This window comes from Rickettsia endosymbiont of Urophora cardui, from assembly GCF_964030725.1.
Taxonomy (GTDB): domain Bacteria; phylum Pseudomonadota; class Alphaproteobacteria; order Rickettsiales; family Rickettsiaceae; genus Rickettsia.
On the sequence record NZ_CAXIPY010000007.1, the window covers coordinates 57,672 to 115,342 of the forward strand.

A 57,671-nucleotide genomic window follows, 5' to 3' on the forward strand; every position below is an offset into this window, starting at 1 on the left:
GTTTTATATCTGACAATTGATTATATTACCAAAAAATGGTCTATGCCTATCCCCAATTGGAATGAAGCTATGGCTCATTTTATGATCAAATTTGATGGTAGAATTTAATGGTTTACGAAATTTACACAATTGATGAGACAGAGCCAGAATTACGGCAACAGTATTGGGGTAAACACTTATGGGCTGTTGGATATTTTGTCAGAACCACAGGCAATGTGACTGACAAAATGATTAAGGATTATATTGATAAACATGAATCGAGAGATGATAAGTTTGGAAACTTTCAAGTTGAAAACTAGCTATAGCTAAGGCATTTATGCCGTAATCTTAAGCCCTGCATTTACAATGCAGGGTGATTAACTAAAAAAAGTGGCGAGTGTATCAATCTATAATTTGTATTATATATCAAATAATTTACTTTAAATTGTAGAAATATCGCTTTTAAGCTGATAAAAGCACTAAATATTTAACTTTAAATATAAATTTTTACTTTAGTCAGAACAATTAGAATTTTTGTCAAAACTTCAGTTGATCAAATAGCATCTGATAAACTTGTGTATTGTGACGAAATGGGGGTAAGTAATAATATAACCATGTTGTACGGATGGTCAGAAAGAGGAACAAGAGCTTACTCAGAGCAAGCAGGTTTTGCTACTGAGCGAGTAAATATAGTTGCTGGTTATAATAAGGGCACCAAAGAATTAATTGCTCCGTTAGAGCATTCCGGTTATATTGATAAGCAATTATTTAATCAGTGGGTAGGTGAGCTATTATGCCCATCACTAAAACCTGGACAATGTGTAATAATGGATAATGCGAGTATTCATAAGTCACCGTTGGTAAAGGAAAAATGATGCTCCTCGCAGCAGAGCTACGAGGTATCTAAAAAAGTTTTAGTTGTTTCTTATGATATCACGAAGCAGAGCTTCGGGGAATTAAACCCTGAGAGATTAATAGAAAAAGCGGGTTGTACTCTTATGTATCTACCGGTCTATTCTCCAGATTTAAATTTTATTGAACACTGTTGGGCTAATTTTAAAAATTACTTGAGAAAAATTATTAAAAACTTTAAAGATTTTCGTGATGCAATAACGGCAGCAATGGTAAAAACCTTCCCGTGTTAGCTATAGCTGCTTACAACTACTTGATTTAATTGCTCAAAATCCATTTCAAATACCACCACCATATAAAAAACTTTCTGGTATATATGAAGGAATGTATTCTCGAAGGATTAATATACAACATAGATTATTCTACGAAGTTGATGAAAAAAACAAAAGAATAAAAGTACTAAAGATATGGAATCATTATTACGATAATTAAAAAAACAGAGGAATAAATGAATAACGCGACAAAAAGAGTAGTAGTTCCGGCACTTGAAGAAATTTTATATGAGCCTATAAAGGTATTAGATCACGGTTTTATTAGAGTGATCGACTATATGGGTGATGATAGTGCTATAGTGCAAGCTGCTAGAGTGTCATATGGCAAAGGTACAAAACAGCTAAACCAAGATAAAGGGCTGATTAATTATTTGCTACGTCACTATCATACTACGCCTTTTGAGATGTGTGATATTAAGTTTCATATTAAATTACCGATCTTTATTGCAAGACAGTGGATTAGGCATAGAACAGCAAGCGTTAACGAATATTCTGCTAGATACTCAATATTAGGCAATGAGTTTTATTTACCTGAGCCGCAAAATATCGCACCACAATCTAGCACTAATAAACAATGCAGAGAAAGCGATAGCCTACCAAAAGAAGTAGCCGCAAAAGTCCTTAAAATATTAGAAGAAGATGCCCGAAATTGTTATAAGCACTATACGGAGCAGCTTATGAATACCGACGAAGAAGGTAACATTATAGATGATAATAATACCGGTATAGCTAGGGAGCTTGCTCGCATGAATTTGACCTTAAATTATTATACAGAATGGTATTGGAAAATTAATTTACATAATTTGCTTCACTTCTTAAGACTACGTGCCGACCCGCACGCTCAATATGAAATTAGAGTTTATGCCGAGAAGATGCTCGATATAGTCAAAGCTTGGGTACCTTTTACTTATGAGGCTTTTGAAGAATATCGTATGTGCGGAGCAAATATTTCCCGCAAAGGTTTGGAAGTAATTAAGAAGATGATAAATGGCGAAAAAGTTACCCATGAAACTAGCGGAATGACCAAAAGAGAATGGGAAGAGCTGACGAAAATTCTCAAATAGTAAGTATTTAAATGATGCTCCTCGCAGCAGAGCTACGAGGTATCTAAAAAAGTTTTAGTTGTTTCTTATGATATCACGAAGCAGAGCTTCGGGGAATTAAACCCTGAGAGATTAATCCACTGCTCGCTAATTTTACAAAAATCATCGACAAAACAAAATAATGCAGTAATATCTTTCTTCATGGGGATACTCTTGTTTTTTTGCTAAAAATTATATAGAGTGTCTTCTATCCTTTGTAAATACTTACTTCCAAACCTAGATTAATCCAGAATTCAGGTTTTAAAGACAAAAAGAATTTTAGAAAATCTAGAAACTTAGAAAATTGAGAAAGCATTTAAAAAATCAACAAACAATAAATAAGGAAAAAAGAAATGTTTAAAATAACAAATATTACAAAACAATTAATTAATGTAGCAAGAAATATTCCCAAGGCAGTATCTGCAAGTATTAATAGTAGCAGTCAAAGTAAAGGATATATAGAGAATGCAAGTAATGAATTCACCTTTTTAAAGGCACTACCGAGTCAGTCAGTCAATGTTACAATTCAAGACAAATTTAAGGCTTTCACTCCAAACCTTGCGAATATAACAAAGGTAAAACCTACACAATTATTAGATCCAGCAGATATTAGAAAGCTTATATATGCAAGATTTGCAGAAGAGATAGGAGCAGGTCACAAGAATGATGAAGAAAAAAAGAACCTTGATACTAAAAACCTAGAGACTAAGAGTCATGTTGCAAGAGAGCACGCAGAAGCTTGCAGTACTTACAGCATTACAGAGGAGTTTGAAATGTTTAAGGCACAAGGTTACGATTTTGCAGCAGCAAAAAAAGCAGTACAGAACCAAAGCTCAAAAAGTATATTTAAGCGTATGCAGGAGCTATCCATATCAGGTTATCTATCGAATTACGCAGGCAATCCGTCTTTAAGAGAGGATATAGAGAAAGTCATTATCCAGAAAGAATTAGTAATTAATGAGTTTATGGCAACAGTTGCTGGCAAGGTGGAAGAGCTAGAAGAATATAGTACAGAGTTACTAGGTTAGAGAGGATTAATAGGCAACAAGAGAGGGGCATATGAAATTAGATTTAGAGAGTAATGCGGGCACAAGTTTTGCTGAAGGATATAAGCATTTAGAGAATGGAAGATACGCAGAAGCAGTAAGGATATTTAGAAGTATAGTAAAGTCTGATCCGTTAGATGCAACGTAAGCGTCTGGTAAAGGTGGTCTAGACAAAAGGTGGGCTCTGTCTCATCAATTGTGTAAATTTCGTGAACCATTAAATTCTACCATCAAATTTGATCATAAAATGAGCCATAGCTTCATTCCAATTGGGGATAGGCATAGACCATTTTTTGAGTCTTTTGCAATGATTGTGTAAATTTTTGTTGAGCCTATATTAGAAGTAATTAAAAATATAGGTAACAGAAATGCAAATAGAGAAGAATAAAAAAATAAATGAAGCAATAGATTTGCTGATAGAAGGCGGAGTGGCTTTGTTGCATAAATAAGATTTGTAGAGCAAGAGTGGTGATAATCTGGTAAGATGTCCTGAATTAAAAATAATCCAGATTATATGAGATCTCGGAAGAAAGCCCCTTTTAGTAAATCACGCAAGTATTCTAAATATAAAATAACGAATTGGTCAGAATATAATAATTTTTTACGCAATAGGGGTCGCATAGATTTTATGATTGCCAGTGATTTGGCGATTGGCTGGTATGCTGATTACAGAGAGGAAATGAAACGAGGAAGACCTAGACGCTATAGTGATCACGCTATATTACAGTGTTTGAAGATCAGATGCTTATTCGGTCTTAAGTTACGCCAAACCCAAGGCTTTATAAACTGGCTCTTTGAAATATCGGGTTTATCTATTAGATGTCCAGACTATACAACATTAAGTAAGCGTATGAAGTCATTAGATCTTAGGTATTTACATGGAAATCAAGATAAAGAATTTAGTTGTATTTCAATGGATAGTACAGGGATACAAGCCTACACAGGGAACGAATGGCTAGAAAATAAGCATGGTAAGCAATATAAGCGTCGCATATGGAAAAAGCTACATATCGTTATAGAAGATCAAGGTATGATACTTGCCGATAGTACCACAGAGCATACTATAGATGATAGATCACAGATTGGACTACTAATAGCTAATGTCAGAGCCAAGGATTTTCTGGGAGATCGAGGGTATGACGGTGAATCTACATATCAATTGTTGAGAAAGAAGAAGATAAAACCAGTTATTAGACCCCCAAACTCTTCAGTAAAAGTTCAATCGCTTAGGGATAAAACTGAGAGAGATGCAGCTGTTATATATCAACAAAACAAAGGATACCAAGCATGGAGGGTAAAGAATAATTATGGTAGAAGGGAGCGTGTAGAGAACACGTTCTTTCGATTTAAAACTTCTTTTGGTAGTAAGTTTCTATCAAGACATGATCAAAATATGACAAAAGAAATGTCTATTAAATGCCACTTATTAAACAAAATGTTTGAAATTGGTAAACCTATCTCTGTGCCTGTTGGCTAGGCTAGCATTGCGGGGTTAGGGGCAGTATATTCAAAAGCTTATTTATGCAACAAAGCCAATAATCGTGGCAAGCCACGGGGAATTTAACCCACCAGGGATTAATAGAAAAAGCGGGTTGTACTCTTATTTATCTACCGGTCTATTCTCCAGATTTAAATTCTATTGAACACTGTTGGGCTAATTTTAAAAATTACTTGAGAAAAATTATTAAAAACTTTAAAGATTTTCGTGATGCAATAACGGCAGCAATGGTAAAAACCTTCCCGTGTTAGCTATAAGTTGGAAATTACAATAAAATCAAGTTTTGATGGAAGTAATCAAATTACCAAAACCTCATTTAATAAAAAGCTAAAATTACCCAATAATATTAGTGAGTATAAACCAGCAATATTAGACAAAATTGCTACAGTTTTTGATACATTATGTACCCAAATAGAATAAATAAATTTTGTTATTACTAAAAAAGTATAAAAAAATTGGAATACATTTCTCCTTATGGAAAGGATTTTGTCAAAACTTCAGTTTTTGAAGCAAAGCTAAAAACCAAACTTGATTTACTTTGGCAATGATTTATGCATATCACCTACCTAAAAAACTTGATCGGATTCGAATCCCTAACTCCACAGAGTAACGGAGCTATTGAATATATTGACGATTTGCTTAGAGAACATGTCTTTAAGACCGAGGTAAAAATTTTTGGTGAGACCGAGCAAGTTACTAATCTTTATGCTGTTTACGGCAATAGTAAACCTAATATTTGCTTTGTTGGGCATGTTGATGTAGTTCCTGCTGGTGATCCTAACCTTTGGTATCATTCTAATCCCTTTAAAGCTCATGAGCAGGACGAAAAAATATACGGCAGAGGGGCAGTTGATATGAAAGGGTCAATTGCATGTTTTTTAGCAGCTAGCTTAGACTTCATAAAAAATAATACCGATTTTGTAGGTTCGATTAGCTTTTTACTTACTAGCGATGAAGAGGGAAAAGCAAAGCACGGCACTAAGGAGATGCTACAATATATATATAATCAAGGACACGAAATTGATTTTGCTATTGTTGGCGAACCCACTTGTGAAAAAGAGATAGGAGACACGATCAAGATTGGCAGAAGAGGAAGTGTTAACTTTAAATTAAGTATAATAGGCTTAGGTGGGCATGTAGCTTATCCACAAAAAGCAAATAATCCATTACCTTGCTTGATAAGAATATTAAATGAACTAACAAATATTAAACTTGATAAAGGGACTGAATTTTTTCAAAATTCAAACCTCGAAGTAACAAATATTGACGTTGGTAATAATACTACAAATGTGATTCCCAAAACAGCAACTGCACATTTTAATATACGTTTTAATAACTTGCATAGTGCAGAAACTCTAGCAAAACAGGTAGAAGAAATTATGAAACAACACTGCCAAAAGTATAAATTAGATTATACGCTAGAATATAATAGCTCTGCCGATAGTTTTATTCAAAATCCTAATGATAAGATAAAAGAATTTGCTACAATAGTAGAAAAAACTCTTAATATAAAACCAAATTTTTCTACAAGCGGCGGTACATCCGATGCAAGATTTGTTAAAAATTATTGCCCCTTAGTAGAATTCGGTTTATTATCAGACACTGCACATAAAATAAACGAATATACCAAAATTAGCGATTTACAAAAATTATACGATGTGTATTATAATTTTTTAACCTCTCAGGGTTTAATTCCCCGAAGCTCTGCTTCGTGATATCATAAGAAACAACTAAAACTTTTTTAGATACCTCGTAGCTCTGCTGCGAGGAGCATCATTGGAAACATTAAATGTTACTGGATCCCCGCCGTTGCTGGGAATGACATAACAGAAAAATTGGACAACGCCGCCAATTTTTCAAATACTATAAAAAATAATAGACGAAGTTTTATTTGGAAAAGAGCATGGAGTCTGTAAGCCGCGGAGCGTACAAAGGTACGTGAGCATCTGAGGATTTACAAAGACGACATAGCCAATTTTTCAAATAAAACGAGTATATGCGGATGTGATGGAACTGGTAGACATGCAAGATTTAGGTTCTTGTGCCGCAAGGCGTGGGGGTTCAAGTCCCTTCATCCGTACCACTTAAATTTTTTCTCATAAGAATAATATTGGAAAGTTCTATAATTAATTAAGCCAGATATAATCAATTTTTAATCTCTCAGGGTTTAATTCCCCGAAGCTCTGCTTCGTGATATCATAAGAAACAACTAAAACTTTTTTAGATACCTCTTAGCTCTGCTGCGAGGAGCATCATTTAAATATAGATATATCATGGCTCATTTAACGATAGATGAAAGATTTAAAATATACGAAATGAATAAGAGTGGTTATAGCTCGCGATATATAGGGACAAAGATTGGCCGTGATAAAAGCACTATATGTTATGAACTCAAGAGAATGAGGCATAATTATAGACCAGATAGGGCTAACACACTTGCTTGCAGTTTAAGGCAAGGTAAGAGAAAAAGAAAATTAGATATTGATAATAATTTACGAGCAGAAATAATAAAGCAGTTAACACAGGGTATTTCACCAGATATAATTTCAGGTAGACGTAAACTATCACGAGATACTGTCAATATTTCTACAGAGAGTATATACCAGTTTATTTATACATCTCCTATAGCACAAAGGCAAAAATTATATTTATCTTTAGCAAGAAAAAGGAAAAATAGGTTGCATCATGGTACAAGAATCAGAAACAAAAGAATTACAATACCAAATCGAGTTTCCATTACTGAAAGACCAGAGATAAATAGAAAGATAGCAGCAATAGGTCATTTAGAAGGTGATTTAACTTTTAACAAAGGTAATCAAAGTCGTAATATAGGCGCTCTTGTGGATATCAGAACACAAAAAGTGTTTCTCACTTTAAACCGTTCAAAAAGAACACAAGATGTGATTGGTAACATGAATAAAAAACTTAAACAATTGTCGCATATAATCAAAAGCATAACGTTAGATAATGGCAAAGAATTTACCAATCATGAACAACTATTGCCAAAATCTGAACGAAAAGTATATTTTTGCAATCCTTATTCTCCATGGCAAAAACCATTGATAGAGAAGATTAACTCAATGGTGCACAGAGTATACTCTAAATCTTTAGATATAAAAAAATTAACAATAAAGCAATTACAAGAAATTGAGGATTTTTTAAATAATTTACCAAGAAAAGTGCTCGGTTATAAAACACCCAATGAGGTATGGGAAGAAAATATAAATCTGGCTTAATTAATACTGGAATTTACCATTAAGGTTTTTATGCAGCAATTTAGTATTTATCAAACAAGTGATGAATTACTGCTGAAAGCAATTTTTCTTTTGATAGAGAAGTGTTATTATTCTGATCTTAAGAGCGTTGTACTTACTGTTGATACAGAGCAGCAAGAAATGCTAAATAAAAATCTTTGGACTTATTCCCGCAAACAATTTATCCCTCACGGCAGTACAGTTGACCCGCAACCTGAAAAACAGCCTATTTACATTACTGATACACTACAAAATCCCAATAACGCTAGTGTGCTTATTATTATCTCACCGACTAACATAGAGAAAATTTTACAAGCTAAAGAGTATGTCAGCGATTTTAAAAGAATAATTATAATAACCGATTTACCGGAAGATTTAAAAAAGCTGAATTTAAAAATAAGCCAAATTACTGAACAGGAAAACACTATAGACTGTTTTACTCAAGATCAACGTGGCTCATGGAATAAAATATGACATATTTAACTAAACAACCCTCAGCTATAAGCTGAGGGGTTATAAAGTGGAATCGATTAGAAATCGATCATCATTCACAGGTTCACCTTCCCGTTCATCAATATAGTGCTGTATCATTTCATCAGTTATATTACCTGAACTGACTGCCATATAGCCCCTAGCCCACAAATGATGGCTTTGTTGCATAAATACTGAAGTTTTGACAAAAAATTTTTATTAAAAAAAGTGGCGAGTGTATCAATCTATAATTTGTATTATATATCAAATAATTTACTTTAAATTGTAGAAATATCGCTTTTAAGCTGATAAAAGCACTAAATATTTAACTTTAAATATAAATTTTTACTTTAGTCAGAAAAATTAGAATTTTTGTCAAAACTTCAGATAAATAAGCTTTGTAGAGAAAGAGTGGTGATAATCTGGTAAGATGTCCTGTGACTAACGAATATTAGAATTACCCTCAACGAACATTAAAATTACCTATAAAAAAGAAGTAACTATGGCTTTGTTGCATAAATAAGCTTTTGAATATACTGCCCCTAACCCCGCAATGCTAGCCTAGCCAACAGGCACAGAGATAGGTTTACCAATTTCAAACATTTTGTTTAATAAGTGGCATTTAATAGACATTTCTTTTGTCATATTTTGATCATGTCTTGATAGAAACTTACTACCAAAAGAAGTTTTAAATCGAAAGAACGTGTTCTCTACACGCTCCCTTCTACCATAATTATTCTTTACCCTCCATGCTTGGTATCCTTTGTTTTGTTGATATATAACAGCTGCATCTCTCTCAGTTTTATCCCTAAGCGATTGAACTTTTACTGAAGAGTTTGGGGGTCTAATAACTGGTTTTATCTTCTTCTTTCTCAACAATTGATATGTAGATTCACCGTCATACCCTCGATCTCCCAGAAAATCCTTGGCTCTGACATTAGCTATTAGTAGTCCAATCTGTGATCTATCATCTATAGTATGCTCTGTGGTACTATCGGCAAGTATCATACCTTGATCTTCTATAACGATATGTAGCTTTTTCCATATGCGACGCTTATATTGCTTACCCTGCTTATTTTCTAGCCATTCGTTCCCTGTGTAGGCTTGTATCCCTGTACTATCCATTGAAATACAACTAAATTCTTTATCTTGATTTCCATGTAAATACCTAAGATCTAATGACTTCATACGCTTACTTAATGTTGTATAGTCTGGACATCTAATAGATAAACCCGATATTTCAAAGAGCCAGTTTATAAAGCCTTGGGTTTGGCGTAACTTAAGACCGAATAAGCATCTGATCTTCAAACACTGTAATATAGCGTGATCACTATAGCGTCTGGCTTTGTTGCATAAATAAGCTTTTGAATATACTGCCCCTGGCTTTGTTGCATAAATAAGATTTGTAGAGCAAGAGTGGTGATAATCTGGTAAGATGTCCTGAATTCAAAATAATCCAGATTATATGAGATCTCGGAAGAAAGCCCCTTTTAGTAAATCACGCAAGTATTCTAAATATAAAATAACGAATTGGTCAGAATATAATAATTTTTTACGCAATAGGGGTCGCATAGATTTTATGATTGCCAGTGATTTGGCGATTGGCTGGTATGCTGATTACAGAGAGGAAATGAAACGAGGAAGACCTAGACGCTATAGTGATCACGCTATATTACAGTGTTTGAAGATCAGATGCTTATTCGGTCTTAAGTTACGCCAAACCCAAGGCTTTATAAACTGGCTCTTTGAAATATCGGGTTTATCTATTAGATGTCCAGACTATACAACATTAAGTAAGCGTATGAAGTCATTAGATCTTAGGTATTTACATGGAAATCAAGATAAAGAATTTAGTTGTATTTCAATGGATAGTACAGGGATACAAGCCTACACATGGAACGAATGGCTAGAAAATAAGCATGGTAAGCAATATAAGCGTCGCATATGGAAAAAGCTACATATCGTTATAGAAGATCAAGGTATGATACTTGCCGATAGTACCACAGAGCATACTATAGATGATAGATCACAGATTGGACTACTAATAGCTAATGTCAGAGCCAAGGATTTTCTGGGAGATCGAGGGTATGACGGTGAATCTACATATCAATTGTTGAGAAAGAAGAAGATAAAACCAGTTATTAGACCCCCAAACTCTTCAGTAAAAGTTCAATCGCTTAGGGATAAAACTGAGAGAGATGCAGCTGTTATATATCAACAAAACAAAGGATACCAAGCATGGAGGGTAAAGAATAATTATGGTAGAAGGGAGCGTGTAGAGAACACGTTCTTTCGATTTAAAACTTCTTTTGGTAGTAAGTTTCTATCAAGACATGATCAAGATATGACAAAAGAAATGTCTATTAAATGCCACTTATTAAACAAAATGTTTGAAATTGGTAAACCTATCTCTGTGCCTGTTGGCTAGGCTAGCATTGCGGGGTTAGGGGCAGTATATTCAAAAGCTTATTTATGCAACAAAGCCAGCATCCATGACTATGGCATCAGGATTGAGACCTCTTTCTTTAGCTAAAGTAAGCATATCACAAAAATGCTCATTCTTTGTTTTACCATCAGTGTCTTTATCATATATTCTATAATCTACGGGAGTAGATTGAGCAATTTTAGTATTGTAATGTAGTAAGTTTACCATTCCTATACCAGGTATAACATCATGTACAGCTCTAGAATATTGATAACGTACAAGCTCAATCTTCTGACTGTATTGCTTTGATAATAAGGTGTCATCCCCCACTAATAAACACGGTGCTTCCCAATCTATATATTTTGACACTTCCTTATAGATTTCGCTAGGACGAAAATCCTTACTCTTTAACCATCGACTTGCACTATCGTGAGATAGATCTACTGGACTCACTTCAGATAATGCCTTGCTAGTATATCTGACACTACTTGCTTGTAAAAATGATTTATATAAGTCCTTGCTACATTTTGTTCTTGTCATTTTTATCTAAAACTATTTTTCTCTAGATTAACATACTTTTTGCTAAGTGCGAAACTCCTGTTGATGTTTTTATAACTTCCCAAGTTTGTTGATATAAAGTAATGTTTTCATTTATCCTCCTTTTATTCATATCAAGCCAGGCAAATACTGCAAGGCAAATATGATTTCTTTGAGCTCGGCCCGTGCGTGCCTGACAGCGTTCAATACCACAAGTTTGTTTTAATTCTCGATGATAAACCTCTATAGACCAACGTGCCTTAACAATTTTCTCTATTTGCTCACGTGTGGGATTTTCCAAGTTCGTTGTTATGTAATCAATGCGACCATTCTTTGCCACAAACTTAAATACCGTAACCCAACCGTATCCACGTAGGTGAATTTTTAGCCCCTCATCGGGTATCTCTAAACTTTCCAAGCTAACATTATGAATGATGCTCCTCGCAGCAGAGCTACGAGGTATCTAAAAAAGTTTTAGTTGTTTCTTATGATATAGCTCACACGGAAATGTTTCTACCACAGATTAGGAAAAACTTAGGCATTGATCAATAATTTTACGTAAACAGTTTTTAAAGTTAGTCCAGCAATGTTTAATAGGATTTAGATCTGGTGAATATGTGAGTAAATACAAAAACTATGGTAAAAACCTTTCCGCGTTAGCTATATCACGAAGCAGAGCTTCGGGGAATTAAACCCTGAGAGATTAACTTTTCTATTTTTCCTTAGGGTGGTAACCCATAGCCAGCCTAAATTACGTATATGTTTTAAATTCTCCAACCCGCTATACCAAGCATCCATGACTATGGCATCAGGATTGAGACCTCTTTCTTTAGCTAAAGTAAGCATATCACAAAAATGCTCATTCTTTGTTTTACCATCAGTGTCTTTATCATATATTCTATAATCTACGGGAGTAGATTGAGCAATTTTAGTATTGTAATGTAGTAAGTTTACCATTCCTATACCAGGTATAACATCATGTACAGCTCCAGAATATTGATAACGTACAAGCTCAATCTTCTGACTGTATTGCTTTGATAATAAGGTGTCATCCCCCACTAATAAACACGGTGCTTCCCAATCTATATATTTTGACACTTCCTTATAGATTTCGCTAGGACGAAAATCCTTACTCTTTAACCATCGACTTGCACTATCGTGAGATAGATCTACTGGACTCACTTCAGATAATGCCTTGCTAGTATATCTGACACTACTTGCTTGTAAAAATGATTTATATAAGTCCTTGCTACATTTTGTTCTTGTCATTTTTATCTAAAACTATTTTTCTCTAGATTAACATACTTTTTGCTAAGTGCGAAACTCCTGTATGTGATAATTTTGATTTTCTTGCTTGTAACCTGAATTCTGGATTAATCTAGGTTTGGAAGTAAGTATTTACAAGGGATAGAAGATACTCTATATAGTCCCTCCGCCAAAACTCTAAAAAATATCACTTGTGTCACTAATTTCCAAAAATAGTGCGATTTTAGAGCAAATTACTCTAATTTTGAGGGCTGATTTTAAATTTTTGTATTAAAAACCACACTATTTCCCAAAATGCATTCATTTTTTTATTGTCATTTTTTTGTATTTCCATAAGCTTTTGATATAAAACCTTTCATTTTCTTATGGATTTTACTATGCATTTTTGCCTTAAAACCCTATTGCCTATAAGGCTTTTAGAGTTTTGGCGGACGGACTATATAATTTTTAGCAAAAAAACAAGAGTATCCCCATGAAGAAAGATATTACTGCATTATTTTGTTTTGTCGATGATTTTTGTAAAATTAGCGAGCAGTGGATTAATAAATCATTTCTACCATTAATTAATAAAAACCCTACAAGAAAGCCTGAAATAAGCTATTCTGAGGCTCTGTCTCATCAATTGTGTAAATTTCGTGAACCATTAAATTCTACCATCAAATTTGATCATAAAATGAGCCATAGCTTCATTCCAATTGGGGATAGGCATAGACCATTTTTTGGTAATATAATCAATTGTCAGATATAAAACTTTAAATACTGCGTCATCATTTGGAAAGATGCGTTTATTCTTAGTAACTTTTCTCAATTGGCTATTCAGCGATTCTATCGCATTTGTAGTGTAAATAATCTTACGAATCTCCTTTGGATATTGCAAGAAAATTATCAAATTATCCCAATTATTATACCAAGATTTAGCTATATGCGGATATTGCTTACTCCATTTTTGATCAAATGACTCAAGAGCTAATTCTGCTTCTTTTTCAGTAGCAGAAGTATAGATTAGTTTCAAATCCGCTGCTAATTGCTTTCTATCTTTATATGATACATATTTGAGGCTATTCCTGATCTGATGGACAATACAAATTTGATGTTCAGTTTTCGGGCATACTGATGCAATAGCATCAGACATACCAGTTAGATTATCACTACAAGCAATTAAGATATCTTTTACTCCTCGATTCTTCATTTCAGTAAAATTACCAAGCCAAAATTTAGCTCCTTCATTCTCACTTATCCATAAGCCTAAAATATCCTTTCTGCCAGATAAATCTATTCCTAAAGCTACATATACTGATTTATTAATAATAAGTTTATCTTGTCTTACTTTCACTACTAAACAGTCAAAATATACTATAGGGTATACTGATTCAAGAGGTCTACTCTGCCAAATCTTGACCTCATCTATTACTTCATCTGTAATCCTGCTGATTAGGCTCTCACTGATCTCAGCTCCATATAATTCTTGCAATTGTGTTTTAATATCAGACACACTCATACCCTTCGCATATAAGGATATTATCTTTTGGTCTAAGCCATCTATTCTTGTTTGTTTCTTTGAGACTATTATAGGTTCAAATTTACCTTGTCTGTCTCTTGGAACATTTATCTCTATAGTACCATTCTCACTAATCAGATTCTTACTAAAACTACCATTCCTCGCATTCTCAGTTTCAGCTCTATCATACTTGCTATAACCTAAATGTTCTGACATCTCAGCATGCAGTGCTCGCTCTAAAATACCCTTGGTTAATTCCTTAATTAATCCATTCTGACTTAGTACTGTTTTTAAATCTACTCCGCCTTCTATCAGCAAATCTATTGCTGGTAAATTCCAGTATTAATTAAGCCAGATTTATATTTTCTTCCCATACCTCATTGGGTGTTTTATAACCGAGCACTTTTCTTGGTAAATTATTTAAAAAATCCTCAATTTCTTGTAATTGCTTTATTGTTAATTTTTTTATATCTAAAGATTTAGAGTATACTCTGTGTACCATTGAGTTAATCTTCTCTATCAATGGTTTTTGCCATGGAGAATAAGGATTGCAAAAATATACTTTTCGTTCAGATTTTGGCAATAGTTGTTCATGATTGGTAAATTCTTTGCCATTATCTAACGTTATGCTTTTGATTATATGCGACAATTGTTTAAGTTTTTTATTCATGTTACCAATCACATCTTGTGTTCTTTTTGAACGGTTTAAAGTGAGAAACACTTTTTGTGTTCTGATATCCACAAGAGCGCCTATATTACGACTTTGATGGAAAGTTCTATAATTAATTAAGCCAGATATAATCAATTTTTAATCTCTCAGGGTTTAATTCCCCGAAGCTCTGCTTCGTGATATCATAAGAAACAACTAAAACTTTTTTAGATACCTCGTAGCTCTGCTGCGAGGAGCATCATTTAAATATAGATATATCATGGCTCATTTAACGATAGATGAAAGATTTAAAATATACGAAATGAATAAGAGTGGTTATAGCTCGCGATATATAGGGACAAAGATTGGCCGTGATAAAAGCACTATATGTTATGAACTCAAGAGAATGAGGCATAATTATAGACCAGATAGGGCTAACACACTTGCTTGCAGTTTAAGGCAAGGTAAGAGAAAAAGAAAATTAGATATTGATAATAATTTACGAGCAGAAATAATAAAGCAGTTAACACAGGGTATTTCACCAGATATAATTTCAGGTAGACGTAAACTATCACGAGATACTGTCAATATTTCTACAGAGAGTATATACCAGTTTATTTATACATCTCCTATAGCACAAAGGCAAAAATTATATTTATCTTTAGCAAGAAAAAGGAAAAATAGGTTGCATCATGGTACAAGAATCAGAAACAAAAGAATTACAATACCAAATCGAGTTTCCATTACTGAAAGACCAGAGATAAATAGAAAGATAGCAGCAATAGGTCATTTAGAAGGTGATTTAACTTTTAACAAAGGTAATCAAAGTCGTAATATAGGCGCTCTTGTGGATATCAGAACACAAAAAGTGTTTCTCACTTTAAACCGTTCAAAAAGAACACAAGATGTGATTGGTAACATGAATAAAAAACTTAAACAATTGTCGCATATAATCAAAAGCATAACGTTAGATAATGGCAAAGAATTTACCAATCATGAACAACTATTGCCAAAATCTGAACGAAAAGTATATTTTTGCAATCCTTATTCTCCATGGCAAAAACCATTGATAGAGAAGATTAACTCAATGGTGCACAGAGTATACTCTAAATCTTTAGATATAAAAAAATTAACAATAAAGCAATTACAAGAAATTGAGGATTTTTTAAATAATTTACCAAGAAAAGTGCTCGGTTATAAAACACCCAATGAGGTATGGGAAGAAAATATAAATCTGGCTTAATTAATACTGGAATTTACCATTTTTTTATTCTTCTCTATTTGCATTTCTGTTACCTATATTTTTAATTACTTCTAATATAGGCTCAACAAAAATTTACACAATCATTGCAAAAGACTCTATTCTGAGCTGTTAACAATAGTGCTTTTATACCATCAATCACCTTGTAAAAACTTTAAATATTTTTATATGTCCTATCTACAATTATATAAATCAGACTTTGTAACTCTTCCATCATATACTCGTTTTATAGCTCTAAAACCAAGAGTTCTGAGTTATTTAGTTTTATTACTTGAATGGTATATGCAGGCAGCTCAATCTACGGGAGTTTCTTATATTGACGCCACATCTTTAGAGGTTTGTCATCGAAAAAGAATCTCTCGTAATAAAGTCTTTGCCGGTATTGCTGCTTTGGGTAAAACAACAAAAAGTTGGTTTTTTGGTCTAAAATTACATTTGGTTATTAACGAAAAAGGTGAGATTCAAGGTCTAAAACTAACGCCTGGTAATGTAGATGATAGAGCGCCGGTTTCGATAATCACCAAACATATCACGGGATTATTGTTTGGCGATAAGGGTTATATCAAACAGGAGCTCTTTGATGATCTATACAGCAAAGGAATCAAGTTAGTAACTGGCATAAAGAAGAAAATGAAGAATAAACTTATGCCATTATTTGAAAAAATATTATTACGCAAACGCTCAATTATCGAAACAGTATTTAGTGTGCTGAAGGGTGCTTTCGAGATCGAACATACAAGACATAGATCAATTTGGAATGCCTTTGTACATATCTTATCCGCCCTAATTGCATACTGTATGAAACCTAACAAACCTTCTATATCTCAAAATTAGCTAATCCAGAATTCAGGTTTGTAGTAAATTCGCATCTTTTCCTGAAATACCAACCGCATAACAACCTTTATTGCTAAGTTTTGTCACAATAAGTTTGTTGACATAACTCGATAGAATTTCCATAATAAGTAGGATTATCTATGGAACTATTTTCCCTTACTTTATTAAATTTTTTACTGAAACTTTTATCTAATTGTGATATTAAAGATAGATTACCTAAATCTATATGGTCATGTACTATATAGATTTTAGCACCGCACATCTCAAGCAGTTTGATAGATTCTATAAAAGAAGCAAACAACTTCTCATTAATAACGCCAACTTAGGATAAGAGCAGTTGTTCTGGAGCTAAAGCATTCAAGTTTTATACGAGATTTAGTGATAGCATAAGAAGTAACACAAGCTAGAATATGCACCAAGAAATTAACAGGAGATCTATGCCTTGTATGCTCTAGGTTCATTCTATTTTTTAGTATAATAATCGTGGCAAGCCACGGGGAATTTAACCCAACAGGGATTAAACCCTGAGAGATTAAATACTGATTCAATTAATGATCGTTTACGTAACATAGCTTTATCTTCTAATGCTAGTAAATAATTCTTCATATCCTTGCGAATATTAGTTATCATTCTTAAATTTCTAGAATAGAGTTTAAACCATAACTCTTTACAAATATATGCTTTATCACAAAATACCTTACCTGTTATCTTCTGAGTTATAGATTCAAGAACAGATAAATCAGCTCTATTTGCTTTTGTTATTTTAACAGCTATAATCTCTGCTTTATGATTAATGATGCTCCTCGCAGCAGAGCTACGAGGTATCTAAAAAAGTTTGAGTTGTTTCTTATGATATCACGAAGCAGAGCTTCGGGGAATTAAACCCTGAGAGATTAAATGTAATTTAAATCCCATAAACCAACCATAACTACTCATCCCAACTTTGGCAATTTTACCAAAAACTCTATTACTAGAAGTGCGCTCAGCATGACAAATAGATAGTTTTGTTGAATCAATAAAATATATTCCTGTATCTTCACCTCGTAGTAATTGCAACATTATTGACAATGGCAATATTAACCTTGGCCATAATTGTACTATTCTACTATAACATGGTAAATGAAAGTAACCCTTATATTTATGCGGTAAGTAGTATAAATAATAGTTTTTACAGTCCTTGCAAGGCGATAGATAAAAATATATGACTATTGTCATCAATTCTGCAAGACTTAATTTTCCTATTCTATGCCTTTGCTGATTTGTTGATAATAGACGGTGTTCTATCCATTCTTCATATATTTTACAAAAATTATCTACTAAATAATATACAGTTATGATACATCTTTTCATGTTGAGTTACTGATCTTTTATTAAAAAAATCTATCATAACTCAACATTAATCTCCTTTAAACCCTTTATCTATAAGCTTTCTATCTATCCCTTATCCTAAATTAGCGTTAATAATAATATTGATTGGTAACTTTAGAACTATCGCTTGATTTCTAAGCTCGTTACTACATGTGATTATATCCCTAATTATAGTAATGTCGCCTAATTCAGAAATATTATCTATTTCTTTACTTTTCAAGTTTGATGCATTTTGCCAAACTAGTTTTAAGTTCTCTTGCACCTTCTTTACTCCTACTACTTACATAAATAAGATTACATGAGTAGTTTAAAGTTGCAAGAAAATTCTGTGCTTCTAGGTTAAGGTTTTTACGATCCGTAATTTTATCGGATTTTGTAAAAATAATTTGGAAATCTCGCTTATTTGCAAGTAATAACTCCGCTACTTTTTTATCGTTCTCTTTAATTCCCTTTCTTGAATCTATCAATAAGTTAACTAATTTTAGATTATCACTCTTGCGTAAATAATGATTAATTAATATTTCCCACTGATCTTTAACTTGATTTGGAACTTCTGAAAAACCATAACCTGGTAGGTCAACTATTATAAGTTTATCTACAAGATTAAAGAAATTAATCTGCCTAGTACGCCCTGGGGTATTAGAAACTTTAGCAAGATTTTTGTTATTACATATAGTATTTATTAGACTTGATTTGCCGACATTTGATTTACCAACAAAAGCAATTTGCGGTAATGCAAAATTAGGAAGTTGCTTTATATCCATAGCCCCAACTACAAATTTAGCTTGATGACGAAAAAGCTTATTATCACCTACTAATTTTTTATTAATTACTTTTTCATCAGTCATAATTTTGTAACCTGTATTATTATATGTCCTGTGTCATCCTGTAGCAAAATTACCCTCATGGATCAGTTTTTTCGTCATTGCGAGGAAATTACGAAGTAATTGACGAAGCAATCCAGTTAAAAAATACTAATAAAATTAGTATTTTTAACTGGCTCTAGTTCATAAATCACGGGATGACAGGAGAAAATGTTCCACGCGGGACAAGCCTTAAGCGGGAATGACATAGAAAGTCACCTACACCCGAATAAAATATAACATTTTTTTAAAACTGTTCGGTACTAAATTAAGATTGCCACACAAGCGATGCTCGCTCGCAATGATGACTCTCGATCCACACGAGAACTTCATCCACAAGGCAACAATAAAAAAATTAAAATAAAATATATGGTAGCGGGGGCTGGATTTGAACCAACGACCTTCAGGTTATGAGCCTGACGAGCTACCGAGCTGCTCCACCCCGCAATAAAGTGTAGAAGTCAAGATTTGATCTTACAGACACTATAAATTTCGCACCTGATTGTCAGTTAAATTTTGACTGTCAGATACACATTCAAGATACAAGATTTCATTATTCTTTTCAACAGCTAATTTCTTACTATCCTGAAAAGTTTGCATAGGAGTTTTACCATAACAATATTTACCAGAATGAGGTCTTTCATTATTGAAACGCTCTAACCAAATATCAAGATCTAATTGTAAATCATCAAGATCTGTATAAATCTTTTTTCGCATAGCCGTATCAAAGAATTCTTGTTTCACGGTTTTATTAAAACGCTCACACATACCATTTGTTTTGGGAGAATATGCCTTAGTTGTAGTATGTTCTATACCTTCTATGCTAAGAAATAACTCAAAAGCATGATGCTCTATATTCCCCTTATATTCTGACCCACGATCTGTAAGAACACGCAGTATTGGTATCCCTTGGCTCTCATACCATGGTAACACCCGGTCATTAAGCATATCAGCAGCAGTAATTGCTGTTTTATCAGTATATAGTTTAGCATCCGCTACCCTAGATAGCTATCAATAAATACCTGAGAATAAACCTTACCTATTCCTTTAAAATTACCTACATAATACGTACCCTGACATCCTAGATAACCTGGATGCTGCGTCTCAATTTCTCCATGTGCTTCTTTTTCATTACGACGCTTCTCTAGTACTTGTAACTGAGCTTCAGTAAGAACAATCCCATCTTGAGCCATCTTTGCTTCTAATGCTTTAAGCCTTTTACTGATATTGTTTAAATCATTACGTAGCCAAATTGATCTTACTCCTCCAGGTGATACCAGTATACCGCTCTTCTTAAGCTCATTTGATACTCGCATCTGACCATATGCTGGATATTCTATTGCCATATCCATTACTGCCTTCTCTATCGCTGGATCAACTCTATTCGCTATTATTGGCTTCCTGCGACTAATTTCATACAACGCTTCTTCACCTCCTGTTTCATACTAGTTCTTTAAATCTGTAACAACTATCTCTACTATATCCCATCGCTTTACATGCTGATGATATACTACCAAGACTCTTCAAGACTCTTAGCTAATTCTAGTAAACCTAATTTTGGCTTTATTATTTTTTGATTTAAGTGCATTGTGACCTTCCATTTTTTTATCTGTATTTTTAATACATTATTTTTATTAAATGTAAGATCAAATGTCAACTAATACAAATAAAGAAATTTGATGACTTTGTTTATTAATATTATAAACAAAGATTAGCGACATAAATGATTAGAGTAAGTTTTTACCCCATAGTAATGTGTGTTACGTGGATATTCTCCCCCTGTCATCCCGTGATTTATGAACTAGAGCCAATTAAAAATACTAATAAAATTAGTATTTTTTATTATTTTCTGGATTGCCACGCTCATTTCATTCACTCGCACAATGATGACTCTCGATCCACGCAAAAAAGCCGCCAACGTGATGACACACTGGAAACGTTCTTGATCTATGCGGAAATACCTCCACCCGATTATAGAAATTAACTAGCTTCCTTTTTTTGACTACCGAAAGAAAGACCGGAAAATCTTTTATTAAAATCACTAACGCTTTTGTTAGACTGATTTACTACATTTCCAATATCTTTATTCCATGCTGGGTGTTTTCTAAAATCAACATCCATTAAAATCTCACCTGCAGGATGAGTTGACATTGTTTCAAAAACATCACTTCCAACTTTAATTAAAAACTTTTTATAGTCTGGATGTATCCCATTTTTCATAATGATTTTGCCATCTTAGTCTGAATTATTTTTCTCTTAATAGCTTTAGCTGTAGTGGATAAAGCATCATCATTAGCTTTTAACATATACGCATCAAAACCGCCAGCTTTTTCAACTGAACTTATACATCTAGCACTCACTGATAATCTATATTCTGCGGTTGTTATATCACTTATAAACTTAACCGATCTTAAATTAGGCTCAAAACGCCTTCTAGTTTTACGCTGTGAATGTGATACATTATTGCCATATAAAACACCCACTCCAGTGAGTTCACATTTACGAGACATAAGCTTAACCCATCAAACTTTAACTTATATAATAGATAAAAAATATAAAGTAATACTTGTATACTGTCAAGAAGTAATTACTAATATTACTGAAGTTTTGACAAAAATTCTAATTTTTCTGACTAAAGTAAAAATTTATATTTAAAGTTAAATATTTAGTGCTTTTATCAGCTTAAAAGTGATATTTCTACAATTTAAAGTAAATTATTTGATATATAATACAAATTATAGATTGATACACTCGCCACTTTTTTTAATAAAAATTTTTTGTCAAAACTTCAGTAATATTACTTCCTTAAATTCAAATAGATAAAGAGAATAAAGCCTTATCTCTTTATCTATTTTGTTCTACAAATTAACTTTTAACTTCACTAACCCTTGATGGCTTTTATATTTTTTATAGGTGTAATGATTATACTCAAATATTACATTTATATTCTTCTTCGTCAAAAGAACATTACCTCCAATATTATAACCAAATTTAGGCTGTTTTGATATAATAATCTTCTCTTCTATTATTTGATTATTTAAAATTGCCTTAGCATTAACTTTTGTATCTTTATTATAAAAATGATTTTCTATACTCCCATACAAGCTCGGCACCAGCGTTATATCATTTAAAACCTTTATCGATTTAAATTCTACCTTACCGCCTAAACTAGTTGTTAATAGTCGATTTGACTTCTTTTGAATCATTAACTATTAGATTTTTTAATTATACTATGGCTAAAAAGCCTCATAATATGATAAAATCTAACTTTTTGTAAATAAACCAAACCTTATGCAAATATACCTATTTAACACCCTCACTCAAAACAAAGAACTATTTGAACCTGAAGATCAGACTAATGTAAAAATGTATGTATGCGGTCCGACTGTTTATGATAACCCACATATTGGAAATAGTAGATCGGTAGTGATATATGACTTACTTTATCGCATACTTGTAGATGTATTTGAGGCTAAATCTGTAAAATATGTACGGAATATTACCGATGTAGATGATAAGATAATCGAGAGAGCAGCAAACTTAGGTATTAGCATTAACGAGTTAACAGACAAAGTTACAAAAGAATTTCATACGAATATGAAATATCTATTTTGTTTACCACCTACTATAGAACCAAAGGCTACGCAGCATATTGATGTAATGATCGAAATAATAGAAAAGCTAATTAAATCTGGGCATGCATATATTGCAGATGATCATGTTTATTTTGATGTTTTATCAGCTCCTAATTATACAGAACTATCTAACCGAAAATTAGAAGATATGTTTGAAAGCGTACGGGTAGAAAATAGTAAAACTAAAAAGCATCCGCAGGATTTTGTTTTATGGAAACCAGCAAAACCAGATGAAGATGTACGCATGAACTTCAAGAGCCCATGGGGGCTAGGGCGTCCCGGCTGGCATATTGAATGTTCAGCAATGAGCTATAAATATTTAGGCAAAAATTTTGATATTCATGGTGGCGGTGCTGATTTAATATTCCCACATCATACTAACGAGATTGCACAAAGTAAATGTGCTTTCTCTAACTCCACTTATGCAAAATACTGGGTTCACAATGGCTTTTTAACAGTTAACGGCGAAAAAATGAGTAAATCTTTTGGTAATTTTATTACTGTCAGGGATTTAATGGATAAACAAATGAAAGGCGAAATAGTAAGATTATTTTTATTAACCGCCCATTATAGACGTCCTCTTGATTATAACGACAAGGCTATAGAGGATGCTAAAAAAACTCTAGATTATTGGTATAGAGCTATTCAAAATATAAATATACAAAAAATAGATACTCTGCCTAGCGACTTTATGCAAAGCTTGCTTGACGATATGAATAGTCCGCTTGCTATTAAAATAATTAACGACTATGCCAAAGCCATTTTTACAGCTGATACCGAAGAAGAAAAGCAATTGAATGCCTCTAATCTGATTGCTTGTGCTAATTTTATTGGATTAATGAACGAAACACCCCATGAATGGTTTAATAAAGATGTAGACGAAAATTATATAAATAATCTTATTAATGAACGCTTAGAAGCAAAAAAGCAAAAACATTGGGGATTAGCTGATCAAATTCGTAACAAATTATTAAATGAAAAAATTATTTTAGAAGATAAGCCAAACGGCACTACTATATGGAGGAAAGAATAAGGACTTGTAAATTACGGAATATAAGTATATTGTAGGCTCATATTTTTAAGCAAATTCACACGTAAGATAAATGTTAGTTCATGCATGTCATCCCGCACGCTTGTAGCGGGATCCTATTTTTCTGGATCCCGTGGACAAGCCACGGGATGACAGTCTTACGGAGGTATAAACTAACAATTAGGAGAAATAAATGTCAAAAATACCACCAGTTAATGTTAAAGATTTATTAGATGCCGGCGTGCATTTTGGTCATAAGACCTCACGTTGGAATCCTAAAATGGCACCTTATATATATGGTGAGCGTGATGAGGTACATATAATTGATTTAAGACAAACAGCAGCTTTAATGAATGTTGCTTTAAATGCAATATATGAAACTGTAAAAAATGATGGCAAAGTATTATTTGTGAGTACAAAAATACAAGCAAGCGATATTATAGCAGAATATGCTGAAAAATGTGGACAATACTATGTAAATCATAGATGGCTTGGCGGAATGCTAACTAACTGGAAAACTATTTCAGGTTCTATAGAGAAATTAAATAAACTAGAACAAACTTTAGAAAATGAAGAAGCTTGCATCGGTTATACTAAGAAAGAAATACTTGATATGAACCGTAAGAAAGATAAATTACTTCTATCACTTGCTGGAATCAGAGCACTACATTCTAAACCAGATTTAATAGTAATTATCGACACTAATAAAGAACATATTGCGATTAGCGAAGCTGTAAGACTTGATATACCTATCGTGGCTGTTGTAGATACTAATTCTAACCCTGATCATATAGATTATCCAATTCCAGGTAATGATGACGCAATAAGATCAATTAGATTTTATTGTAGTTTATTTGCTGATGCTGCACTACAAGGTTTAGAAGAATCAATGAAAGCTTCCGGAGTTGATTTAGGTAGTATCCAAGAACATGGTGATAAAAATTTAGCTCCTAAAAATGTTTCTAAATTGAAACAAGCTAAAAAGTTCTCTAAAACAAAAAATATAAATGAAGAAGCAAATACAGAATTTGAGCGAGCATTAAGTGATGCTGATGAAGACAAAAATTAGACATCTTTTTAAAATGCATAATTAAATGGAGATAGATAAAGTATGAGTGAAGTAAATATAAGTGCTAGTGACGTTAGAGAGCTCAGAGAAAAAACTGGTGCTGGAATGATGGATTGTAAAAAAGCCTTAATCGAGACTAAAGGCAATCTTGAAGAAGCTGTTGACTTTTTGCGTAAAAAAGGTCTTGCTGCTGCTGCAAAGAAAGCTGGACGTGTTGCTGCTGAAGGGTTAACAGCTGCTAAAGTTGACGGATTAACTGGAGTTGTTGTTGAAATAAATTCTGAAACCGATTTTGTCGCAAGAAATGAGCAATTCCAAAATCTAGTTACAAATATTGCTAACCTTGCAATAAATGTTCAAGATATAGAAGAACTAAAAGCAGCTAAAATGCCAAACGGCAAATCAGTAGAAGAAGACGTTGTAGAAAATATTGCTACAATAGGTGAAAACTTAACACTACGCCGTATGGAAGTACTAAAAGTATCTGAAGGAGCGATTGGCTCTTATGTACATAATGAAGTTGCACCAAACTTAGGTAAAATTTCTGTATTAGTAGGTCTACAATCAAGTGCAAAAGATACGGCAAAACTAGAAGCTTTAGCTAAGCAAATCGCTGTTCACGTGGCAGGAAATAATCCACAAAGTATAGATGATTCTGGTTTAGATCAAGCCCTTGTAGAACGTGAGAGAAAAGTATTCTTTGAGAAGTCAAAAGAAGAAGGCAAGCCTGACAATATTATCGAAAAAATGGTAGAAGGCAGAATTCGTAAATTCTTTGCTGAAGTTGTGCTATTACAACAAAATTTCTTATTTGATAATAAACTAACTGTTGCTGAAGTAATCAAAAATGCTGCTAAAGAACTTGGTGCAGAAATTCAAATTACTAAATTTATCAGATATGAACTTGGTGAGGGTATAGAGCAAGAAGAAAAAAACTTCGCTGATGAAGTAGCGAGTCTTTTGCAATGATTGTGTAAATTTTTGTTGAGCCTATATTAGAAGTAATTAAAAATATAGGTAACAGAAATGCAAATAGAGAAGAATAAAAAAATAAATGAAGCAATAGATTTGCTGATAGAAGGTGGAGTAGATTTAAAAACAGTACTAAGTCAGAATGGATTAATTAAGGAATTAACCAAGGGTATTTTAGAGCGAGCACTGCATGCTGAGATGTCAGAACATTTAGGTTATAGCAAGTATGATAGAGCTGAAACTGAGAATGCGAGGAATGGTAGTTTTAGTAAGAATCTGATTAGTGAGAATGGTACTATAGAGCTAAATGTTCCAAGAGACAGACAAGGTAAATTTGAACCTATAATAGTCTCAAAGAAACAAACAAGAATAGATGGCTTAGACCAAAAGATAATATCCTTATATGCGAAGGGTATGAGTGTGTCTGATATTAAAACACAATTGCAAGAATTATATGGAGCTGAGATCAGTGAGAGCCTAATCAGCAGGATTACAGATGAAGTAATAGATGAGGTCAAGATTTGGCAGAGTAGACCTCTTGAATCAGTATACCCTATAGTATATTTTGACTGTTTAGTAGTGAAAGTAAGACAAGATAAACTTATTATTAATAAATCAGTATATGTAGCTTTAGGAATAGATTTATCTGGCAGAAAGGATATTTTAGGCTTATGGATAAGTGAGAATGAAGGAGCTAAATTTTGGCTTGGTAATTTTACTGAAATGAAGAATCGAGGAGTAAAAGATATCTTAATTGCTTGTAGTGATAATCTAACTGGTATGTCTGATGCTATTGCATCAGTATATCCGAAAACTGAACATCAAATTTGTATTGTCCATCAGATCAGGAATAGCCTCAAATATGTATCATATAAAGATAGAAAGCCATTAGCAGCGGATTTGAAACTAATCTATACTTCTGCTACTGAAAAAGAAGCAGAATTAGCTCTTGAGTCATTTGAGCAAAAATGGAGTAAGCAATATCCGCATATAGCTAAATCTTGGTATAATAATTGGGATAATTTGATAATTTTCTTGCAATATCCAAAGGAGATTCGTAAGATTATTTACACTACAAATGCGATAGAATCGCTGAATAGCCAATTGAGAAAAGTTACTAAGAATAAACGCATCTTTCCAAATGATGACGCAGTATTTAAAGTTTTATATCTGACAATTGATTATATTACCAAAAAATGGTCTATGCCTATCCCCAATTGGAATGAAGCTATGGCTCATTTTATGATCAAATTTGATGGTAGAATTTAATGGTTCACGAAATTTACACAATTGATGAGACAGAGCCATACTGGAATTTACCTATTTTTAATTACTTCTAATATAGGCTCAACAAAAATTTACACAATCATTGCAAAAGACTCATATTTTTTACTCAAAAATGGGTAATTTTAATATTCGTCATGGGTAATTCTAATGTTCGTTCATCAACTATTACCACATTGCTTGGTAGCTGCACTTAAATTATCTGTACGATGCTCTGGTAAAACTCCACCTAACTCCCATACAGCTTTTTCAAACCCTGATGCTAATGTATCAAAACTTTCACTATGGCATATGCTAAAAGTTTCCCAACATGAATAAGGCAACATAAAATGAAATAGTAAGTGAGGATATGGTTGCCCACCAATACAAATACCCAATTGATTCATATTGGTCCAATCAGACTGACTCTGTTTGCCAGGAAGAATATTTTGTAAAAAGATTACTGTCTTATCCTTACCATGTGCAGCTCTCCATTGTTTCAACCTTTTCTGCAAACAGCGTAATTGCTTCCCATTATAATTCCCATGATACTTTTCTGTCAAATATGCTAATATGGTAGTTGCTTGCAACTCCGGTGCTGATTCTAGCATTGATTCTATTTCATCCCAGTGCTTCACAAATGGATCCTTACGTGTCCTATATTTACGTATTGTGCGTAATTCGCTTGGATACTTATTAATACGTAAATACTTACGTGCCGTTTTTACACTCATACCTGCTTTTGCAGCAGAAATTATCTGATTATATTTTTTGATCTTTTGCATTAAAATACCTACTTGGTTATTTGTACATGTCATCAGTAATTCTCGAATAATATTTAAATATTTAAAAATAAATTTTTATTCGATTTTACTGTCCATAGTTACTTCTTTTTTATAGGTAATTTTAATGTTCGTTGAGGGTAATTCTAATATTCGTTAGTCATGAAACTAATCTATACTTCTGCTACTGAAAAAGAAGCAGAATTAGCTCTTGAGTCATTTGATCAAAAATGGAGTAAGCAATATCCGCATATAGCTAAATCTTGGTATAATAATTGGGATAATTTGATAATTTTCTTGCAATATCCAAAGGAGATTCGTAAGATTATTTACACGGTAAATTCCAGTATTAATTAAGCCAGATTTATATTTTCTTCCCATACCTCATGGCTTTGTTGCATAAATAAGCTTTTGAATATACTGCCCCTAACCCCGCAATGCTAGCCTAGCCAACAGGCACAGAGATAGGTTTACCAATTTCAAACATTTTGTTTAATAAGTGGCATTTAATCTCTCAGGGTTTAATTCCCCGAAGCTCTGCTTCGTGATATCATAAGAAACAACTAAAACTTTTTTAGATACCTCGTAGCTCTGCTGCGAGGAGCATCATTTCAGGACATCTTACCAGATTATCACCACTCTTGCTCTACAAATTTTATTTATGCAACAAAGCCATTGCTGATTCTAGACATTTTTTGTAAACATTTGTTACCATAGTAAAGCTCTATTTCTTCAGAATAAATATAAGCTTTTAAAGTATAACCTATTAAGCGACTAGGCACAGAATAAGCTACAGATAAAATACTAACTGTACTGCTTGGATTAACACGTACTGATAATATTGTAGGTGCATTCCATTTCCTGATTGGTAACTCTTGTAAATGAACTAATTCTTCAGCTAATTTTTCTTTTCTACAGCTATTTCGCTTTTCTTTAATTTGTGTAAGGAATAATTCATAAGCTTTTAAATCAACAAAATTACGTGATCCACGTAATAGCAGATGTTGATTCACTGCTTGCTTAAATGTATCATGACTTTTTTCAACAGAACCATTTTCATGACTGACGCCTGGATTATTTCGCGATGGTGCAACATTGTAATAACCAAGCAATTCTTGCCATCTTTCTGTAAATTGTCTACTATTACCACATTGCTTGGTAGCTGCACTTAAATTATCTGTACGATGCTCTGGTAAAACTCCACCTAACTCCCATACAGCTTTTTCAAACCCTGATGCTAATGTATCAAAACTTTCACTATGGCATATGCTAAAAGTTTCCCAACATGAATAAGGCAACATAAAATGAAATAGTAAGTGAGGATATGGTTGCCCACCAATACAAATACCCAATTGATTCATATTGGTCCAATCAGACTGACTCTGTTTGCCAGGAAGAATATTTTGTAAAAAGATTACTGTCTTATCCTTACCATGTGCAGCTCTCCATTGTTTCAACCTTTTCTGCAAACAGCGTAATTGCTTCCCATTATAATTCCCATGATACTTTTCTGTCAAATATGCTAATATGGTAGTTGCTTGCAACTCCGGTGCTGATTCTAGCATTGATTCTATTTCATCCCAGTGCTTCACAAATGGATCCTTACGTGTCCTATATTTACTGAAGTTTTGACAAAAAGATAACCAAACTTATAAAGTATGATATAAATACGCTCAAATACAAAATGGTTTTTAGTGTGTATGATTATGCAAGAAATGTTGCAAGAAATAAAAAATTTTCCCCTATAATCAAGATGTGGTTTTAGAATTAATACTATCACTAGTAACTAATGATAGCGTTAAAGCAAGATCTGTTGTTGAATTAACAACTAATAAATATTTTCAGCGTAGTTGGTCAAGTGTATACAGAGCTATAGAGAATTTTTACTGTGCTCGTGATGAATCATTAAATATAAGAGATGAGCAACGTTTTAAGACTCGAGAAGATATAGAAAAATACTTAATAAGTAAACTGATTAATGAGGGTAAAAACTTACTGCAAATAGATACTACAGTGAGTAGCAAGAAAGATTCCAAGAAAGCAATTGATCGTACATATATTAGACAGAATGCTAATAACCGACCAGTTGCGGGTTATGAATATAGTGTAGTTTGCATCGGTGCTCAGCCTAAATGGTCTGTACCAATATCTATAAATAGAGTAAAATCAGATGAGAATAAGTATAGCAAAGGTAGCAAACAAATAATGAAAATTGTTAAGCAAATACCACAAAAGGCTCTAAATATAACAGTAGGTGATGCAGGTTATAGCGCTCTATCTTTCATTCACCCGCTGCACAATGAAGCAAATACGGTAACAATAACCCGCCAAAGAATTAATCGCAGTATTTACAAAATATATATAGAGGAGCAAAAAACAAGAGGTCGTAAAAGATCTTATGGAGCTAAGATTTCTTGTAGTAGTTCTGATAATTTACTGATTCCAGATACAGAAGAAACTGTAGTAAAGGCTACAAAAAATGGTGACATATCAATTAGTATTTCACTATTTAAGAATTATCTAATCAAGGGCAAGAAACAGCATATCATGTCTGATAAACCGCTGAATTTTATTCAGGTTAAGGTGTTAGATGCATCAGGAAATAGGAAATATAACAGAGATTTATGGTTATGTGTTTCTGGCCAACAAAAAGATAAAATCAGTGGTAAAGAAGTATATGAATACTATAGACAAAGGTTTGATATTGAGCATTTTTTTAAATTTGGTAAGTCAAAATTATTGATGGATAAATTTCAAACGAATGATCCAAATAAAGATGAGGATTATATGTTATTCGTAATGCTAGCGTACAACATATTGTATCATGCACAATCTTCAGTTAAGGCAAGAAAAGTAAGGGCATGGGATAAAAAAATCAATAGCAATATGTTGTCTCCAAGTGAAGTTTATAGATCTATGCCACAAATTGCCCTTGAAGAAATATTAGAAAAGTCTATATCCAGAGGGATACCAGATCATAGAAATATTAGAAATAATCATCAGGTCAAACCATTTGCACCAGTAATACGCAAAAGTAATAAACACGGTAAGTTGGAAATTACAATAAAATCAAGTTTTGATGGAAGTAACCAAATTACCAAAACCTCATTTAATAAAAAGCTAGAATTACCAAATAATATTAGTAAGTATAAACCAGCAATATTAGACAAAATTGCTACAGTTTTTGACACATTATGTACCCAAATAGAATAAATAAATTTTGTTATTACTAAAAAAGTATAAAAAAATTGGAATACATTTCTCCTTATGGAAAGGATTTTGTCAAAACTTCAGATATTTACGTATTGTGCGTAATTCGCTTGGATACTTATTAATACGTAAATACTTACGTGCCGTTTTTACACTCATACCTGCTTTTGCAGCAGAAATTATCTGATTATATTTTTTGATCTTTTGCATTAAAATACCTACTTGGTTATTTGTACATGTCATCAGTAATTCTCGAATAATAGGTAAATTCCAGTATTAATTAAGCCAGATTTATATTTTCTTCCCATACCTCATTGGGTGTTGTATAACCGAGCACTTTTCTTGGTAAATTATTTAAAAAATCCTCAATTTCTTGTAATTGCTTTATTGTTAATTTTTTTATATCTAAAGATTTAGAGTATACTCTGTGCACCATTGAGTTAATCTTCTCTATCAATGGTTTTTGCCATGGAGAATAAGGATTGCAAAAATATACTTTTCGTTCAGATTTTGGCAATAGTTGTTCATGATTGGTAAATTCTTTGCCATTATCTAACGTTATGCTTTTGATTATATAGCTAACGCGAAAAGGTTTTTACCATAGTTTTTGTATTTACTCACATATTCACCAGATCTAAATCCTATTAAACATTGCTGGACTAACTTTAAAAACTGTTTACATAAAATTATTGATCAATGCCTAAGTTTTTCCTAATCTGTGGTAGAAACATTTCCGTGTTAGCTATAGAGCAAGAGTGGTGATAATCTGGTAAGATGTCCTGAATTAAAAAATAATCCAGATTATATGAGATCTCGGAAGAAAGCCCCTTTTAGTAAATCACGCAAGTATTCTAAATATAAAATAACGAATTGGTCAGAATATAATAATTTTTTACGCAATAGGGGTCGCATAGATTTTATGATTGCCAGTGATTTGGCGATTGGCTGGTATGCTGATTACAGAGAGGAAATGAAACGAGGAAGACCTAGACGCTATAGTGATCACGCTATATTACAGTGTTTGAAGATCAGATGCTTATTCGGTCTTAAGTTACGCCAAACCCAAGGCTTTATAAACTGGCTCTTTGAAATATCGGGTTTATCTATTAGATGTCCAGACTATACAACATTAAGTAAGCGTATGAAGTCATTAGATCTTAGGTATTTACATGGAAATCAAGATAAAGAATTTAGTTGTATTTCAATGGATAGTACAGGGATACAAGCCTACACAGGGAACGAATGGCTAGAAAATAAGCATGGTAAGCAATATAAGCGTCGCATATGGAAAAAGCTACATATCGTTATAGAAGATCAAGGTATGATACTTGCCGATAGTACCACAGAGCATACTATAGATGATAGATCACAGATTGGACTACTAATAGCTAATGTCAGAGCCAAGGATTTTCTGGGAGATCGAGGGTATGACGGTGAATCTACATATCAATTGTTGAGAAAGAAGAAGATAAAACCAGTTATTAGACCCCCAAACTCTTCAGTAAAAGTTCAATCGCTTAGGGATAAAACTGAGAGAGATGCAGCTGTTATATATCAACAAAACAAAGGATACCAAGCATGGAGGGTAAAGAATAATTATGGTAGAAGGGAGCGTGTAGAGAACACGTTCTTTCGATTTAAAACTTCTTTTGGTAGTAAGTTTCTATCAAGACATGATCAAAATATGACAAAAGAAATGTCTATTAAATGCCACTTATTAAACAAAATGTTTGAAATTGGTAAACCTATCTCTGTGCCTGTTGGCTAGGCTAGCATTGCGGGGTTAGGGGCAGTATATTCAAAAGCTTATTTATGCAACAAAGCCAGTCTGATTGGACCAATATGAATCAATTGGGTATTTGTATTGGTGGGCAACCATATCCTCACTTACTATTTCATTTTATGTTGCCTTATTCATGTTGGGAAACTTTTAGCATATGCCATAGTGAAAGTTTTGATACATTAGCATCAGGGTTTGAAAAAGCTGTATGGGAGTTAGGTGGAGTTTTACCAGAGCATCGTACAGATAATTTAAGTGCAGCTACCAAGCAATGTGGTAATAGTAGACAATTTACAGAAAGATGGCAAGAATTGCTTGGTTATTACAATGTTGCACCATCGCGAAATAATCCAGGCGTCAGTCATGAAAATGGTTCTGTTGAAAAAAGTCATGATACATTTAAGCAAGCAGTGAATCAACATCTGCTATTACGTGGATCACGTAATTTTGTTGATTTAAAAGCTTATGAATTATTCCTTACACAAATTAAAGAAAAGCGAAATAGCTGTAGAAAAGAAAAATTAGCTGAAGAATTAGTTCATTTAAAAGAGTTACCAATCAGGAAATGGAATGCACCTACAATATTATCGGCTCTGTCTCATCAATTGTGTAAATTTCGTGAACCATTAAATTCTACCATCAAATTTGATCATAAAATGAGCCATAGCTTCATTCCAATTGGGGATAGGCATAGACCATTTTTTGGTAATATAATCTGTAATAGTTGAGATTATATCTTACATTTAGTAAAATAAATTAATCTCTCAGGGTTTAATTCCCCGAAGCTCTGCTTCGTGATATCATAAGAAACAACTAAAACTTTTTTAGATACCTCGTAGCTCTGCTGCGAGGAGCATCATTATACTAAAAAATAGAATGAACCTAGAGCATACAAGGCATAGATCTCCTGTTAATTTCTTGGTGCATATTCTAGCTTGTGTTACTTCTTATGCTATCACTAAATCATATATAATACAAATTATAGATTGATACACTCTCCACTTTTTTTAGTTAATCACCCTGCATTGTAAATGCAGGGCTTAAGATTACGGCATAAATGCCTTAGCTATAGCTAGTTTTCAACTTGAAAGTTTCCAAACTTATCATCTCTCGATTCATGTTTATCAATATAATCCTTAATCATTTTGTCAGTCACATTGCCTGTGGTTCTGACAAAATATCCAACAGCCCATAAGTGTTTACCCCAATACTGTTGCCGTAATTCTGGAAATTCCTGCTGAATCTTCCCTTGAACTCTTTCCTTTTAGATACTGTACCCCCTTACTAATACTTTGATAAGATGGCACAGATACATAGATATGTACGTGATTTGAAGCTATCTTCCCTCTTAATATCTCTACACCATTATTCTTACAGATCTCTTGGATTAGGTCCTTGACTCTCCTACCAATATCACCAACCAATATATTATAGCGATATTTAGTCACCCATACTATATGATAAGTGCAATCGTAAACTGTGTGGCTTAGCTTCTTGTAATACTGCATCTCTTCATTCTATATGTTAAAACGACGCACTGCAAGTGCGGGGTTTTTCTCCCAAATTTGGGACAATAAAAATTTTTTGTCAAAACTTCAGTTATATCTATTTTCAATGTGTAAAAAGGTTTTAGCTTCTAGACTCAGCATTAAATTACTTAAATTTTAATTATTACGAGACAAAAAATATAAAAAACGTTAAATTATGTCAATTAGTTTTTAATTTGGTTTCTCTATAGGCAATTAATACTTGCAAAGTTTCATTAAGATAAATAGAATTATCTAGGAAAATGTTAATAAGCAGGAGTTTCGCACTTAGCAAATAATATGCTAATCTAGAGAAAAATAGTTTTAGATAAAAATGACAAGATCAAAATGTAGCAAAGATTTATATAAATCATTCTTACAAGCAAGTAGTGTAAGATATACTAGCAAAGCATTATCTGAAGTAAGTCCATTAGATCTATCGCACGATAGTGCAAGTCGATGGTTAAAGAGTAAGGATTTTCGCCCTAGCGAAATCTATAGCAAAGTGTCAAAATATATTGATCTGGAAGATCCTTGTTTATTAGTGGGAGATGACACCTTATTGTCAAAGCAATACAGTAAGAGGATCGAGCTTGTAAATTATCAATATTCTGGGGCTGTACATGATGTTATACCTGGTATAGGAATGGTAAACTTACTGCATTACAATACTCAAATTGATCAATCTACTCCTGTAGATTATAGAATATATGATAAAGAAACTGATGGTAAAACAAAGAACGAGCATTTTTGTGATATGCTTACTTTAGCTAAAGAAAGAGGTATCAAGCCTGATGCTATAGTTATGGATGCTTGGTATAGTGGTTTGGATAATTTAAAACATATACGTAATTTAGGTTGGATATGGGTTACCAACCTAAGAAAAAATAGAAAAGTTAATCGTAATGTTAGCTTGGAAACTTTAGAGATTCCCGATGAAGGGCTAAAAATTCACCTACGTGGATACGGTTGGGTTACGGTATTTAAGTTTGTGGCAAAAAATGGTCGCATTGATTACATAACAACTAATTTAGAGAATCCTACACGTGAGCAAATAGAGAAAATTGTTAAGGCGCGTTGGTCTATAGAAGTTTATCATCGAGAATTGAAACAAACTTGTGGTATTGAATGCTGTCAGGCACGCACGGGTCGAGCTCAAAGAAATCATATTTGCCTTGCTGTATTGGCCTGGCTTGATATGAACAAAAGGAGGATAAATGAAAACATTACTTTATATCAACAAACTTGGGAAGTTATAAAAACATCAATTCAGAACAACATTAAATGGCTTCTAACTAATACACAATTTTGCTAAGTGCGAAACTCCTGAATAAGGAAAAATAAATATGCTACATGTAAATTTTACTGAGGAAGAATCATTAAATACTCAAGCATTAATAGTGTTTATTGATGACAAATTAAAACTTGATAGTGAACTAATAAACCTTGACCAACAACATCATGGTTTGATCTCCAAGACTATTGCCAATAAATTACAATTTACTGGTAAATACGGGCAGATCAAAATTATTCCTTCCGTTGTTAAGTCAGGGGAAGTAAAATATTTAGTATTAGCAGGGCTTGGAAGTGAAGCAAAACTAACCGAAGTTAAGATTGAAGAATTAGGCGGTAAAATATTACAGAATGTTACTAATGCTAAAATCGCTACTATTGGATTAAAAATTAAAAATAGAATTAGCAATTTTACATCATCACATGTTGCATCTTTAATTGCTAGTGGTGCGTTACTTGCTTCCTACAGATTCGATAAATATAGAACTACTTTAAAAGAGGCGGATAAGTTTGTTGTAGAGTCATTTGAAATTTTTACAGATAATAACGCAGAAGCAACAAAATTGTTTGAAGTTAAAAAACTAATTGCTGAAGGGGTCTTTTTCACAAGAGATATTAGTAACGAGCCATCAAATATTAAAACTCCACAAATATATGCTGAAAGAATAGCAGATATACTTGAAGAATTAAATGTCGATGTTTCTATTCTTGGTGAAAGAGAAATGAAAAATCTTGGCATGGGTGCTCTTCTTGGAGTGGGTCAAGGCTCACAAAATGAATCAAAGCTAGTAGTAATGGAATATCAAGGTGCGAATAAAGATGCTCCTTATATTGCTCTAGTCGGAAAAGGAGTTATTTTTGATACAGGAGGTATATCTCTAAAACCATCAAATAATATGCATTTAATGAGATATGACATGTGTGGTTCTGCCGCAGTAGTTGGTACTATGATTGCGGTTGCTAGTCAAGAATTGCCGGTAAATATCGTAGGTGTTGTAGGGCTCGTTGAAAATATGCCATCAGGTAATGCACAACGTCCTGGTGATGTTGTAACTACTATGTCAGGGCAAACTGCTGAAGTTTTAAATACTGATGCAGAAGGACGTTTAGTTCTTGCTGATGCTGTTTGGTATGCACAAGAGAAATTCAAACCTAAATGCGTGATTGACGTTGCTACTTTAACTGGTGCAATAGTAGTGTCTTTAGGTCCTACATATGCTGGTTGTTTTTCTAATAATGATGAGCTTGCTGATAAACTAATAAAAGTCGGTGAAGAAGTAAATGAAAAATTATGGAGAATGCCGCTTCATGAAGATTATGACGCAATGATTAACTCCGACATAGCTGATATGGCAAATATCGGTAATGTGCCAGGAGCTGCTGGAAGTTCTACCGCTGCTCATTTTATCAAACGTTTTATTCAAGAGGGAGTAGAATGGGCACATTTAGATATAGCAGGCGTTGCAAATAGCAATAAACCCTCATCACTTGGTCCGAAAGGGGCAGTAGGTTATGGTGTAAGGCTACTTGAGAAATTTATAAAGGAAAATTATGAGCAGTAAGCCTTATATATTTGTTATAGGTAATGAAAAAGGTGGAGCAGGTAAAACAACCTGCTCTATCCATTTAATAGTGGCACTACTTTATCAAAAATATTCAGTTGTAAGTATTGATACTGATTCTCGCCAAAGCTCTTTAACTAATTACCTAAAAAATCGAGATTTATATAATGAGCAAAACCCTGACAAACCGGTATTAGTACCAAAGCATTTCCATGTCAAAGAAAGTTCTGAAGAAGAGCAAGCAAATAGTTTTGAGCAGATATTAAAGGATAATATGGATGCTAATTATATAGTAATCGATACGCCTGGTAGCCATACTGCTTTATCAAGGCTTGCTCATTCTTATGCTTATACCATTATTACGCCGATAAATGATAGCTTTTTAGATTTAGACGTAATAGCAAAAGTTGATAATAAAGATGAAATTATTAGTCCCTCAATTTATAGCCAGATGATATGGGAGCAGAAAATGCAGCGTGCTAGTCGTGATAGAGGGAGTATAGATTGGATAATTTTGCGTAATCGTTTAAGCAATCTTGATGCGTTAAATAAAAGGCGTGTTAGTAACGTATTGAATAAGCTTGCTAAAAGAATTAATTTTAAACTTACGGAAGGTTTTAGTGAACGTGTAATATATAGGGAGCTATTTCTGCAAGGTTTAACTTTGCTTGATTTAAAAGTTGCTAAATATGATAGAGCGTTTAATAGCTCACATGTACTTGCTCGCCAAGAGCTAAGAAATTTTTTAAATTTTCTAAATATTACCCCTACATCCTAGGCTCTGTGAAGATTTCTAAAAAGATTTAATTTTGACTCTTTTGTGCTGCAAATTACAAGATTTTTTTTGAAATATGAACAACTATTCCGTCAAAAATCTTAATGATGCTCCTCGCAGCAGAGCTACGAGGTATCTAAAAAAGTTTTAGTTGTTTCTTATGATATCACGAAGCAGAGCTTCGGGGAATTAAACCCTGAGAGATTAATTTTCGCTAAAAAATAGTTCAAAACTCAAAATCAATTAGAACCCTTCACAGAACCTAGATAATTTTATTGCAGGATTTAGCTATTTTGATTATAGTGAGTTGATTTAAAAAACAAAAATAAAATGCATAAATATAGAACTCATAATTGTAACGAATTAAAAATTTCCGATGTTGGGACTGAAGTAAAGCTATCTGGTTGGGTACATAGAAGAAGAGATCATGGCAATCTAGTTTTTGTAGATTTACGTGATCATTATGGCATAACACAAATCGTGTTTACCGACCAAAATCCACAGCTTATGGACGATGCTAGCCGTTTACGTTATGAGTCAGTTGTGACAGTAGTTGGGAAAGTAGTAGCAAGATCAGAAGAGACTATTAATAACACGCTTCCTACCGGTCATATAGAAGTTTTAGCCGGTGAATTTATTATTGAATCAGCTGCTGATACTTTACCATTTGTGATTAATACGGAAAAAGACGCACCTGAAGACTCAAGGCTTAAACATCGCTTTTTAGATTTAAGACGTGAGAAGTTGCATAATAATATAATGCTACGTTCACAAATTATTTCTTATATCCGTCAATTGATGACTGCAAGAGGTTTTACCGAGTTCCAAACACCTATTCTAACTGCTAGCTCACCGGAAGGGGCGAGGGATTTCTTAGTCCCAAGCAGATTACATCCGGGCAAATTTTATGCATTACCGCAAGCACCGCAACAATTCAAGCAGCTATTAATGGTATCGGGATTTGATCGTTATTTCCAAATCGCTCCATGTTTCCGTGATGAAGATGCAAGAGCAGATAGGTCACCAGGGGAGTTTTACCAGCTAGATATCGAAATGTCTTTTGTCACGCAAGAAGATATATTCAGCACAATCGAGCCTGTAATGTATGAGCTATTTACTAAATTTACAGATAAGAAAGTGTCAGAAGCACCCTTTATCCGTATTCCATATAATGAATCTATGTTAAAATACGGCTCTGATAAGCCTGACTTACGTAACCCTATTATTATTGCCGATGTAACGAAAATTTTTAGAGATTCCGACTTTACTATTTTTAGGGAAAATATCAAAAAAGGTAGTATTGTCCGAGCAATTCCAGCACCTTATGCAGCCGCACAACCTCGTAGTTTCTTTGATGAAATGATAGAATTCGCAATATCGGAGGGAGCTGGAGGACTTGGCTATATTCAGTTTAGCGAAAGCGGCGAAGCAAAAGGACCGGTTGCAAAATTCTTAAGCACTCAGCAATTAAAAGATTTAAAGAATGCTGCTAATATTAGCAATGGAGATGCGGTATTTTTCGCTAACGATAAAAAAGATAAGGCAGCCAAACTTGCCGGTAAAGTAAGGATTAAGCTTGCCGATGAGTTAGATTTACTTGAAAAGGATTGCTTTAAATTCTGCTGGATTACCGATTTTCCATTCTATGAGCTAAACGAAGAAACTGGCAAAATTGATTTTAGCCATAATCCATTTTCTATGCCTCAGGGTGGGTTAGAAGCTCTTGAGAACGCAAAAACAACCGAAGAGTTGCTAGAGCTTACCGCATATCAGTATGATATTGTTTGTAATGGCATAGAACTTTCTAGCGGTGCTGTTAGAAATCATAAGCCTGAGATAATGTATAAGGCATTTGCTATAGCTGGTTATAGTGAGGCGGAAGTTGATAAAAGATTCGGGGGAATGATTAGAGCGTTTAAATTTGGAGCACCACCACACGGCGGGATAGCCCCAGGTATAGACCGAATCGTTATGCTACTTGCGGAAGCTACTAATATAAGGGAGATAATCGCTTTCCCATTAAATCAGCAAGCCGCAGATTTATTAATGAACGCTCCGAATTACGTAGAAGATAAGGCGTTCAAAGAATTAAATGTCATGCTATCCCCATCTGCTAGAAAGAATGCGGAGAAAGAGTAGGGATTTATGGCTTTGTTGCATAAATAAAATTTGTAGAGCAAGAGTGGTGATAATCTGGTAAGATGTCCTGAATTAAAAAATAATCCAGATTATATGAGATCTCGGAAGAAAGCCCCTTTTAGTAAATCACGCAAGTATTCTAAATATAAAATAACGAATTGGTCAGAATATAATAATTTTTTACGCAATGGGGGTCGCATAGATTTTATGATTGCCAGTGATTTGGCGATTGGCTGGTATGCTGATTACAGAGAGGAAATGAAACGAGGAAGACCTAGACGCTATAGTGATCACGCTATATTACAGTGTTTGAAGATCAGATGCTTATTCGGTCTTAAGTTACGCCAAACCCAAGGCTTTATAAACTGGCTCTTTGAAATATCGGGTTTATCTATTAGATGTCCAGACTATACAACATTAAGTAAGCGTATGAAGTCATTAGATCTTAGGTATTTACATGGAAATCAAGATAAAGAATTTAGTTGTATTTCAATGGATAGTACAGGGATACAAGCCTACACAGGGAACGAATGGCTAGAAAATAAGCATGGTAAGCAATATAAGCGTCGCATATGGAAAAAGCTACATATCGTTATAGAAGATCAAGGTATGATACTTGCCGATAGTACCACAGAGCATACTATAGATGATAGATCACAGATTGGACTACTAATAGCTAATGTCAGAGCCAAGGATTTTCTGGGAGATCGAGTGTATGACGGTGAATCTACATATCAATTGTTGAGAAAGAAGAAGATAAAACCAGTTATTAGACCCCCAAACTCTTCAGTAAAAGTTCAATCGCTTAGGGATAAAACTGAGAGAGATGCAGCTGTTATATATCAACAAAACAAAGGATACCAAGCATGGAGGGTAAAGAATAATTATGGTAGAAGGGAGCGTGTAGAGAACACGTTCTTTCGATTTAAAACTTCTTTTGGTAGTAAGTTTCTATCAAGACATGATCAAAATATGACAAAAGAAATGTCTATTAAATGCCACTTATTAAACAAAATGTTTGAAATTGGTAAACCTATCTCTGTGCCTGTTGGCTAGGCTAGCATTGCGGGGTTAGGGGCAGTATATTCAAAAGCTTATTTATGCAACAAAGCCATGCCGCATTACCTAAAAACTGTTTTTTCCAATTTTGAATTGTTTTAACACTTATTGCATATTTTGAAGCTAACTGACCAAGTGTCGACTCCTCTTTTATTAATCTGGTAAATTCCAGTATTAATTAAGCCAGATTTATATTTTCTTCCCATACCTCATTGGGTGTTTTATAACCGAGCACTTTTCTTGGTAAATTATTTAAAAAATCCTCAATTTCTTGTAATTGCTTTATTGTTAATTTTTTTATATCTAAAGATTTAGAGTATACTCTGTGCACCATTGAGTTAATCTTCTCTATCAATGGTTTTTGCCATGGAGAATAAGGATTGCAAAAATATACTTTTCGTTCAGATTTTGGCAATAGTTGTTCATGATTGGTAAATTCTTTGCCATTATCTAGTCTATCCGCCAAAAACACTTCAAATCCTGATCATTTGTAATGGGATAGAGTTTTGACAACAAATTGCTAAGATTTTCAATAAAAATTAATAAGTTATGTTAATTTTTACTGATACATTTCTGTGTTGGTCTAATTTTGATATGGAGCTATTGTTAACGATTTTTTATCGTTCATCTAGTTTTTGCATGATGATATTTTTGATTTATGTGGAGTTAGACACGATTTGTAAATGATTTGCAATGCATCGTAAATTCAAACCAATAGCAGAGATTATTGGATTGATAATATCTCCTATCATACCTTTCAAGAAGTTTCTACCCATCCGACCATATTGCTTTAAGTGACCTATTATTGGTTCTATGGCACTGCGTCTCTTGATCATAGACTTGTCCTCTTGTAACAACTTCTTCCGCGTTTTTGGGGTATATACCTTACTCTTCTCCTTTACATTGCTACCACTATACCCAAGATCAACAAATGATTTCTTTATCTTGATTCCAGTGACACTCTCTACTGCTTCAAAGCTCTGATGCAATGTATGACCATCATAAGGATTATTATGAAACGATTTTGCGGATAAAACAAAATTTCTACGACCACTTACTACTACCGCTACTTTATTGCCAAACTCATATGGCTTGTTGCGTTTTCCCTTTCCTATACACTCTACTTCAGGGGCATGAAAACTATATAATACTTTGTTATCTTCTTTATATTGCTTTTTAGCTTCTCTTTTTAAAACAGATTGGTTATGTATTTGTTTTATTTTTTGCAATACTTCTTGATTTTTGAGAGACAAGTTTAATTGCTTATTTTTGATCTCACGCTCACATACTCTAATCAAACGACCCAGTAATATTTTTAAATGCTTCATTATTTTCCAACGCTTCTTGGCTTTACTATAGCTAACACGGAAATGTTTCTACCACAGATTAGGAAAAACTTAGGCATTGATCAATAATTTTATGTAAACAGTTTTTAAAGTTAGTCCAGCAATGTTTAATAGGATTTAGATCTGGTGAATATGTGAGTAAATACAAAAACTATGGTAAAAACCTTTTCGCGTTAGCTATATGTTCTTTATATTTCCATAGCTTTACTATATCGCGTTTATAGGTTCTAGCGTATGTTTCATTCAAATGTATACCCAAACTGTTGCAAAGCTTTACTATGCTAAGCCTAGCTTTATCCATTAAATAAACATCGTGTGGGTGTTTGATATTCTTAATTTGTACAGTCGTATCAGCGATGATTAATTCCAAATCTTTTTTTTTAATTGTGTTAGTTTTTATCCCAACCCTGATCAACTCCGATAATATCTCATTATATCCAGCTTCACCTAATACACTACGAAACCGTCGTATACTAGTTTCCGAGATAGCTATGTCTTTTTCTATATATTCCCACCCGCAGAAATACTGCCAATACATATTCTCTTTTAGCTCTTCCTCTGATAATGAATCTGAAAAATTATACATTGCTTGTAGCATCGTTATGCCAAGCATCACTCTATGACATTTTCTATTTCTACCAAATTTCTTAATACAAACATTTTTTGATAACCACTCTTCGAGCCTAGACCAATTTATTAATTCTCTTAATTTATATAGCTTATTATTTGGGTTTAATTCTTCTTTTAATTTATAACCAAACAGTTTCCCTTGTTCTTGCGATTTGATAATGTTGTCTATTGGCATTGACTGAAATCCATAAGGTTTATGACCATATTTTATCATTTTCTTACGGATTGTTGTATTACTTCTTGTCTTAAAACCATATTATCTATAAGGCTTGTAGAGTTTTGGCGGACGGACTATCTAACGTTATGCTTTTGATTATATGCGACAATTGTTTAAGTTTTTTATTCATGTTACCAATCACATCTTGTGTTCTTTTTGAACGGTTTAAAGTGAGAAACACTTTTTGTGTTCTGATATCCACAAGAGCGCCTATATTACGACTTTGATTACCTTTGTTAAAAGTTAAATCACCTTCTAAATGACCTATTGCTGCTATCTTTCTATTTATCTCTGGTCTTTCAGTAATGGAAACTCGATTTGGTATTGTAATTCTTTTGTTTCTGATTCTTGTACCATGATGCAACCTATTTTTCCTTTTTCTTGCTAAAGATAAATATAATTTTTGCCTTTGTGCTATAGGAGATGTATAAATAAACTGGTATATACTCTCTGTAGAAATATTGACAGTATCTCGTGATAGTTTACGTCTACCTGAAATTATATCTGGTGAAATACCCTGTGTTAACTGCTTTATTATTTCTGCTCGTAAATTATTATCAATATCTAATTTTCTTTTTCTCTTACCTTGCCTTAAACTGCAAGCAAGTGTGTTAGCCCTATCTGGTCTATAATTATGCCTCATTCTCTTGAGTTCATAACATATAGTGCTTTTATCACGGCCAATCTTTGTCTCTATATATCGCGAGCTATAACCACTCTTATTCATTTCGTATATTTTAAATCTTTCATCTATCGTTAAATGAGCCATGATATATCTATATTTAAATGATGCTCCTCGCAGCAGAGCTACGAGGTATCTAAAAAAGTTTTAGTTGTTTCTTATGATATCACGAAGCAGAGCTTCGGGGAATTAAACCCTGAGAGATTAAAAATTGATTATATCTGGCTTAATTAATTATAGAACTTTCCTATTCAAAAGCTTATTTATGCAACAAAGCCATGCCTATCCCCAATTGGAATGAAGCTATGGCTCATTTTATGATCAAATTTGATGGTAGGATTTAATGGCTCACGAAATTTACACAATTGATGAAACAGAGCCTTGAAACTCGGTCGCTTGCGGCCGAGTTCTTCATCTTTAAATATAAATTTTTACTTTAGTCAGAAAAATTAGAATTTTTGTCAAAACTTCAGGTTATTAGCATTCTGTCTAATATATGTACGATCAATTGCTTTCTTGGAATCTTTCTTGCTACTCACTGTAGTATCTATTTGTAGTAAGTTTTTACTCTCATTAATCATTTTACTTATTAAGTATTTTTCTATATCTTCTCGAGTCTTAAAACGTTGCTTATCTCTTATATTTAATGATTCATCACGAGCACAGTAAAAATTCTCTATAGCTCTGTATACACTTGACCAACTACGCTGAAAATATTTATTAGTTGTTAATTCAACAACAGATCTTGCTTTAACGCTATCATTAGTTACTAGTGATAGTATTAATCTCTCAGGGTTTAATTCCCCGAAGCTCTGCTTCGTGATATCATAAGAAACAACTAAAACTTTTTTAGATACCTCGTAGCTCTGCTGCGAGGAGCATCATTTCTAAAACCACATCTTGATTATAGGGAAAAATTTTTTATTTCTTGCAACATTTCTTGTATAATCATACACACTAAAACCCCTTTTGTATTTGAGCGTATTTATATCATAACTTATAAGTTTGGCTATCTTTTTGTCAAAACTTCAGTAATTGGGATAATTTGATAATTTTCTTGCAATATCCAAAGGAGATTCGTAAGATTATTTACACTACAAATGCGATAGAATCGCTGAATAGCCAATTGAGAAAAGTTACTAAGAATAAAGGCATCTTTCCAAATGATGACGCAGTATTTAAGGTTTTATATCTGACAATTGATTATATTACCAAAAAATGGTCTATGCCTATCCCAAATTGGAATGAAGCTATGGCTCATTTTATGATCAAATTTGATGGTAGAATTTAATGGCTCACGAAATTTACACAATTGATGAGACAGAGCCGTATTAAAGAACTCTTATTAGTTTATTAAGATCTATTTTAAACTATTATATAACTTACTAACTATTTTTAGTTAACATTTATATTTTCTTCAAACCCTAATTGCTTTTCTATACTAAATAGTTTAATTTAAAGAAGTATCAGAAATTCTTTTTTAATCGTAATTCTAACTTATGAGCGATCTATTTAGCTTCAACAAAGAAAAAAAACTTAAGATAATTAATAATACATATAGTGCAAAAGATATTGAAGTATTAGAGGGGCTTGAGCCTGTTCGTAAAAGACCCGGGATGTATATTGGTGGCACAGACTTAAATGCTATGCATCATTTAGTATCTGAAGTACTTGATAATTCTATGGACGAGGCTGTCGCCGGTTTTGCAAGTATTATCACGATAAAAATGCATCAGGATCACAGTATAACCATATCGGATAATGGTCGTGGAATCCCTATCGATAATCATCCAAAATTCCCGAACAAATCAGCATTAGAAGTTATTTTAACTACGCTGCACTCTGGAGGTAAATTTTCAAGCAATGTTTATCAAACTGCTGGTGGGTTGCATGGTGTTGGGGTATCGGTAGTTAATGCCCTGGCAGAACATCTAGAAATTAAAGTATATAAGCAGGGTAAATTATATAAGCAAAGCTATGCAAAAGGTGAAAAATTAACCGAATTAATATGTGAAGAAGCTCCTAAAAGGCTAAAAGGTACATCGATAAACTTCATCCCTGATCCAGAAATTTTTGGTGACAAGATACATTTTAATCCTAAAAAAGTTTATGAACTTGCAAGATCGAAAGCTTATTTATACCGAGGTGTTACTATAGAATGGGAGTGCGAAATTGAAGCATCTAGCGATGTACCTAAGAAAGCATTAATAAACTTCCCAAATGGTTTAAAAGATTATTTAAGCTCAAAAATAACACCAGATGATTTAATTACGCCGGAAATCTTTTCTGGGAATGTTGAATCAGAGCAAGACGGCATAAAGCTTGAATGGGCAATTTGTTGGCAAAATAATGACAGCTCGGCATTTATTCAATCTTATTGTAATACTGTCCCAACACCCTTAGGTGGAACTCACGAACAGGGTCTTAAATCTGCTTTACTACGCGGACTTAAAGCATATGGTGAAATGGTTGGGAATAAAAAAACCGCTAATCTAACTATCGAAGATATTTTAGAAACTGCAAGCGTTGTACTATCTATTTTTATAGCTGAGCCTACTTTTCAAGGGCAAACTAAAGAAAAATTAGTATCTCAAGGTGTAAGCAAACCTGCTGAAAATATTATAAAAGACCATTTTGACCATTTTCTTAGTAGCAACAAAACTATAGCTAATAATTTGCTTGAGCATTTTATAGCCATTGCTGAGTTTAGATTAAATAAGAAAAATGAAAAAACTATTTCTCGTAAAAATGCTACGCAAAAATTACGTCTGCCCGGTAAGCTTGCTGACTGCACAAGAACTTCACCAGAAGGTACGGAATTGTTTATTGTAGAAGGTGATTCGGCAGGTGGTTCAGCTAAACAAGCGCGTAATAGAGAAACGCAAGCGGTATTGCCGTTATGGGGAAAAGTCTTAAATGTTGCAAGCTCTACGCTTGAAAAGATAGTTAATAACCAAGCTATACAAGATTTAGAAATAGCTCTTGCTTGCGGTAGTATGAAGAATTATAAAAAAGAAAACTTGCGTTATGAGAAAATAATTATTATGACTGATGCCGATGTTGATGGTGCTCACATAGCTTCATTATTAATGACTTTCTTCTTTTTAAGAATGCCAAAATTAGTAGAAGATGGACATTTATATTTAGCAAAACCACCACTTTATCGCTTAACGCAGTCTAATAAAACTTATTATGCAAATGATGAAGAGGAAAAAGCCAAACTAACAGATACATTATCCAAGAGTAGTAAAGCTAAGATTGAAGTTGGCAGATTTAAAGGACTCGGGGAAATGATGCCTATGCAGTTAAAAGAAACTACTATGCATCCGGAAAAAAGATCACTTCTAAAAGTTACTTTAGAAGATTTTCAAAATGTTGATAAAATAGTAGATGATTTAATGGGCAAAAAGCCAGAAAAAAGATTCCAATTTATTTATGAACAGGCTTTAGTTAAAATGGATAAGATTATTAACGAGCTGGATATTTAAGATAAGCGTCATTGCGAGAAGCGAAGCGACGAAGCAATCTCATGAGGCAGTAGTACAAGAATCCTAAGATTGCTTCGTCGAAACTTACAGTTTCGCCTCGCAATGACGGGATGACAATGAAAATGGAGTATTATGTATTTACGTTTAATTATAGCATTATTTTTTACTATAAATTTTGTTTCTGTATTTGCCGCTACTAAAGAAGAAACGAAAGAGCCTGAAAATAAAATAACAAACGAAGAGGCTTATAAGCAATTTCAGGAAATATTTGAACGTGTTGAAAAAGAATACGTAGAAACACCAGATAAACAAAAAATGATAGATGAAGCGATTAACGGCATGTTAAATTCGCTTGATCCGCATTCAGGTTACTACACAGGTGAGGATTTTGAAGATATTTTTACATTTACTAAAGGTGAGTTTGGCGGAATTGGAGTTAACATAATGTATGATAACGGGGCTATAAAAATAATATCTCCTATTGATGATTTGCCTGCGTTCAAAGCTGGTCTAAAAGGAGGGGATTACATAGTCGGGGTGAATAACGAATTAGTATCTACAATTGGTCCTAACAAAGCCGTGAAAGAAATGCGAGGTACGCCGGGGACTAAAGTTAAGTTACTAGTTATAAAAGCCGATGAGGTAAAACCACAAGATATAGAGCTTACTCGCGAAATAGTGAAAATGAACCCAATAAAAGCACATTTAGAAAAAAATAATATTGCTTATATACGTATTATTACTTTTAACGAATCAACAATCTCCGAATTGAAAGCAGCAATAAAGAAGCTCAAATCTGAAAGTAAAGACGATATTAAAGGTATTATTCTCGATATACGTAATAATGCAGGAGGTATACTAGAACAGGCAATTGTTGTTAGTGATTACTTTATCGATTCCGGTATAATATTAACGACAAAAGGTAGAGCTAACTTGATCGATACTGAAATCAAAGCAAATGAGTTTTCACTGAAAGCTCCAAAAGTTCCTATGATAGTCCTGATAAACGGCAATTCTGCTTCAGCTTCGGAAATAGTAGCAGGAGCGTTGCAAGATCATAAAAGAGCGATAATACTTGGGACTAAATCTTTTGGTAAAGGTTCGGTTCAGGCTTTGACTCAAATTAATCAAAGAGCAGCTGTAAAACTTACTATCGCTAAATATTACACACCAAGCGGTCGTTCTATTCAAGCAGATGGTATAGAGCCTGATATTATAATTGAACCAGCAAAAGTAGAATATCCGGAAGTTAAAAAAATAGATAAACGTTTTTCTGAAAGTTCTTTAAAAAATTATTTAAAGAATGATGTTGAAAAAGATAATTCATCCAAAAATAAAGATAGTAAAAAAGAAACAAAAGATAAAAATAACAAACAAGAAGATAACGAATTATCTGAATTATACAAAAAAGATTACCAATTTGCTCGTGCTTATGATGTAATTACAGGGTTAATTATTAATAAGAATCTAGAGACAAAAGGGGAAGTTAAATAAGAGTGGACCAGCCCCACCTATGTCACCCCGTGACTTGTTCACGGGGTCCAGTTAAAAATATCAATGATATTGATATTTTTAATTGTTTTTCTGGATCCCGTGAATAAATCACGGGATGACAGGGGGAGAATGGTAAATTCCAGTATTAATTAAGCCAGATTTATATTTTCTTCCCATACCTCATTGGGTGTTTTATAACCGAGCACTTTTCTTGGTAAATTATTTAAAAAATCCTCAATTTCTTGTAATTGCTTTATTGTTAATTTTTTTATATCTAAAGATTTAGAGTATACTCTGTGCACCATTGAGTTAATCTTCTCTATCAATGGTTTTTGCCATGGAGAATAAGGATTGCAAAAATATACTTTTCGTTCAGATTTTGGCAATAGTTGTTCATGATTGGTAAATTCTTTGCCATTATCTAACGTTATGCTTTTGATTATATGCGACAATTGTTTAAGTTTTTTATTCATGTTACCAATCACATCTTGTGTTCTTTTTGAACGGTTTAAAGTGAGAAACACTTTTTGTGTTCTGATATCCACAAGAGCGCCTATATTACGACTTTGATTACCTTTGTTAAAAGTTAAATCACCTTCTAAATGACCTATTGCTGCTATCTTTCTATTTATCTCTGGTCTTTCAGTAATGGAAACTCGATTTGGTATTGTAATTCTTTTGTTTCTGATTCTTGTACCATGATGCAACCTATTTTTCCTTTTTCTTGCTAAAGATAAATATAATTTTTGCCTTTGTGCTATAGGAGATGTATAAATAAACTGGTATATACTCTCTGTAGAAATATTGACAGTATCTCGTGATAGTTTACGTCTACCTGAAATTATATCTGGTGAAATACCCTGTGTTAACTGCTTTATTATTTCTGCTCGTAAATTATTATCAATATCTAATTTTCTTTTTCTCTTACCTTGCCTTAAACTGCAAGCAAGTGTGTTAGAGCCCTATCTGGTCTATAATTATGCCTCATTCTCTTGAGTTCATAACATACAGTGCTTTTATCACGGCCAATCTTTGTCCCTATATATCGCGAGCTATAACCACTCTTATTCATTTCGTATATTTTAAATCTTTCATCTATCGTTAAATGAGCCATGATATATCTATATTTAAATGATGCTCCTCGCAGCAGAGCTACGAGGTATCTAAAAAAGTTTTAGTTGTTTCTTATGATATCACGAAGCAGAGCTTCGGGGAATTAAACCCTGAGAGATTAAAAATTGATTATATCTGGCTTAATTAATTATAGAACTTTCCCCCACATAAGAAAAAATCTACTTCTCGAAACGATAGTGAGCATAAGATCTATAGCTACTTGCTTGATCAATATTGGACTAAATCTGGCTCAACAAAGCAAGTGTATGTGCCTAATGTGAATGAGGTTTGGAGTGGTGACATTACTTACATTAGAACTAATGGTGGCTTTATGTATATGGCAGCTATTATAGATTGGCATAGCAAGGCCATATTGAGCTATAAACTGTCAAATTCTATGGATGCATCTCTTGTAACTGATGTCTTGAAACAAGCTCTCAGTAAGTATAACGCTCCACAGATATTTAATAGTGATCAAGGTAGCCAATATACCAGTTATGACCACATAAATATTCTCAAGGAGCATGATATCCAAATTTCAATGAATGGCAAAGGTAGAAGTATTGATAATATAGTAATAGAAAGGTTTTTTAGAACTTTAAAATATAATTGTATCTTTATTAATGATTTTAACAATGTTAAAGAGTTAAAAGAGGGGATTGATCATGGCTTTGTTGCATAAATAAAATTTGTAGAGCAAGAGTGGTGATAATCTGGTAAGATGTCCTGAATTAAAAAATAATCCAGATTATATGAGATCTCGGAAGAAAGCCCCTTTTAGTAAATCACGCAAGTATTCTAAATATAAAATAACGAATTGGTCAGAATATAATAATTTTTTACGCAATAGGGGTCGCATAGATTTTATGATTGCCAGTGATTTGGCGATTGGCTGGTATGCTGATTACAGAGAGGAAATGAAACGAGGAAGACCTAGACGCTATAGTGATCACGCTATATTACAGTGTTTGAAGATCAGATGCTTATTCGGTCTTAAGTTACGCCAAACCCAAGGCTTTATAAACTGGCTCTTTGAAATATCGGGTTTATCTATTAGATGTCCAGACTATACAACATTAAGTAAGCGTATGAAGTCATTAGATCTTAGGTATTTACATGGAAATCAAGATAAAGAATTTAGTTGTATTTCAATGGATAGTACAGGGATACAAGCCTACACAGGGAACGAATGGCTAGAAAATAAGCATGGTAAGCAATATAAGCGTCGCATATGGAAAAAGCTACATATCGTTATAGAAGATCAAGGTATGATACTTGCCGATAGTACCACAGAGCATACTATAGATGATAGATCACAGATTGGACTACTAATAGCTAATGTCAGAGCCAAGGATTTTCTGGGAGATCGAGGGTATGACGGTGAATCTACATATCAATTGTTGAGCAAGAAGAAGATAAAACCAGTTATTAGACCCCCAAACTCTTCAGTAAAAGTTCAATCGCTTAGGGATAAAACTGAGAGAGATGCAGCTGTTATATATCAACAAAACAAAGGATACCAAGCATGGAGGGTAAAGAATAATTATGGTAGAAGGGAGCGTGTAGAGAACACGTTCTTTCGATTTAAAACTTCTTTTGGTAGTAAGTTTCTATCAAGACATGATCAAAATATGACAAAAGAAATGTCTATTAAATGCCACTTATTAAACAAAATGTTTGAAATTGGTAAACCTATCTCTGTGCCTGTTGGCTAGGCTAGCATTGCGGGGTTAGGGGCAGTATATTCAAAAGCTTATTTATGCAACAAAGCCTTGGTTAATTCCTTAATTAATCCATTCTGACTTAGTACTGTTTTTAAATCTACTCCGCCTTCTATCAGCAAATCTATTGCTTCATTTATTTTTTTATTCTTCTCTATTTGCATTTCTGTTACCTATATTTTTAATTACTTCTAATATAGGCTCAACAAAAATTTACACAATCATTGCAAAAGACTCGTATGGGAAGAAAATATAAATCTGGCTTAATTAATACTGGAATTTACCCTTCTGCTACTGAAAAAGAAGCAGAATTAGCTCTTGAGTCATTTGATCAAAAATGGAGTAAGCAATATCCGCATATAGCTAAATCTTGGTATAATAATTGGGATAATTTGATAATTTTCTTGCAATATCCAAAGGAGATTCGTAAGATTATTTACACTACAAATGCGATAGAATCGCTGAATAGCCAATTGAGAAAAGTTACTAAGAATAAACGCATCTTTCCAAATGATGACGCAGTATTTAAAGTTTTATATCTGACAATTGATTATATTACCAAAAAATGGTCTATGCCTATCCCCAATTGGAATGAAGCTATGGCTCATTTTATGATCAAATTTGATGGTAGAATTTAATGGTTCACGAAATTTACACAATTGATGAGACAGAGCCACAAAAACAGTTAAAACTTTTTGGATAGATACCTCGTAGCTCTGCTGCGAGGAGCATCATTTATAAAAAAATCTCTATTGTTTTATGTTCTCAAGTTTTTTTCTGGATTCCCGCCTGCACGGGAATGACATCAATAGAATCACAAAATGGCTATTAACTTGCTGTATAATGGTCGTGGCGATGATTATTGTAGGCGGGATAACCAGGCTTATGGATTCAGGTTTATCGATAGTTGAGTGGCGTCCGGTAACGGGTATTTTGCCCCCATTTAGTTATGATACTTGGCAAGCCGAATTCGCTAAATATAAAGCATTTCCGGAATATAATGCAGTTAATTACGGGATGACTTTATCAGAGTTTAAATTCATCTATTTATTAGAGTTTGTGCATCGCCTGCTTGGCAGGGCTACAGGTTTGATATATGTATTACCTTTAATATATTTTTATTTTAAAGGGATCATAAAAAATCGTGATATATTATCTTATATAATTGTTTTGCTGTTATTTTGCGTGCAGGGCTTTATGGGATGGTATATGGTTAAAAGCGGTTTAGTTAATCATCCGTCTGTTAGCCATTTTCGTCTAGCTTTTCATCTCATTATTGCCGTAATTATTTATCATTTACTTTTTTACAAGCTAGTCAAAAATTGTTGTGATATTTTATTAATTCCATCACAAATAAATTTAAAATTACCGCTAATATTTTCTGTTGCTGCTATTGCTATGATATACGTACAGATTTTTTTAGGTGCTTTAGTTGCAGGGCTCGATGCAGGGCTAGTATATAATAGTTTTCCATTGATGGGCGGCAATTTTATTCCTATAGAAATAAAAGATAATGTCATTAGCTTTAAAAATTGGTCTGATCCGGTTTTTGTCCAGTTTATACACCGTCTAGGTGCTTATAGTTCGTCTATAATCATCATAGCTTTGATTATTTCTTTGTTAAAAGTCAAAAATCCAAAATTAAATAAAGTAGCATTTTATTTGGCTATTGCTTTATTAATACAATTATCTACTGGCGTAATTACTCTTTTATATTACGTTCCTATAATAGCAGCTTCTATGCATCAATTTTTTGCTATAGTGCTTTTATCTATAGTCATTTGGTGCTATTCTCTAATAAAAAATTCTTAATGATCATCACTGTAAACAGCCCTATCGCCTCAAGGTTAGATAAATATTTAAGGCGTCTATATCCTCTTTTGACCCAAGGAGTGATAGAGAAAGCATTGCGTCAAAAGCAAATAATCGTTAATTCTAAAAAAGCAGAAGCAAGTTTAAGAGTGGTGGAGGGTGATGAAATTTTTATTCATGATAAGTTTAATTTACCTATAGCTCAACCAACTAAACTAGTTTTTACTGATGCTGAAATTACATTAGCAAAGAAAATTACCACTGAATATTTAATATATGAGGATGATAATATAATAGCGATTAATAAACCAGCGGGGCTTACAACGCAAGGCGGTAGTAAAATTAATTTATCGGTCGATTCTGCATTAAAATATTTAAACAGCCAAGGAGCTGATTTTAAGTTAGTACATAGATTAGATAAAGAAACAAGCGGTTTGCTTTTAATTGCTAAAAATTATGTAAGTAGTGTAAAACTTCATGATGCTTTTAAAGAAAAATTGGTTGAAAAGACATATCTCGCTGTAACCTATGGAAAACCAATTAAAGATCAAGGAGAGGTCAAAACTAACATAGAAAAAAGTAAGGGGAGTATACCTAAAATTACTGATATAAATGATAATAGTGGTAAACTTGCCATTACTTATTATAAATTACTAAAATCACTTACCAATAACTTATTTTTGGTTGAATTTATTCCGATTACGGGTAGAATGCATCAATTAAGATTGCATGCTAAATTACTAGGTTGTCCAATATTTGGTGATAATAAATATGGCAATGACAAATTAATGCCGTATAGTAAATATATGTTTTTGCATGCTAGTAATATAGTATTGTCTAAAAAAGTTTTTGGCAAAGAGGTTAATTTAGAAGCAAAATTGCCTTTTTATTTTAATAAAGTTTTAGTTTTTGGATAGAGTTAAAGTTATTATGTTCCGTAGTTATATTTTACTATTGGTGTTTTTAGTCATTAATCTGAAGTTTTGACAAAAATTCTAATTTTTCTGACTAAAGTAAAAATTTATATTTAAAGTTAAATATTTAGTGCTTTTATCAGCTTAAAAGCGATATTTCTACAATTTAAAGTAAATTATTTGATATATAATACAAATTATAGATCGATACACTCGCCACTTTTTTTAATAAAAAATTTTTGTCAAAACTTCAGATTAATAGTGTTGATAGTTTTGCAGATGTTCAGCAAAGAATTAGTGAAGCAGAAAAAGAATATATAAGCAATAGGTTTGTAAACGCTGTGACTATAAGCAGCTATTAACCAGAGCTAAAGGTATTTTTGCTTTAAACGGGGAGCATTAAAAGCAAATGAAATGATGCCTATCGCTTCTGCTACAAAGCCTATAACTGCTGCAGGAATTTTAAGGCTGCAAGAGCAAAAATTATTAAACGTCAATGACAAGATATATAAATATATTGATTTAGAAATGGAGTCTTTTGCAATGATTGTGTAAATTTTTGTTGAGCCTATATTAGAAGTAATTAAAAATATAGGTAACAGAAATGCAAATAGAGAAGAATAAAAAAATAAATGAAGCAATAGATTTGCTGATAAAAGGCGGAGTAGATTTAAAAACAGTACTAAGTCAGAATGGATTAATTAAGGAATTAACCAAGGGTATTTTAGAGCGAGCACTGCATGCTGAGATGTCAGAACATTTAGGTTATAGCAAGTATGATAGAGCTGAAACTGAGAATGCGAGGAATGGTAGTTTTAGTAAGAATCTGATTAGTGAGAATGGTACTATAGAGCTAAATGTTCCAAGAGACAGACAAGGTAAATTTGAACCTATAATAGTCTCAAAGAAACAAACAAGAATAGATGGCTTAGACCAAAAGATAATATCCTTATATGCGAAGGGTATGAGTGTGTCTGATATTAAAACACAATTGCAAGAATTATATGGAGCTGAGATCAGTGAGAGCCTAATCAGCAGGATTACAGATGAAGTAATAGATGAGGTCAAGATTTGGCAGAGTAGACCTCTTGAATCAGTATACCCTATAGTATATTTTGACTGTTTAGTAGTGAAAGTAAGACAAGATAAACTTATTATTAATAAATCAGTATATGTAGCTTTAGGAATAGATTTATCTGGTAGAAAGGATATTTTAGGCTTATGGATAAGTGAGAATGAAGGAGCTAAATTTTGGCTTGGTAATTTTACTGAGATGAAAAATAGAGGAGTAAAAGATATCTTAATTGCTTGTAGTGATAATCTAACTGGTATGTCTGATGCTATTGCATCAGTATACCCGAAAACTGAACATCAAATTTGTATTGTCCATCAGATCAGGAATAGCCTCAAATATGTATCATATAAAGATAGAAAGCAATTAGCAGCGGATTTGAAACTAATCTATACTTCTGCTACTGAAAAAGAAGCAGAATTAGCTCTTGAGTCATTTGATCAAAAATGGAGTAAGCAATATCCGCATATAGCTAAATCTTGGTATAATAATTGGGATAATTTGATAATTTTCTTGCAATATCCAAAGGAGATTCGTAAGATTATTTACACTACAAATGCGATAGAATCGCTGAATAGCCAATTGAGAAAAGTTACTAAGAATAAACGCATCTTTCCAAATGATGACGCAGTATTTAAGGTTTTATATCTGACAATTGATTATATTACCAAAAAATGGTCTATGCCTATCCCCAATTGGAATGAAGCTATGGCTCATTTTATGATCAAATTTGATGGTAGGATTTAATGGCTCACGAAATTTACACAATTGATGAAACAGAGCCTAGAAATGTGGCAAGGCAAAGTACCGGATTGGGCATATAAAATATCAATTCATAATTTAATGATGCTCCTCGCAGCAGAGCTACGAGGTATCTATCCAAAAAGCTTTAACTGTTTTTGTTGAAATGCTTTATAAGAAGGTTTGCCTGAACCTTGATTCTGTACATAATTACGTAATTTCTGCTCATCACCATGTTTACCTAGTCCGTCCGCCAAAACTCTACAAGCCTTATAGATAATATGGTTTTAAGACAAGAAGTAATACAACAATCCGTAAGAAAATGATAAAATATGGTCATAAACCTTATGGATTTCAGTCAATGCCAATAGACAACATTATCAAATCGCAAGAACAAGGGAAACTGTTTGGTTATAAATTAAAAGAAGAATTAAACCCAAATAATAAGCTATATAAATTAAGAGAATTAATAAATTGGTCTAGGCTCGAAGAGTGGTTATCAAAAAATGTTTGTATTAAGAAATTTGGTAGAAATAGAAAATGTCATAGAGTGATGCTTGGCATAACGATGCTACAAGCAATGTATAATTTTTCAGATTCATTATCAGAGGAAGAGCTAAAAGAGAATATGTATTGGCAGTATTTCTGCGGGTGGGAATATATAGAAAAAGACATAGCTATCTCGGAAACTAGTATACGACGGTTTCGTAGTGTATTAGGTGAAGCTGGATATAATGAGATATTATCGGAGTTGATCAGGGTTGGGATAAAAACTAACACAATTAAAAAAAAAGATTTGGAATTAATCATCGCTGATACGACTGTACAAATTAAGAATATCAAACACCCACACGATGTTTATTTAATGGATAAAGCTAGGCTTAGCATAGTAAAGCTTTGCAACAGTTTGGGTATACATTTGAATGAAACATACGCTAGAACCTATAAACGCGATATAGTAAAGCTATGGAAATATAAAGAACATAGTAAAGCCAAGAAGCGTTGGAAAATAATGAAGCATTTAAAAATATTACTGGGTCGTTTGATTAGAGTATGTGAGCGTGAGATCAAAAATAAGCAATTAAACTTGTCTCTCAAAAATCAAGAAGTATTGCAAAAAATAAAACAAAT

General features: G+C 33.1%; 42 protein-coding genes, 2 tRNA genes and 27 pseudogenes (2 of these 71 cut by a window edge). 43 read left to right on the forward strand and 28 right to left on the reverse strand.

Translation table 11 applies throughout. The annotated features are described in order from the left end of the window. The 14 genes and pseudogenes from AAHI98_RS18810 to AAHI98_RS14170 form a co-directional block, all read left to right on the forward strand. A pseudogene (locus tag AAHI98_RS18810) lies at positions 1 to 108 on the forward strand (IS256 family transposase) (its annotated part extends 48 nt beyond the left edge of the window); the annotation flags it as partial. Between the two features lie 20 nt (positions 109 to 128). Next, positions 129 to 299 (forward strand): annotated as a pseudogene (locus AAHI98_RS14115) (transposase); the annotation flags it as partial. Between the two features lie 255 nt (positions 300 to 554). Beyond that, a pseudogene (locus tag AAHI98_RS14120) lies at positions 555 to 1,124 on the forward strand (transposase). 4 nt (positions 1,125 to 1,128) lie between these two features. Next, positions 1,129 to 1,323: pseudogene (locus tag AAHI98_RS14125) on the forward strand (Txe/YoeB family addiction module toxin); the annotation flags it as partial. Positions 1,324 to 1,339: 16 nt separating this feature from the next. After that, positions 1,340 to 2,227 carry an FAD-dependent thymidylate synthase gene (gene thyX / locus AAHI98_RS14130; protein ID WP_342226260.1) on the forward strand — a complete coding sequence of 296 codons (888 nt, stop codon included), beginning with the start codon at positions 1,340 to 1,342 and terminating at the stop codon, positions 2,225 to 2,227. Between the two features lie 371 nt (positions 2,228 to 2,598). Further along, positions 2,599 to 3,273, forward strand: a complete 675-nt coding sequence (locus tag AAHI98_RS14135) for a hypothetical protein (protein WP_342226261.1) — start codon at positions 2,599 to 2,601, stop codon at positions 3,271 to 3,273. A gap of 31 nt (positions 3,274 to 3,304) precedes the next feature. Beyond that, positions 3,305 to 3,439, forward strand: coding sequence for a hypothetical protein (locus AAHI98_RS14140; protein ID WP_342226262.1), 135 nt, complete (start codon positions 3,305 to 3,307; stop codon positions 3,437 to 3,439). A gap of 366 nt (positions 3,440 to 3,805) precedes the next feature. Further along, entirely contained in the window at positions 3,806 to 4,768 is a 963-nt protein-coding gene (locus AAHI98_RS14145; protein WP_342224734.1) for an IS5 family transposase, read from the forward strand. A gap of 101 nt (positions 4,769 to 4,869) precedes the next feature. After that, positions 4,870 to 5,040, forward strand: coding sequence for a transposase (locus AAHI98_RS18300; protein WP_410526270.1), 171 nt, complete (start codon positions 4,870 to 4,872; stop codon positions 5,038 to 5,040). A 7-nt stretch (positions 5,041 to 5,047) separates the two neighbouring features. Continuing rightward, positions 5,048 to 5,209 (forward strand): hypothetical protein, encoded by a 162-nt coding sequence (locus AAHI98_RS14150; protein ID WP_342226263.1) that lies wholly within the window; start codon positions 5,048 to 5,050, stop codon positions 5,207 to 5,209. Positions 5,210 to 5,340: 131 nt separating this feature from the next. Next, a complete protein-coding gene (gene dapE / locus AAHI98_RS14155; RefSeq protein WP_342226264.1) occupies positions 5,341 to 6,504 on the forward strand; it encodes a succinyl-diaminopimelate desuccinylase in 1,164 nt (387 codons plus the stop codon). A gap of 283 nt (positions 6,505 to 6,787) precedes the next feature. After that, a tRNA-Leu gene (locus AAHI98_RS14160) sits at positions 6,788 to 6,872 on the forward strand. 190 nt (positions 6,873 to 7,062) lie between these two features. Further along, the gene (locus AAHI98_RS14165; RefSeq protein ID WP_342224646.1) at positions 7,063 to 8,025 is read left to right on the forward strand and encodes an IS30 family transposase; all 963 of its coding nucleotides are present in this window, start codon (positions 7,063 to 7,065) and stop codon (positions 8,023 to 8,025) included. Between the two features lie 30 nt (positions 8,026 to 8,055). Next, positions 8,056 to 8,517: a DNA polymerase III subunit chi gene (locus AAHI98_RS14170; RefSeq protein WP_342226265.1), complete on the forward strand. Its 462-nt coding sequence runs from the start codon at positions 8,056 to 8,058 to the stop codon at positions 8,515 to 8,517. Positions 8,518 to 8,556: 39 nt separating this feature from the next. Here AAHI98_RS14170 and AAHI98_RS18815 read toward each other — a convergent pair. Further along, positions 8,557 to 8,691, reverse strand: a pseudogene (locus AAHI98_RS18815) (IS200/IS605 family transposase); the annotation flags it as partial. A 384-nt stretch (positions 8,692 to 9,075) separates the two neighbouring features. After that, entirely contained in the window at positions 9,076 to 9,960 is an 885-nt protein-coding gene (locus tag AAHI98_RS14175; protein ID WP_342226660.1) for an IS5 family transposase, read from the reverse strand. A 19-nt stretch (positions 9,961 to 9,979) separates the two neighbouring features. Between AAHI98_RS14175 and AAHI98_RS14180 the strand changes: the two genes are divergently transcribed. Continuing rightward, on the forward strand, positions 9,980 to 10,942 hold the full coding sequence (locus AAHI98_RS14180; RefSeq protein ID WP_342226266.1) for an IS5 family transposase: 963 nt from the start codon (positions 9,980 to 9,982) through the stop codon (positions 10,940 to 10,942). A gap of 51 nt (positions 10,943 to 10,993) precedes the next feature. Here the strand turns inward: AAHI98_RS14180 and AAHI98_RS14185 are convergent. The 3 pseudogenes from AAHI98_RS14185 to AAHI98_RS14195 form a co-directional block, all read right to left on the reverse strand. Further along, positions 10,994 to 11,479, reverse strand: a pseudogene (locus tag AAHI98_RS14185) (IS701 family transposase); the annotation flags it as partial. Between the two features lie 22 nt (positions 11,480 to 11,501). Then, positions 11,502 to 11,906, reverse strand: a pseudogene (locus tag AAHI98_RS14190) (transposase); the annotation flags it as partial. A 275-nt stretch (positions 11,907 to 12,181) separates the two neighbouring features. Beyond that, positions 12,182 to 12,745, reverse strand: a pseudogene (locus AAHI98_RS14195) (transposase); the annotation flags it as partial. 469 nt (positions 12,746 to 13,214) lie between these two features. Between AAHI98_RS14195 and AAHI98_RS18820 the strand changes: the two are divergent. After that, positions 13,215 to 13,385: pseudogene (locus AAHI98_RS18820) on the forward strand (IS982 family transposase); the annotation flags it as partial. Here AAHI98_RS18820 and AAHI98_RS14200 read toward each other — a convergent pair. Beyond that, positions 13,386 to 14,564, reverse strand: coding sequence for an IS256 family transposase (locus tag AAHI98_RS14200; protein WP_410526271.1), 1,179 nt, complete (start codon positions 14,562 to 14,564; stop codon positions 13,386 to 13,388). It lies immediately after the preceding pseudogene. A gap of 22 nt (positions 14,565 to 14,586) precedes the next feature. Beyond that, positions 14,587 to 15,009, reverse strand: a pseudogene (locus AAHI98_RS14205) (IS30 family transposase); the annotation flags it as partial. Positions 15,010 to 15,169: 160 nt separating this feature from the next. Between AAHI98_RS14205 and AAHI98_RS14210 the strand changes: the two are divergent. Continuing rightward, positions 15,170 to 16,132, forward strand: a complete 963-nt coding sequence (locus AAHI98_RS14210; RefSeq protein ID WP_342224646.1) for an IS30 family transposase — start codon at positions 15,170 to 15,172, stop codon at positions 16,130 to 16,132. Positions 16,133 to 16,249: 117 nt separating this feature from the next. Further along, positions 16,250 to 16,984 (forward strand): annotated as a pseudogene (locus AAHI98_RS14215) (IS982 family transposase); the annotation flags it as partial. Between the two features lie 18 nt (positions 16,985 to 17,002). On the opposite strand, the pseudogene AAHI98_RS14220 reads toward AAHI98_RS14215, so the two are convergent. From AAHI98_RS14220 to AAHI98_RS14265, 9 genes and pseudogenes are all read right to left on the reverse strand, one after another. Beyond that, a pseudogene (locus AAHI98_RS14220) lies at positions 17,003 to 17,297 on the reverse strand (acetylglutamate kinase); the annotation flags it as partial. A gap of 82 nt (positions 17,298 to 17,379) precedes the next feature. Continuing rightward, positions 17,380 to 18,334: pseudogene (locus tag AAHI98_RS18305) on the reverse strand (transposase); the annotation flags it as partial. Positions 18,335 to 18,431: 97 nt separating this feature from the next. Next, positions 18,432 to 18,614: pseudogene (locus tag AAHI98_RS14235) on the reverse strand (acetylglutamate kinase); the annotation flags it as partial. Further along, positions 18,562 to 19,200 (reverse strand): ribosome biogenesis GTP-binding protein YihA/YsxC, encoded by a 639-nt coding sequence (yihA, locus tag AAHI98_RS14240; RefSeq protein WP_342226273.1) that lies wholly within the window; start codon positions 19,198 to 19,200, stop codon positions 18,562 to 18,564. The gene yihA and the pseudogene AAHI98_RS14235, both read right to left, overlap by 53 nt. Before the next feature lie 385 nt (positions 19,201 to 19,585). After that, positions 19,586 to 19,662: transfer RNA gene (locus AAHI98_RS14245), tRNA-Met, on the reverse strand. A gap of 36 nt (positions 19,663 to 19,698) precedes the next feature. Beyond that, a pseudogene (locus AAHI98_RS14250) lies at positions 19,699 to 20,803 on the reverse strand (IS481 family transposase). A gap of 392 nt (positions 20,804 to 21,195) precedes the next feature. Next, positions 21,196 to 21,435, reverse strand: a complete 240-nt coding sequence (gene rpmE, locus AAHI98_RS14255; protein ID WP_016948660.1) for a 50S ribosomal protein L31 — start codon at positions 21,433 to 21,435, stop codon at positions 21,196 to 21,198. Beyond that, complete coding sequence (rpmB, locus tag AAHI98_RS14260) at positions 21,432 to 21,725, reverse strand: 50S ribosomal protein L28 (protein ID WP_342226274.1); 294 nt, start codon at positions 21,723 to 21,725, stop codon at positions 21,432 to 21,434. The genes rpmE and rpmB overlap by 4 nt, the downstream gene beginning before the upstream one ends. A gap of 348 nt (positions 21,726 to 22,073) precedes the next feature. Further along, positions 22,074 to 22,424, reverse strand: a pseudogene (locus AAHI98_RS14265) (autotransporter outer membrane beta-barrel domain-containing protein); the annotation flags it as partial. Positions 22,425 to 22,506: 82 nt separating this feature from the next. Between AAHI98_RS14265 and cysS the strand changes: the two are divergent. The 4 genes from cysS to AAHI98_RS14285 all read left to right on the forward strand — a co-directional run bounded on the left by cysS (position 22,507) and on the right by AAHI98_RS14285 (position 27,190). Then, complete coding sequence (gene cysS, locus AAHI98_RS14270; RefSeq protein WP_342226275.1) at positions 22,507 to 23,883, forward strand: cysteine--tRNA ligase; 1,377 nt, start codon at positions 22,507 to 22,509, stop codon at positions 23,881 to 23,883. Positions 23,884 to 24,073: 190 nt separating this feature from the next. Further along, positions 24,074 to 24,949 (forward strand): 30S ribosomal protein S2, encoded by an 876-nt coding sequence (gene rpsB / locus AAHI98_RS14275; protein WP_342226276.1) that lies wholly within the window; start codon positions 24,074 to 24,076, stop codon positions 24,947 to 24,949. Positions 24,950 to 24,991: 42 nt separating this feature from the next. Then, positions 24,992 to 25,918 (forward strand): translation elongation factor Ts, encoded by a 927-nt coding sequence (gene tsf, locus AAHI98_RS14280; RefSeq protein ID WP_342226277.1) that lies wholly within the window; start codon positions 24,992 to 24,994, stop codon positions 25,916 to 25,918. Positions 25,919 to 25,975: 57 nt separating this feature from the next. Further along, complete coding sequence (locus AAHI98_RS14285) at positions 25,976 to 27,190, forward strand: IS256 family transposase (RefSeq protein WP_342224727.1); 1,215 nt, start codon at positions 25,976 to 25,978, stop codon at positions 27,188 to 27,190. Positions 27,191 to 27,366: 176 nt separating this feature from the next. Here the strand turns inward: AAHI98_RS14285 and AAHI98_RS14290 are convergent, their stop codons facing one another. Further along, the gene (locus AAHI98_RS14290; RefSeq protein WP_342226278.1) at positions 27,367 to 28,002 is read right to left on the reverse strand and encodes a hypothetical protein; all 636 of its coding nucleotides are present in this window, start codon (positions 28,000 to 28,002) and stop codon (positions 27,367 to 27,369) included. A gap of 126 nt (positions 28,003 to 28,128) precedes the next feature. Between AAHI98_RS14290 and AAHI98_RS14295 the strand changes: the two are divergent. Then, positions 28,129 to 28,311: pseudogene (locus AAHI98_RS14295) on the forward strand (transposase); the annotation flags it as partial. A gap of 314 nt (positions 28,312 to 28,625) precedes the next feature. On the opposite strand, the gene AAHI98_RS14300 reads toward AAHI98_RS14295, so the two are convergent. Further along, positions 28,626 to 29,531, reverse strand: a complete 906-nt coding sequence (locus AAHI98_RS14300) for a Mu transposase domain-containing protein (protein WP_342226280.1) — start codon at positions 29,529 to 29,531, stop codon at positions 28,626 to 28,628. A 190-nt stretch (positions 29,532 to 29,721) separates the two neighbouring features. On the opposite strand from AAHI98_RS14300, the gene AAHI98_RS14305 reads away from it, so the two are divergent. Next, a complete protein-coding gene (locus AAHI98_RS14305; protein WP_342224664.1) occupies positions 29,722 to 31,179 on the forward strand; it encodes a transposase in 1,458 nt (485 codons plus the stop codon). Between the two features lie 69 nt (positions 31,180 to 31,248). On the opposite strand, the gene AAHI98_RS14310 is transcribed toward AAHI98_RS14305, so the two are convergent. Together AAHI98_RS14310 and AAHI98_RS14315 are read right to left on the reverse strand one after the other, a co-directional pair. Then, a complete protein-coding gene (locus AAHI98_RS14310) occupies positions 31,249 to 31,419 on the reverse strand; it encodes a hypothetical protein (protein ID WP_342226281.1) in 171 nt (56 codons plus the stop codon). A 37-nt stretch (positions 31,420 to 31,456) separates the two neighbouring features. Then, positions 31,457 to 31,762, reverse strand: a pseudogene (locus tag AAHI98_RS14315) (IS30 family transposase); the annotation flags it as partial. A 219-nt stretch (positions 31,763 to 31,981) separates the two neighbouring features. On the opposite strand from AAHI98_RS14315, the gene AAHI98_RS14320 reads away from it, so the two are divergent. From AAHI98_RS14320 to AAHI98_RS18825, 3 genes and pseudogenes are all read left to right on the forward strand, one after another. Continuing rightward, on the forward strand, positions 31,982 to 32,944 hold the full coding sequence (locus AAHI98_RS14320) for an IS5 family transposase (RefSeq protein ID WP_342224734.1): 963 nt from the start codon (positions 31,982 to 31,984) through the stop codon (positions 32,942 to 32,944). A 44-nt stretch (positions 32,945 to 32,988) separates the two neighbouring features. After that, positions 32,989 to 33,684, forward strand: a complete 696-nt coding sequence (locus AAHI98_RS14325) for a hypothetical protein (RefSeq protein WP_342226282.1) — start codon at positions 32,989 to 32,991, stop codon at positions 33,682 to 33,684. A 136-nt stretch (positions 33,685 to 33,820) separates the two neighbouring features. Next, positions 33,821 to 33,946: pseudogene (locus AAHI98_RS18825) on the forward strand (IS982 family transposase); the annotation flags it as partial. Positions 33,947 to 34,028: 82 nt separating this feature from the next. On the opposite strand, the pseudogene tnpA reads toward AAHI98_RS18825, so the two are convergent. Then, positions 34,029 to 34,464, reverse strand: a pseudogene (gene tnpA / locus AAHI98_RS14330) (IS200/IS605 family transposase). A 352-nt stretch (positions 34,465 to 34,816) separates the two neighbouring features. Between tnpA and AAHI98_RS14335 the strand changes: the two are divergent. From AAHI98_RS14335 to AAHI98_RS14355, 5 genes are all read left to right on the forward strand, one after another. After that, positions 34,817 to 35,797 carry an IS701 family transposase gene (locus tag AAHI98_RS14335; protein WP_342224656.1) on the forward strand — a complete coding sequence of 327 codons (981 nt, stop codon included), beginning with the start codon at positions 34,817 to 34,819 and terminating at the stop codon, positions 35,795 to 35,797. Between the two features lie 31 nt (positions 35,798 to 35,828). Further along, positions 35,829 to 37,337 (forward strand): leucyl aminopeptidase, encoded by a 1,509-nt coding sequence (locus AAHI98_RS14340; RefSeq protein ID WP_342226283.1) that lies wholly within the window; start codon positions 35,829 to 35,831, stop codon positions 37,335 to 37,337. Then, positions 37,327 to 38,115: a division plane positioning ATPase MipZ gene (locus tag AAHI98_RS14345; RefSeq protein ID WP_342226284.1), complete on the forward strand. Its 789-nt coding sequence runs from the start codon at positions 37,327 to 37,329 to the stop codon at positions 38,113 to 38,115. Before AAHI98_RS14340 ends, AAHI98_RS14345 begins: the two co-directional genes overlap by 11 nt. Before the next feature lie 327 nt (positions 38,116 to 38,442). Continuing rightward, on the forward strand, positions 38,443 to 40,251 hold the full coding sequence (gene aspS / locus AAHI98_RS14350; protein ID WP_342226285.1) for an aspartate--tRNA ligase: 1,809 nt from the start codon (positions 38,443 to 38,445) through the stop codon (positions 40,249 to 40,251). Positions 40,252 to 40,344: 93 nt separating this feature from the next. Further along, positions 40,345 to 41,307 carry an IS5 family transposase gene (locus AAHI98_RS14355; RefSeq protein WP_342226286.1) on the forward strand — a complete coding sequence of 321 codons (963 nt, stop codon included), beginning with the start codon at positions 40,345 to 40,347 and terminating at the stop codon, positions 41,305 to 41,307. 181 nt (positions 41,308 to 41,488) lie between these two features. Here AAHI98_RS14355 and AAHI98_RS14360 read toward each other — a convergent pair. The 4 genes and pseudogenes from AAHI98_RS14360 to AAHI98_RS14375 all read right to left on the reverse strand — a co-directional run. Continuing rightward, positions 41,489 to 41,764 (reverse strand): annotated as a pseudogene (locus AAHI98_RS14360) (transposase); the annotation flags it as partial. A 202-nt stretch (positions 41,765 to 41,966) separates the two neighbouring features. After that, positions 41,967 to 42,638, reverse strand: coding sequence for a transposase (locus tag AAHI98_RS14365; protein ID WP_342225471.1), 672 nt, complete (start codon positions 42,636 to 42,638; stop codon positions 41,967 to 41,969). 169 nt (positions 42,639 to 42,807) lie between these two features. Then, positions 42,808 to 43,500 (reverse strand): transposase, encoded by a 693-nt coding sequence (locus AAHI98_RS14370; protein ID WP_342226287.1) that lies wholly within the window; start codon positions 43,498 to 43,500, stop codon positions 42,808 to 42,810. 76 nt (positions 43,501 to 43,576) lie between these two features. Further along, positions 43,577 to 44,272, reverse strand: a pseudogene (locus AAHI98_RS14375) (IS30 family transposase); the annotation flags it as partial. Positions 44,273 to 45,218: 946 nt separating this feature from the next. Between AAHI98_RS14375 and AAHI98_RS14380 the strand changes: the two are divergent. From AAHI98_RS14380 to AAHI98_RS14390, 3 genes and pseudogenes are all read left to right on the forward strand, one after another. Then, a pseudogene (locus AAHI98_RS14380) lies at positions 45,219 to 45,476 on the forward strand (transposase); the annotation flags it as partial. Positions 45,477 to 45,684: 208 nt separating this feature from the next. Further along, positions 45,685 to 47,673 carry a DNA topoisomerase IV subunit B gene (parE, locus tag AAHI98_RS14385; protein WP_342226289.1) on the forward strand — a complete coding sequence of 663 codons (1,989 nt, stop codon included), beginning with the start codon at positions 45,685 to 45,687 and terminating at the stop codon, positions 47,671 to 47,673. Between the two features lie 132 nt (positions 47,674 to 47,805). Continuing rightward, entirely contained in the window at positions 47,806 to 49,167 is a 1,362-nt protein-coding gene (locus AAHI98_RS14390) for a S41 family peptidase (protein ID WP_342226290.1), read from the forward strand. A 149-nt stretch (positions 49,168 to 49,316) separates the two neighbouring features. Here the strand turns inward: AAHI98_RS14390 and AAHI98_RS14395 are convergent. Then, positions 49,317 to 50,281, reverse strand: a pseudogene (locus AAHI98_RS14395) (IS30 family transposase). A 162-nt stretch (positions 50,282 to 50,443) separates the two neighbouring features. Between AAHI98_RS14395 and AAHI98_RS14405 the strand changes: the two are divergent. Together AAHI98_RS14405 and AAHI98_RS14410 are read left to right on the forward strand one after the other, a co-directional pair. Then, positions 50,444 to 50,932 (forward strand): annotated as a pseudogene (locus AAHI98_RS14405) (transposase); the annotation flags it as partial. 100 nt (positions 50,933 to 51,032) lie between these two features. After that, on the forward strand, positions 51,033 to 51,995 hold the full coding sequence (locus tag AAHI98_RS14410) for an IS5 family transposase (protein ID WP_342226292.1): 963 nt from the start codon (positions 51,033 to 51,035) through the stop codon (positions 51,993 to 51,995). A gap of 38 nt (positions 51,996 to 52,033) precedes the next feature. Here the strand turns inward: AAHI98_RS14410 and AAHI98_RS14415 are convergent, their stop codons facing one another. Next, positions 52,034 to 52,165 (reverse strand): hypothetical protein, encoded by a 132-nt coding sequence (locus AAHI98_RS14415; RefSeq protein WP_342226293.1) that lies wholly within the window; start codon positions 52,163 to 52,165, stop codon positions 52,034 to 52,036. 114 nt (positions 52,166 to 52,279) lie between these two features. On the opposite strand from AAHI98_RS14415, the pseudogene AAHI98_RS14420 reads away from it, so the two are divergent. From AAHI98_RS14420 to AAHI98_RS14440, 5 genes and pseudogenes are all read left to right on the forward strand, one after another. Further along, a pseudogene (locus AAHI98_RS14420) lies at positions 52,280 to 52,639 on the forward strand (transposase); the annotation flags it as partial. 121 nt (positions 52,640 to 52,760) lie between these two features. Continuing rightward, complete coding sequence (locus tag AAHI98_RS14425; RefSeq protein WP_342226294.1) at positions 52,761 to 53,813, forward strand: COX15/CtaA family protein; 1,053 nt, start codon at positions 52,761 to 52,763, stop codon at positions 53,811 to 53,813. Then, a complete protein-coding gene (locus AAHI98_RS14430; protein WP_342226295.1) occupies positions 53,813 to 54,730 on the forward strand; it encodes an RluA family pseudouridine synthase in 918 nt (305 codons plus the stop codon). The genes AAHI98_RS14425 and AAHI98_RS14430 overlap by 1 nt, the downstream gene beginning before the upstream one ends. Before the next feature lie 236 nt (positions 54,731 to 54,966). After that, positions 54,967 to 55,258 (forward strand): annotated as a pseudogene (locus tag AAHI98_RS14435) (serine hydrolase domain-containing protein); the annotation flags it as partial. A 73-nt stretch (positions 55,259 to 55,331) separates the two neighbouring features. Then, positions 55,332 to 56,546, forward strand: coding sequence for an IS256 family transposase (locus AAHI98_RS14440; protein WP_342226296.1), 1,215 nt, complete (start codon positions 55,332 to 55,334; stop codon positions 56,544 to 56,546). A gap of 128 nt (positions 56,547 to 56,674) precedes the next feature. Here the strand turns inward: AAHI98_RS14440 and AAHI98_RS14445 are convergent, their stop codons facing one another. After that, positions 56,675 to 56,797: a hypothetical protein gene (locus AAHI98_RS14445; protein ID WP_342224755.1), complete on the reverse strand. Its 123-nt coding sequence runs from the start codon at positions 56,795 to 56,797 to the stop codon at positions 56,675 to 56,677. Between the two features lie 65 nt (positions 56,798 to 56,862). On the opposite strand from AAHI98_RS14445, the gene AAHI98_RS14450 reads away from it, so the two are divergent. After that, positions 56,863 to 57,671 carry the 5' portion of a transposase gene (locus AAHI98_RS14450; protein ID WP_342226297.1) on the forward strand. 238 nt of this gene lie beyond the right edge of the window, so the window shows 809 of its 1,047 coding nt (coding positions 1–809); its start codon is at positions 56,863 to 56,865; its stop codon lies beyond the right edge, outside the window.

Bases quoted from the DNA above. Each gene is read 5' to 3' on its own strand.
- AAHI98_RS14430 (WP_342226295.1), top strand. From the start codon at position 53,813: ATGATCATCACTGTAAACAGCCCTATCGCCTCAAGGTTAGATAAATAT.
- rpmE (WP_016948660.1), bottom strand. From the start codon at position 21,435: ATGAAAAATGGGATACATCCAGACTATAAAAAGTTTTTAATTAAAGTT.
- AAHI98_RS14300 (WP_342226280.1), bottom strand. From the start codon at position 29,531: ATGCTAGAATCAGCACCGGAGTTGCAAGCAACTACCATATTAGCATAT.
- AAHI98_RS14290 (WP_342226278.1), bottom strand. From the start codon at position 28,002: ATGACATGTACAAATAACCAAGTAGGTATTTTAATGCAAAAGATCAAA.
- yihA (WP_342226273.1), bottom strand. From the start codon at position 19,200: ATGACTGATGAAAAAGTAATTAATAAAAAATTAGTAGGTGATAATAAG.
- AAHI98_RS14335 (WP_342224656.1), top strand. From the start codon at position 34,817: ATGACAAGATCAAAATGTAGCAAAGATTTATATAAATCATTCTTACAA.
- AAHI98_RS14285 (WP_342224727.1), top strand. From the start codon at position 25,976: ATGCAAATAGAGAAGAATAAAAAAATAAATGAAGCAATAGATTTGCTG.
- AAHI98_RS14320 (WP_342224734.1), top strand. From the start codon at position 31,982: ATGAGATCTCGGAAGAAAGCCCCTTTTAGTAAATCACGCAAGTATTCT.
- AAHI98_RS14210 (WP_342224646.1), top strand. From the start codon at position 15,170: ATGGCTCATTTAACGATAGATGAAAGATTTAAAATATACGAAATGAAT.
- AAHI98_RS14440 (WP_342226296.1), top strand. From the start codon at position 55,332: ATGCAAATAGAGAAGAATAAAAAAATAAATGAAGCAATAGATTTGCTG.
- parE (WP_342226289.1), top strand. From the start codon at position 45,685: ATGAGCGATCTATTTAGCTTCAACAAAGAAAAAAAACTTAAGATAATT.
- AAHI98_RS14140 (WP_342226262.1), top strand. From the start codon at position 3,305: ATGAAATTAGATTTAGAGAGTAATGCGGGCACAAGTTTTGCTGAAGGA.
- AAHI98_RS14415 (WP_342226293.1), bottom strand. From the start codon at position 52,165: ATGCAAATAGAGAAGAATAAAAAAATAAATGAAGCAATAGATTTGCTG.
- AAHI98_RS14325 (WP_342226282.1), top strand. From the start codon at position 32,989: ATGCAACAAAGCCAGTCTGATTGGACCAATATGAATCAATTGGGTATT.
- dapE (WP_342226264.1), top strand. From the start codon at position 5,341: ATGCATATCACCTACCTAAAAAACTTGATCGGATTCGAATCCCTAACT.
- AAHI98_RS14170 (WP_342226265.1), top strand. From the start codon at position 8,056: ATGCAGCAATTTAGTATTTATCAAACAAGTGATGAATTACTGCTGAAA.
- AAHI98_RS14340 (WP_342226283.1), top strand. From the start codon at position 35,829: ATGCTACATGTAAATTTTACTGAGGAAGAATCATTAAATACTCAAGCA.
- AAHI98_RS14310 (WP_342226281.1), bottom strand. From the start codon at position 31,419: ATGACATGTACAAATAACCAAGTAGGTATTTTAATGCAAAAGATCAAA.
- AAHI98_RS14345 (WP_342226284.1), top strand. From the start codon at position 37,327: ATGAGCAGTAAGCCTTATATATTTGTTATAGGTAATGAAAAAGGTGGA.
- cysS (WP_342226275.1), top strand. From the start codon at position 22,507: ATGCAAATATACCTATTTAACACCCTCACTCAAAACAAAGAACTATTT.
- tsf (WP_342226277.1), top strand. From the start codon at position 24,992: ATGAGTGAAGTAAATATAAGTGCTAGTGACGTTAGAGAGCTCAGAGAA.
- AAHI98_RS14180 (WP_342226266.1), top strand. From the start codon at position 9,980: ATGAGATCTCGGAAGAAAGCCCCTTTTAGTAAATCACGCAAGTATTCT.
- AAHI98_RS14370 (WP_342226287.1), bottom strand. From the start codon at position 43,500: ATGATAAAATATGGTCATAAACCTTATGGATTTCAGTCAATGCCAATA.
- aspS (WP_342226285.1), top strand. From the start codon at position 38,443: ATGCATAAATATAGAACTCATAATTGTAACGAATTAAAAATTTCCGAT.
- thyX (WP_342226260.1), top strand. From the start codon at position 1,340: ATGAATAACGCGACAAAAAGAGTAGTAGTTCCGGCACTTGAAGAAATT.
- AAHI98_RS14145 (WP_342224734.1), top strand. From the start codon at position 3,806: ATGAGATCTCGGAAGAAAGCCCCTTTTAGTAAATCACGCAAGTATTCT.
- AAHI98_RS14425 (WP_342226294.1), top strand. From the start codon at position 52,761: ATGTTCTCAAGTTTTTTTCTGGATTCCCGCCTGCACGGGAATGACATC.
- AAHI98_RS14365 (WP_342225471.1), bottom strand. From the start codon at position 42,638: ATGAAGCATTTAAAAATATTACTGGGTCGTTTGATTAGAGTATGTGAG.
- AAHI98_RS14390 (WP_342226290.1), top strand. From the start codon at position 47,806: ATGTATTTACGTTTAATTATAGCATTATTTTTTACTATAAATTTTGTT.
- AAHI98_RS14165 (WP_342224646.1), top strand. From the start codon at position 7,063: ATGGCTCATTTAACGATAGATGAAAGATTTAAAATATACGAAATGAAT.
- rpsB (WP_342226276.1), top strand. From the start codon at position 24,074: ATGTCAAAAATACCACCAGTTAATGTTAAAGATTTATTAGATGCCGGC.
- AAHI98_RS14355 (WP_342226286.1), top strand. From the start codon at position 40,345: ATGAGATCTCGGAAGAAAGCCCCTTTTAGTAAATCACGCAAGTATTCT.
- AAHI98_RS14410 (WP_342226292.1), top strand. From the start codon at position 51,033: ATGAGATCTCGGAAGAAAGCCCCTTTTAGTAAATCACGCAAGTATTCT.
- AAHI98_RS14135 (WP_342226261.1), top strand. From the start codon at position 2,599: ATGTTTAAAATAACAAATATTACAAAACAATTAATTAATGTAGCAAGA.
- rpmB (WP_342226274.1), bottom strand. From the start codon at position 21,725: ATGTCTCGTAAATGTGAACTCACTGGAGTGGGTGTTTTATATGGCAAT.